The 54,380-nt window shown below is 67.7% G+C and carries 46 protein-coding genes, 1 other RNA gene and 2 pseudogenes; 33 read left to right on the top strand and 16 right to left on the bottom strand.

The features are described 5' to 3' along the window. The 4 genes from sdhA to MFF54_RS21440 form a co-directional block, all read right to left on the bottom strand. A partial coding sequence (gene sdhA, locus MFF54_RS21455) for a succinate dehydrogenase flavoprotein subunit (protein WP_238306173.1) occupies window positions 1-1,390 on the bottom strand: 1,390 nt, incomplete at its 3' end. Window positions 1,391-1,412: 22 nt separating this feature from the next. Next, window positions 1,413-1,826 (bottom strand): succinate dehydrogenase, hydrophobic membrane anchor protein, encoded by a 414-nt coding sequence (sdhD, locus tag MFF54_RS21450; protein ID WP_238306165.1) that lies wholly within the window; start codon window positions 1,824-1,826, stop codon window positions 1,413-1,415. A gap of 14 nt (window positions 1,827-1,840) precedes the next feature. Continuing rightward, a complete protein-coding gene (gene sdhC, locus MFF54_RS21445; protein ID WP_238306162.1) occupies window positions 1,841-2,242 on the bottom strand; it encodes a succinate dehydrogenase, cytochrome b556 subunit in 402 nt (133 codons plus the stop codon). Between the two features lie 154 nt (window positions 2,243-2,396). Beyond that, a complete protein-coding gene (locus MFF54_RS21440) occupies window positions 2,397-3,698 on the bottom strand; it encodes an SLC13 family permease (protein ID WP_238306145.1) in 1,302 nt (433 codons plus the stop codon). 176 nt (window positions 3,699-3,874) lie between these two features. Here MFF54_RS21440 and MFF54_RS21435 point away from each other — a divergent pair, with 176 nt between their 5' ends. Together MFF54_RS21435 and MFF54_RS21430 are read left to right on the top strand one after the other, a co-directional pair. Further along, window positions 3,875-4,759 carry a LysR family transcriptional regulator gene (locus MFF54_RS21435; RefSeq protein WP_238306133.1) on the top strand — a complete coding sequence of 295 codons (885 nt, stop codon included), beginning with the start codon at window positions 3,875-3,877 and terminating at the stop codon, window positions 4,757-4,759. 61 nt (window positions 4,760-4,820) lie between these two features. Further along, window positions 4,821-6,506: a thiamine pyrophosphate-binding protein gene (locus MFF54_RS21430; RefSeq protein ID WP_238306125.1), complete on the top strand. Its 1,686-nt coding sequence runs from the start codon at window positions 4,821-4,823 to the stop codon at window positions 6,504-6,506. Between the two features lie 105 nt (window positions 6,507-6,611). Here the strand turns inward: MFF54_RS21430 and MFF54_RS21425 are convergent, their stop codons facing one another. Beyond that, window positions 6,612-7,304 (bottom strand): glutathione S-transferase family protein, encoded by a 693-nt coding sequence (locus tag MFF54_RS21425; RefSeq protein ID WP_238306116.1) that lies wholly within the window; start codon window positions 7,302-7,304, stop codon window positions 6,612-6,614. A 238-nt stretch (window positions 7,305-7,542) separates the two neighbouring features. Between MFF54_RS21425 and MFF54_RS21420 the strand changes: the two genes are divergently transcribed. The 4 genes from MFF54_RS21420 to MFF54_RS21405 all read left to right on the top strand — a co-directional run bounded on the left by MFF54_RS21420 (window position 7,543) and on the right by MFF54_RS21405 (window position 11,421). Beyond that, entirely contained in the window at window positions 7,543-8,346 is an 804-nt protein-coding gene (locus MFF54_RS21420; RefSeq protein WP_238306114.1) for an undecaprenyl-diphosphate phosphatase, read from the top strand. Between the two features lie 120 nt (window positions 8,347-8,466). Further along, window positions 8,467-10,332 carry a methylmalonyl-CoA mutase subunit beta gene (locus tag MFF54_RS21415; RefSeq protein WP_238306112.1) on the top strand — a complete coding sequence of 622 codons (1,866 nt, stop codon included), beginning with the start codon at window positions 8,467-8,469 and terminating at the stop codon, window positions 10,330-10,332. 113 nt (window positions 10,333-10,445) lie between these two features. Further along, window positions 10,446-10,832 (top strand): hypothetical protein, encoded by a 387-nt coding sequence (locus tag MFF54_RS21410; protein ID WP_238306110.1) that lies wholly within the window; start codon window positions 10,446-10,448, stop codon window positions 10,830-10,832. A gap of 166 nt (window positions 10,833-10,998) precedes the next feature. Next, window positions 10,999-11,421 carry a hypothetical protein gene (locus MFF54_RS21405; protein WP_238306107.1) on the top strand — a complete coding sequence of 141 codons (423 nt, stop codon included), beginning with the start codon at window positions 10,999-11,001 and terminating at the stop codon, window positions 11,419-11,421. Between the two features lie 5 nt (window positions 11,422-11,426). Here the strand turns inward: MFF54_RS21405 and MFF54_RS21400 are convergent. After that, a pseudogene (locus MFF54_RS21400) lies at window positions 11,427-12,143 on the bottom strand (ATP-binding protein); the annotation flags it as partial. A 331-nt stretch (window positions 12,144-12,474) separates the two neighbouring features. Between MFF54_RS21400 and MFF54_RS21395 the strand changes: the two are divergent. From MFF54_RS21395 to MFF54_RS21385, 3 genes are all read left to right on the top strand, one after another. Beyond that, window positions 12,475-13,233: a TnsA endonuclease N-terminal domain-containing protein gene (locus MFF54_RS21395; protein ID WP_238306104.1), complete on the top strand. Its 759-nt coding sequence runs from the start codon at window positions 12,475-12,477 to the stop codon at window positions 13,231-13,233. Further along, window positions 13,131-15,029, top strand: a complete 1,899-nt coding sequence (locus MFF54_RS21390; RefSeq protein WP_165081262.1) for a TnsB C-terminal domain-containing protein — start codon at window positions 13,131-13,133, stop codon at window positions 15,027-15,029. Before MFF54_RS21395 ends, MFF54_RS21390 begins: the two co-directional genes overlap by 103 nt. Before the next feature lie 186 nt (window positions 15,030-15,215). Next, complete coding sequence (locus MFF54_RS21385; RefSeq protein ID WP_165081260.1) at window positions 15,216-16,337, top strand: hypothetical protein; 1,122 nt, start codon at window positions 15,216-15,218, stop codon at window positions 16,335-16,337. Window positions 16,338-16,519: 182 nt separating this feature from the next. On the opposite strand, the gene MFF54_RS21380 is transcribed toward MFF54_RS21385, so the two are convergent. Continuing rightward, entirely contained in the window at window positions 16,520-17,704 is a 1,185-nt protein-coding gene (locus tag MFF54_RS21380; protein WP_206289445.1) for an RNA-guided endonuclease InsQ/TnpB family protein, read from the bottom strand. A 385-nt stretch (window positions 17,705-18,089) separates the two neighbouring features. On the opposite strand from MFF54_RS21380, the gene MFF54_RS21375 reads away from it, so the two are divergent. From MFF54_RS21375 to MFF54_RS21360, 4 genes are all read left to right on the top strand, one after another. Then, window positions 18,090-19,367 (top strand): hypothetical protein, encoded by a 1,278-nt coding sequence (locus MFF54_RS21375; RefSeq protein WP_165081256.1) that lies wholly within the window; start codon window positions 18,090-18,092, stop codon window positions 19,365-19,367. 453 nt (window positions 19,368-19,820) lie between these two features. Then, window positions 19,821-20,723 carry a TniB family NTP-binding protein gene (locus MFF54_RS21370; RefSeq protein ID WP_238306096.1) on the top strand — a complete coding sequence of 301 codons (903 nt, stop codon included), beginning with the start codon at window positions 19,821-19,823 and terminating at the stop codon, window positions 20,721-20,723. A gap of 7 nt (window positions 20,724-20,730) precedes the next feature. Next, complete coding sequence (locus MFF54_RS21365; RefSeq protein WP_238306087.1) at window positions 20,731-21,786, top strand: TniQ family protein; 1,056 nt, start codon at window positions 20,731-20,733, stop codon at window positions 21,784-21,786. Continuing rightward, window positions 21,783-22,952 (top strand): hypothetical protein, encoded by a 1,170-nt coding sequence (locus tag MFF54_RS21360; protein WP_238306079.1) that lies wholly within the window; start codon window positions 21,783-21,785, stop codon window positions 22,950-22,952. Before MFF54_RS21365 ends, MFF54_RS21360 begins: the two co-directional genes overlap by 4 nt. A gap of 343 nt (window positions 22,953-23,295) precedes the next feature. Here MFF54_RS21360 and MFF54_RS21355 read toward each other — a convergent pair whose 3' ends face one another. Continuing rightward, the gene (locus tag MFF54_RS21355; protein ID WP_238306078.1) at window positions 23,296-24,201 is read right to left on the bottom strand and encodes a hypothetical protein; all 906 of its coding nucleotides are present in this window, start codon (window positions 24,199-24,201) and stop codon (window positions 23,296-23,298) included. 390 nt (window positions 24,202-24,591) lie between these two features. Between MFF54_RS21355 and MFF54_RS21350 the strand changes: the two genes are divergently transcribed. The 7 genes from MFF54_RS21350 (at window position 24,592) to MFF54_RS21320 (ending at window position 34,402) form a co-directional block, all read left to right on the top strand. Continuing rightward, window positions 24,592-25,200 carry a DUF6338 family protein gene (locus MFF54_RS21350; RefSeq protein WP_238306077.1) on the top strand — a complete coding sequence of 203 codons (609 nt, stop codon included), beginning with the start codon at window positions 24,592-24,594 and terminating at the stop codon, window positions 25,198-25,200. Next, window positions 25,197-25,397, top strand: a complete 201-nt coding sequence (locus MFF54_RS21345; protein ID WP_238306072.1) for a hypothetical protein — start codon at window positions 25,197-25,199, stop codon at window positions 25,395-25,397. The genes MFF54_RS21350 and MFF54_RS21345 overlap by 4 nt, the downstream gene beginning before the upstream one ends. Before the next feature lie 169 nt (window positions 25,398-25,566). Next, complete coding sequence (locus MFF54_RS21340) at window positions 25,567-27,234, top strand: DUF3987 domain-containing protein (RefSeq protein WP_238306071.1); 1,668 nt, start codon at window positions 25,567-25,569, stop codon at window positions 27,232-27,234. Window positions 27,235-27,724: 490 nt separating this feature from the next. Continuing rightward, a complete protein-coding gene (locus MFF54_RS21335) occupies window positions 27,725-28,390 on the top strand; it encodes an ankyrin repeat domain-containing protein (RefSeq protein WP_238306070.1) in 666 nt (221 codons plus the stop codon). 159 nt (window positions 28,391-28,549) lie between these two features. Then, on the top strand, window positions 28,550-31,225 hold the full coding sequence (locus MFF54_RS21330) for a class I SAM-dependent DNA methyltransferase (RefSeq protein ID WP_238306069.1): 2,676 nt from the start codon (window positions 28,550-28,552) through the stop codon (window positions 31,223-31,225). 11 nt (window positions 31,226-31,236) lie between these two features. Next, the gene (locus MFF54_RS21325) at window positions 31,237-33,330 is read left to right on the top strand and encodes a DEAD/DEAH box helicase (protein ID WP_238306068.1); all 2,094 of its coding nucleotides are present in this window, start codon (window positions 31,237-31,239) and stop codon (window positions 33,328-33,330) included. Next, window positions 33,323-34,402 (top strand): GIY-YIG nuclease family protein, encoded by a 1,080-nt coding sequence (locus MFF54_RS21320; RefSeq protein WP_238306067.1) that lies wholly within the window; start codon window positions 33,323-33,325, stop codon window positions 34,400-34,402. Before MFF54_RS21325 ends, MFF54_RS21320 begins: the two co-directional genes overlap by 8 nt. Window positions 34,403-34,639: 237 nt before the next feature. Here MFF54_RS21320 and MFF54_RS21315 read toward each other — a convergent pair whose 3' ends face one another. The 3 genes from MFF54_RS21315 to MFF54_RS21305 all read right to left on the bottom strand — a co-directional run bounded on the left by MFF54_RS21315 (window position 34,640) and on the right by MFF54_RS21305 (window position 36,112). Beyond that, window positions 34,640-35,134 carry a plasmid fertility inhibition factor family protein gene (locus MFF54_RS21315; protein WP_238306065.1) on the bottom strand — a complete coding sequence of 165 codons (495 nt, stop codon included), beginning with the start codon at window positions 35,132-35,134 and terminating at the stop codon, window positions 34,640-34,642. Then, window positions 35,118-35,678 (bottom strand): hypothetical protein, encoded by a 561-nt coding sequence (locus tag MFF54_RS21310; protein WP_238306063.1) that lies wholly within the window; start codon window positions 35,676-35,678, stop codon window positions 35,118-35,120. The genes MFF54_RS21315 and MFF54_RS21310 overlap by 17 nt, the downstream gene beginning before the upstream one ends. A gap of 173 nt (window positions 35,679-35,851) precedes the next feature. After that, the gene (locus MFF54_RS21305; protein ID WP_238306061.1) at window positions 35,852-36,112 is read right to left on the bottom strand and encodes a hypothetical protein; all 261 of its coding nucleotides are present in this window, start codon (window positions 36,110-36,112) and stop codon (window positions 35,852-35,854) included. A gap of 69 nt (window positions 36,113-36,181) precedes the next feature. Between MFF54_RS21305 and MFF54_RS21300 the strand changes: the two genes are divergently transcribed. Further along, window positions 36,182-38,149, top strand: coding sequence for a DEAD/DEAH box helicase (locus tag MFF54_RS21300; protein ID WP_238306051.1), 1,968 nt, complete (start codon window positions 36,182-36,184; stop codon window positions 38,147-38,149). 61 nt (window positions 38,150-38,210) lie between these two features. Here the strand turns inward: MFF54_RS21300 and MFF54_RS21295 are convergent, their stop codons facing one another. Both MFF54_RS21295 and MFF54_RS21290 read right to left on the bottom strand, forming a co-directional pair. Further along, the gene (locus MFF54_RS21295) at window positions 38,211-39,500 is read right to left on the bottom strand and encodes a Y-family DNA polymerase (RefSeq protein ID WP_238306049.1); all 1,290 of its coding nucleotides are present in this window, start codon (window positions 39,498-39,500) and stop codon (window positions 38,211-38,213) included. Beyond that, window positions 39,497-39,952, bottom strand: coding sequence for a LexA family protein (locus MFF54_RS21290; RefSeq protein WP_238306047.1), 456 nt, complete (start codon window positions 39,950-39,952; stop codon window positions 39,497-39,499). The genes MFF54_RS21295 and MFF54_RS21290 overlap by 4 nt, the downstream gene beginning before the upstream one ends. A gap of 340 nt (window positions 39,953-40,292) precedes the next feature. Here MFF54_RS21290 and MFF54_RS21285 point away from each other — a divergent pair, with 340 nt between their 5' ends. From MFF54_RS21285 to MFF54_RS21265, 5 genes are all read left to right on the top strand, one after another. Beyond that, window positions 40,293-41,183: a 3'-5' exonuclease gene (locus MFF54_RS21285; protein WP_238306046.1), complete on the top strand. Its 891-nt coding sequence runs from the start codon at window positions 40,293-40,295 to the stop codon at window positions 41,181-41,183. A gap of 360 nt (window positions 41,184-41,543) precedes the next feature. After that, complete coding sequence (locus tag MFF54_RS21280; protein ID WP_192282240.1) at window positions 41,544-42,359, top strand: hypothetical protein; 816 nt, start codon at window positions 41,544-41,546, stop codon at window positions 42,357-42,359. A 5-nt stretch (window positions 42,360-42,364) separates the two neighbouring features. Further along, a complete protein-coding gene (locus MFF54_RS21275; protein WP_192282241.1) occupies window positions 42,365-43,015 on the top strand; it encodes a hypothetical protein in 651 nt (216 codons plus the stop codon). 389 nt (window positions 43,016-43,404) lie between these two features. Further along, entirely contained in the window at window positions 43,405-43,902 is a 498-nt protein-coding gene (locus MFF54_RS21270) for a helix-turn-helix domain-containing protein (RefSeq protein WP_238306044.1), read from the top strand. An 86-nt stretch (window positions 43,903-43,988) separates the two neighbouring features. Beyond that, window positions 43,989-44,738: a hypothetical protein gene (locus MFF54_RS21265; protein ID WP_192282243.1), complete on the top strand. Its 750-nt coding sequence runs from the start codon at window positions 43,989-43,991 to the stop codon at window positions 44,736-44,738. Window positions 44,739-44,780: 42 nt separating this feature from the next. On the opposite strand, the gene MFF54_RS21260 is transcribed toward MFF54_RS21265, so the two are convergent. Both MFF54_RS21260 and MFF54_RS21255 read right to left on the bottom strand, forming a co-directional pair. Further along, on the bottom strand, window positions 44,781-46,604 hold the full coding sequence (locus MFF54_RS21260; RefSeq protein WP_238306042.1) for a hypothetical protein: 1,824 nt from the start codon (window positions 46,602-46,604) through the stop codon (window positions 44,781-44,783). Between the two features lie 224 nt (window positions 46,605-46,828). After that, window positions 46,829-47,674, bottom strand: a pseudogene (locus MFF54_RS21255) (YifB family Mg chelatase-like AAA ATPase); the annotation flags it as partial. A 177-nt stretch (window positions 47,675-47,851) separates the two neighbouring features. On the opposite strand from MFF54_RS21255, the gene MFF54_RS21250 reads away from it, so the two are divergent. The 6 genes from MFF54_RS21250 (at window position 47,852) to MFF54_RS21225 (ending at window position 52,860) form a co-directional block, all read left to right on the top strand. Further along, on the top strand, window positions 47,852-48,109 hold the full coding sequence (locus MFF54_RS21250) for a PepSY domain-containing protein (protein WP_238306040.1): 258 nt from the start codon (window positions 47,852-47,854) through the stop codon (window positions 48,107-48,109). Between the two features lie 227 nt (window positions 48,110-48,336). Then, window positions 48,337-48,435: signal recognition particle sRNA small type (gene ffs / locus MFF54_RS21245), an RNA gene on the top strand. An 81-nt stretch (window positions 48,436-48,516) separates the two neighbouring features. Further along, a complete protein-coding gene (locus MFF54_RS21240) occupies window positions 48,517-50,379 on the top strand; it encodes a DNA polymerase III subunit gamma/tau (RefSeq protein ID WP_238306037.1) in 1,863 nt (620 codons plus the stop codon). 58 nt (window positions 50,380-50,437) lie between these two features. Continuing rightward, window positions 50,438-50,761, top strand: coding sequence for a YbaB/EbfC family nucleoid-associated protein (locus MFF54_RS21235; RefSeq protein ID WP_238306029.1), 324 nt, complete (start codon window positions 50,438-50,440; stop codon window positions 50,759-50,761). A 108-nt stretch (window positions 50,762-50,869) separates the two neighbouring features. Then, window positions 50,870-51,766 carry a prolipoprotein diacylglyceryl transferase gene (gene lgt / locus MFF54_RS21230; RefSeq protein ID WP_238306020.1) on the top strand — a complete coding sequence of 299 codons (897 nt, stop codon included), beginning with the start codon at window positions 50,870-50,872 and terminating at the stop codon, window positions 51,764-51,766. Next, entirely contained in the window at window positions 51,763-52,860 is a 1,098-nt protein-coding gene (locus MFF54_RS21225; RefSeq protein ID WP_238306011.1) for a class I SAM-dependent methyltransferase, read from the top strand. Before lgt ends, MFF54_RS21225 begins: the two co-directional genes overlap by 4 nt. Here MFF54_RS21225 and MFF54_RS21220 read toward each other — a convergent pair. Further along, entirely contained in the window at window positions 52,857-53,057 is a 201-nt protein-coding gene (locus MFF54_RS21220) for a hypothetical protein (RefSeq protein ID WP_238306003.1), read from the bottom strand. The genes MFF54_RS21225 and MFF54_RS21220 overlap by 4 nt on opposite strands. A 177-nt stretch (window positions 53,058-53,234) precedes the next feature. On the opposite strand from MFF54_RS21220, the gene pgeF reads away from it, so the two are divergent. After that, the gene (gene pgeF, locus MFF54_RS21215; RefSeq protein ID WP_238306001.1) at window positions 53,235-53,999 is read left to right on the top strand and encodes a peptidoglycan editing factor PgeF; all 765 of its coding nucleotides are present in this window, start codon (window positions 53,235-53,237) and stop codon (window positions 53,997-53,999) included. Window positions 54,000-54,380: the final 381 nt, after the last annotated feature.

The following is a 54,380-nucleotide window of genomic DNA, read 5'->3' as shown; positions in this document are numbered from 1 at the left end:
CGCCGTTGGCGTAGCGGAAGCGGTCGAGCCGGCTGAGCGCCTTGTCGGTCGCCTCCTTCGGCGCGTCCGGGATCCGGCCGTTGGCCTCGACGATGTCGGCGCAGCGCAGGCCCGCCGCGCGGCCGAACACCACGAGGTCGATCAGCGAGTTGGAGCCCAGGCGGTTGGCGCCGTGCACCGAGACGCAGGCCGCCTCGCCGATCGCCATCAGACCCGGCACGACCGTGTCCGGGTCGCCGTTCTTCAGCGTCAGCACCTCGCCGTGATAGTTCGTCGGGATGCCGCCCATGTTGTAGTGCACGGTCGGCAGGACCGGGATCGGCTCCTTCGTCACGTCCACGCCAGCGAAGATCTTGGCGCTCTCCGAGATGCCCGGCAGGCGCTCGTGCAGGATCTTGGGGTCGAGGTGGTCGAGGTGCAGGAAGATGTGGTCCCCACCCTTGCCGACGCCGCGGCCGGCCCGGATCTCCATGGTCATGGAGCGTGAGACCACGTCGCGCGAGGCGAGGTCCTTGGCCGACGGCGCGTAGCGCTCCATGAAGCGCTCGCCCTCGGAATTGGTCAGGTAGCCGCCCTCGCCGCGCGCCCCTTCCGTGATCAGGCAGCCCGCGCCGTAGATACCGGTCGGGTGGAACTGCACGAACTCCATGTCCTGCAACGGCAGGCCGGCGCGCAGCACCATGCCGCCGCCGTCGCCCGTGCAGGTATGAGCCGAGGTCGCCGAGAAGTAGGCGCGGCCGTAGCCGCCGGTCGCCAGGATGGTCATCGCCGCGCGGAAGCGGTGGATCTCGCCGGTCGCCTGATCCATCGCGATCACGCCGCGGCAGCGGCCGTCCTCGTCCATCAGGAGGTCGAGGGCGAAGTACTCGATGAAGAAGTTGGTGTGGTTCTTCACCGCCTGCCCGTAGAGGGTGTGCAGCATGGCGTGGCCGGTGCGGTCGGCCGCCGCGCAGGTGCGCTGGGCGGTGCCCTTGCCGTAATCGGTGGTCATGCCGCCGAAGGGCCGCTGGTAGATTTTTCCTTCTTCCGTGCGGGAGAACGGGACGCCCCAGTGCTCCAGCTCGTAGACGGCCGCGGGGGCGTTGCGCACGAGGTACTCGATCGCGTCCTGGTCGCCGAGCCAGTCCGACCCCTTCACGGTGTCGTACATGTGCCAGCGCCAATCGTCCGGGCCCATATTGCCGAGCGAGGCCGAGATGCCGCCCTGCGCCGCCACCGTATGGGAGCGGGTGGGGAACACCTTCGTGATGCAGGCGGTGCGCAGGCCCGCTTGGCTACAGCCGACGGTGGCGCGGAGGCCCGCGCCGCCGGCCCCGACGACGACGACGTCGAAGCTGTGGTCGTGGATGGTGTAGGCGGGCTGCGACCCGTTGGTGCCGTTGGCGGCCATGGAGAAGCTCCTTGGGTTCCGGTCAGACGAGGCGGGAGAGCCCCACGCGCAGGATCGCGTAGAAGCAGGCCACGGCGACGACGACCGTGTAGATGGTGTTGGCGAAGAGCGCGGTGATGCGCAGCGCCTTGTCGTGGACGTAGTCCTCGATGATCACCTGCATGCCGACGCGCATGTGCAGCGTGACCGAGAGGACCGTGAGGATCAGCAGGATCGCGACGAGCGGATGGCCCATCAGCGCCACCGCCTCCGGGTAGGGCCGGCCGGCCATCATCGCCACGATGATCACGAAGGCGATGATCAGCGGCGGGTTGGCGGCGGCGGTGAGGCGCTGGAACCACCAGTGGTCGGCCCCGTGCCCGGAGGCGCCGAGGCCGCGCACGCGGGCGCGCGGGGTGCGGATGGAGACGCTGGTGTCCTGGCGGTTGTCGGCCATGATGACGCCCCTACTCAGCGCAAGGTCAGGGCCGCGGCCCAGATCACGAGGGTGAGGCTCACGGAGCCGATCAGGGTGAAACGCGACAGGTTCATCCGGGTCGTGCGGTCGAGGCCGACGCCGAAATCCCAGACGAAGTGGCGCAGGCCCCCGAGCATGTGGTGCATCAGGATCCAGGTGTAGCCGAACAGCACGATCCGCCCGATCCACGAGCCGAAGAACCACGCCACCCAGCCGTAGGCGGCCGGTCCCGAGGCCAGGGCCACGAGCCAGATCGCCACGAGCGCGGTGCCGCCGTAGAGCGCGGTGCCGGTGACGCGGTGGAGCACCGACATCGCCATGGTCCAGGTCCAGCGATAGATCTGGAGGTGCGGCGAGAGGGGTTGGGCCACCGTGGGCCGGGCTGTCGGTGCCATGCTGAATGGGCCTCGCAGTTGCGAACTGAAGCGTCTCTAAACTGGTAGGGCTAGGCCGCCGAGGGGCAAGCCACAATGCGGCATGAACGATCCGGCGGATCTGTCACGCTTATGATTTTGAATACGATTCTTTCGGACCCGCCCTGTGCACGTCTCATGGCAGCCACCCGAGCGCGCGCCACCACAGGTAGTTCAACGGCGCTGCAACAACGAGTGATGCGGCGCCGAAGGCGAGGGTGAGCCGCGTCGCATCCCGCAGCGACACGCCGCCGAGCTCGCGCGCGAATACGACGGGCGGCGCTTGGTAGGGGAAGAACACGGTGCTGTAGCCCACGACCTGGATCATCACGACGGTCAACGCGTCGAGACCGCTCCCCGTCGCCATCTCGCCCGCGAGCGCCGTGTAGAGGGCGGGCGCGCCGTTGGCGGTGACGAGGAGCGTCAGCACGGTGGCGATGCCGGTGAGCACGGCGTAGTTCTGGGCGCTCGCGCCGGGCGCCAGCGGCGCCACCGCGAGCAGCGCGTGGCCGAGCCGCGCGCCGAGCCCCGTCTCGTTGACGAGCGCCACGAGCCCGAGCAGGGCCGCGATGTAGAAGCAGGTGCGCAGCGAGACCTGACCGAAGGCCTCGGCCGGGATCACGCCGATTCGCGGCATGATGCAGAGCGCGGCCGCCGCGAGCCCGATCCAGGCCGGGGCAATGCCGTGCAGGCTGTCCGTCGCCCAGAGCGCCAGGGTGGCGACGAGGAGCGCGGCGAGCCGCCGTTCCGCGCCCGAGAGCGGGGTCGTGGTGACGGCGCCGTCGCGCCGGGGCTCCAGCCTGTCGGGGAAGAGCCGCACGACGAGGAGCGTCAGGAGGCCGCCCTTCACGGCCGCCAGCACCGGGCCGTGCAGCCAGAGATAGGGCAGGTAGGCGAGGTGGAGGCCGAGCAGGCTCTCGGCGGCGCCCGCCATCACGAGGTTGGGCACGTTGGCGGGCAGGATCGCGGCCGAGAGGTTCGGCGTCGCCACCCCCACCGCCAGCACGGCGGCGGCCCGGCCGGGGCGTCCGGGGCCGAGGCCGAAGCGGTCGCAGAGGGCCAGCGTCACCGGGATCATCAGGGCGATGCGCCCGAGATTGGAGGGCATCACGAAGGCGAGCCCGACGCTGAAGGCGACGAGGCCGCCGATGAAGCGCGGGTAGGAGCCGCCGAGCCGCGAGGCCAGGCTCTGCGCGAGGCGCGCGCCGAGCCCGGTGCGGGTCATCGCCTGCCCCACCACCATGCCGGCGAGCACGAGCCAGAAGGCGGACGCCGCGAAGCCCGAGAACACGGTGGCGGGCGCGCCGAGCTTCAAGAGCATGGCGAGCGCGAAGAACACGAGGACCGTGACGATCTCGGGGATCAGCGCGGTCGCCCACAGGCCCATGCAGAGCACGAGCAGGGCGCCGGTCGCCCAGATGGCCGCCTCTCCGTGCATGGATGAACCCTCGTTCCTGGCCGGAACCAGTCTGCCGGTTTGGAACCGTTCGCAATTCGGGAGTCGTTGACGGAGCCTTCGCAAGAGGCGAAGGAAGCGAGCCCCAATCTCGGTGACTCGCAGAGAGGACCGGTGGCGCGAAGCGCTTCGCCGATCACGGATGCGAGAGCGGCCCCATGATGCGTTTCGACCTCGTCGATCTCTCGCTGTTCCGCCACGTGGTGGAGGCCGGATCGATCACCCACGGGGCCGCCCGGGCGAACCTCGCGCTCGCCGCCGCCTCGACGCGGATCCGGGGCCTGGAGGAGAGCCTCGGCGCCGCGCTCCTCACCCGCAGCCGGCTCGGCGTCAGCCCGACGCCGGCGGGTCGGGCGCTCCTCGCTCATGCCCGCACGATCCTGGCGGCGGTCGAGCGGATGCAGACCGAACTCTCCGCCTTCTCCGGCGGCACGGTCGGGCAGATCCGGGTGGTGGCGAACACCAACGCGCTGACCGAGTTCCTGCCGGACGCCCTCTCGGCCTATCTGGCGGCGCATCCCGGCGTCAGCGTCGACATCGACGAGCACACCTCGGACGAGATCGTCGGTCTGGTGGCGGAGGGCGCGGCCGATCTCGGCATCCTGTCGGGCACCGTCGATACGGGCGCGCTCCAGACCTTCCCGTTCCGGCAGGACCGCTTCGTGGTGGCGGCGGCGAGCACCCATCCGCTGGCCGGGCGGGAGGCGGTGGCCTTCGCCGAGGTGCTGGAGCACGATCTCGTCGGGCTTGACCGGGCGAGCGCGATCACGCGCTTCCTGGCCGAGCGCGCCGCGCGCATCGGCCGGCCGATGCGGCTGCGGGTGCAGCTGCGCGGCTTCGATGCGGTCTGCCGGCTGGCCGATGCCCGGGTCGGGCTCGGCATCGTGCCGGAGAGCACGGCGCGCCGCGCGGCCCGCGGGCTCGACATCGCGGTGCTGCCGCTGACCGACGCCTGGGCGAGCCGCGATCTCTCCCTGTGCCTGCGCGACCTCGACGCGCTTCCGACTTTCGCGCAGGCCTTCGTGGCGCATCTACGGGCCTGACGCGGGGGAGCGGCTTGGCGTAACCTCTCGCCCTCGGATCGAGCGAGAGGAGCGGGCTGGCGTGATCGCGACAGTGGATTCGGTGGCGCCGCGGCGCGGGGCGGCGCTGCTGCTCGAGGTGCTGCGCTCGGAGGGCGTGCGCTACATCTTCGGCAATCCGGGCACCACCGAGCTGCCCCTCATCGACGCGCTCACCGAGACCCCTGACATCGCCTACGTGCTGGCCCTGCAGGAGGCGAGCGCGGTCGCGATGGCGGACGGCTACGCGCAGGGCGCCCGCCGCCCGGCCTTCCTCAACCTACACACGGCGGGCGGCCTCGGGCACGGCTTCGGCAACCTGATCAACTCCCACGTCTCCGGCACACCGCTCGTGGTGACCGCCGGCCAGCAGGATTCCCGCCACGCCATCACCGACCCGCTGCTGTCCGGCGACCTCGTCGCCATCGCGACGCCCGCGGTGAAGTGGGCCCGCGAGGTGACGAACGCCGACCAGCTCGCGATCCTGCTGCGGCGCGCCTTCCACGACTGCAACGCGGCGCCCTCGGGGCCCGTCTTCCTGTCGCTGCCGATGGACGTGATGGAGGCGATGACGGCGGCGCCCGCGGGCGCGGTCTCGACCATCGACCGCTGCGCCACGGCCGGGTCGCTGGACCGGCTCGCCGACCATCTCGCGGCAGTGCCGCCCGGCCGGCTGGCACTCATCGCGGGCGACGAGATCGATTCCAGCGACGCCTCCGCCCAGGCGGTGGCGCTGGCCGACCTCCTCGGCGCGCCGGTCTACGGCTCGTCCTGGCCGGCCCACATCCCCTTTCCGACCGCGCACCCGCTCTGGGCCGGAAACCTGCCGACCAAGGCGACGGAGATCGCCGAGATCCTCGGGGCTTACGACGCGGTCTTCGCGCTCGGCGGCAAGTCGCTGATCACCGTGCTCTACACCGAGGGCTCGGCGGTGCCGGCCACCACGCAGGTGTTCCAGCTCTCGGCGGACGTGCGCGATCTGGGGCGCACCTACACCACGACTCTCTCGATGGTCGGCGATATCCGCGCCTCCCTCGACGCGCTGCTGCCGCTGCTCGAACCCCGCCTCGCGCCCCGGGCGGACGCCTATGCGGGGCTACGCGCGCGGGCCGCGGAAGCGCGGGTGGCCCGGCGCGCGAAGCTCGCCGAGGCGGCCGACGCCGCCTTCGCCGATCCGGTGATCGCGCCGCTCGTCGCGGCCCGCGAGGTGGCCCGCGCGGTCGGTCACGATGTCGCGATCGTGGACGAGGCCCCCGCGACGCTCACCCACCTGCGCACCTTCCTCGACAGCCCGAACACCCACCAGTACGCCGCCATGCGGGGCGGCGTACTGGGTTGGGGCATGCCGGCCTCGGTCGGCTTCTCGCTCGGGCTCGACCGCTCGCCGGTCGTCTGCATCGTGGGCGACGGCGCCGCGATGTACTCGCCCCAGGCGCTCTGGACGGCGGCGCATGAGGGCCTGCCGATCACCTTCGTGGTGATCAACAACGCCGAGTACAACATCTTGAAGCGGTTCATGAAATCGCAGACGCATTATGCGTCCGTGCGGGCCAACCGGTTCATCGCGATGGACCTCGTCGACCCGCGCATCGACTTCCCGGCGCTCGCCGCCTCGATGGGCGTGCCGGCGCGCCGGATCGAGCGGGCCGGCGACATCGCGCCCGCGATCGAGGCGGGGATCCGGTCGGGTGGCCCGAACCTCGTGGAGGTGGTGGTTCAGGCGACGTGAGAGGTGGGATCTCTCTCTAACTGAGAGACTTGGATCGTGATCCTCATGCGGTGCTGAAGAGCGGTTCTCCTCCCCCGCAGACTGGGGTGGACGGGCGGTGGTTCTTCAGAAATCCAGATCCGCGTAGTGTGCTGCCGGCGGCATGCCCGGCACCCGGTCGGCGAGCAGGCTGCGGAACGACGGACGCGACTTCACCCGGGCGTACCAGTCGCGCGCGGTCTCGTCGTCGTCCCAGGGCACGTCGCCGAGATAATCGACGCAGGAGAGGTGCGCGGCCGCCGCGAGATCCGCGTAGGTCAGGTGGTCGCCCGCGATCCAGCGGCGCCGGGCCATCAGGTAGCCGATGTACTTGAGATGGTAGCCGACATTGATCCGCGCCGCCCGGATCGCGTTCATGTCCGGCGCCCCGCCCCCGTCCCGGCTCGACATGAAGCGCTTCGAGATCTTCTCGGTGACGAGGTAGCCCGTCACCTCCTGGTCGAACTTGACGAGGAACCACTCGAGCAGGCGGCGCACCTCGACCCGGTCGGCGGTGGTCTCCGGCATCATCCGCCGGCCCGTGAGGCCGAGCCCCCGGGTCTCGTCGAGATACTCGGCGATGATCCCGGCGCCCGGCACGACGAGCCCGCTCTGCTCCAGCAGCACCGGCGTCTGGCCGGCGGGGTTGAGCATCAGGAACTCGTCGCGCCGCTCCCAGGGCTTCTCCTCGGAGAGCACCGGTTCCATGCCCATCTCGGCGAGCACGAGCCGGATGAAGCGGGAATTGGCGCAGAAGGGAAAGTGATAGAGCGTCGCCATCGAGGCCGTTCAAAACGGGCGGAGTGCCGGCCGGACGCACCGCACGAGAACTTCGCGGGACCGGGCAGGATGATGAGATATGGCCCGATCGTTGCCGACCCCTTAACACGCCGGCCTCTCTCCGGTAACTGCCCGTCAACCTTGGCGGCCGTTCCCTAGGTCTTGTTCTGGATCTTGGCGGCCGCCCACTCTTTCGGGCTATGCGTGCCCGCTCACCGGATAATCGAGGCGGACAGACATGGATGCGATGAGCATCGCGAAGGCGGTCGTGCTCGCTCTCGTCGAGGGCGCCACCGAGTTCATTCCGGTCTCCTCAACCGGCCACCAACTCCTCGTCGGGCACTTCATCGGCTTCCACTCGCCCAACAACACCTTCGAGGTGCTGATCCAGCTCGGCGCCATCCTGGCGATCCTGGCGGTGTATTTCCGGCGGCTTCTCGGCGTCGCCCTCGCACTCCCGCGCGATCCGAACGCGCGCCGCTTCGTGCTGGCGATCCTGCTGGCCTTCCTGCCGGCCGCGATCATCGGCGGCCTCTTCTCGAAGGTGATCAAGGCCTACCTGTTCAATCCCTGGATCGTCTGCGCCACCCTGGTGGCGGGCGGTCTCGTCCTCCTCGTCCTCGACGACACCGACCTGGAGGTGGAGAAGACCGACGTCTACGATTTCAGCCTGCCGATGGCCCTGAAGATCGGCGCGTTTCAGTGCCTGGCCATGATCCCGGGCGTCTCGCGCTCGGGCGCCACGATCGTGGGCGCGATGCTGATGGGGGCGGACAAGCGCTCGGCCACCGAGTTCTCGTTCTACCTCGCCATGCCGACCATGGCGGGCGCCTTCGCCAAGGACCTGCTCGACAACTACAAGAACCTCAGCGCCAACGACACCGGCCTCATCGTGATCGGCTTCGTGGTCGCCTTCTTCGCCGCGCTGATCGTGGTGCGCACGGTGCTCGACTACGTCTCCCGCCACGGCTTCTGGCTGTTCGCGTGGTGGCGCATCATCGTGGGCGCGCTCGGCTTCGCGGGGCTTATCATCCTGGGTTGAGATCCCCTGCGCCGTCTCGGCCGATCGGACGATTGCCACGCTTTCGCGGGTGTGCGAGGGCAGGTGACGAGAACGGGCGGGTGTAACCGCCGGCCTGAGGATTCGCAGGGCCCGACGCGCATGGAAGACAGACCGCTCGCCGACCTTTTCGAGCCCGCCACCCGCGCGCGCTGGCTCGGCCTCGTCGAGGGCGTGCTCAAGGGCGCGGATTTCGAGAAGCGCCTCGTCTCGAAGAGTGCGGACGGCCTGCGCATCGAGCCTCTCTACGACCCGGCGGAGCCCGCGGCCCAGCCGGTGCGCGCGCCCGGCCCCTGGCGCGTCGTGCAGCGGGTCGACCATCCGGACCTGACCGCCGCCAACGCGCAGGCGCTGACCGACCTCGAGGGCGGCGCGGACGGGCTCACCCTGGTCTTCGCGGCGGCGCCGACCGCCCGCGGCTACGGCCTCACTGCCGCGAGCGTGGACGACCTCGACGCGGCGCTCAAGGGCGTGATGCTCCCCCTCATCGCCCTGCGGCTGGAGGCGGGCGGGCAGGCGCTGGAAGCCGCCGGCCTGATCAAGGGCTTGGCCGAGCGGCGCGGCGAGGATCTCGCCGCGCTCGATCTCGATCTCGGCATCGACCCCGTCGGCAAGCTCGCCGCGACCGGCAGCCTCGGCGCGATCTGGTCCGACATCGTGCCGAAGCTCGGCGCGACGCTCCGCGATTTCGACGCCGCGGGCTTCCGCGGCCGGGCGCTGCTGGCGGACGGGCGGCCCTACCACGAGGGCGGCGCGGGCGAGGTCGACGAGCTCGCCGCGGTGCTGGCCACCGCCGTCACCTACCTGCGCGCGCTCGAATCCGAGGGGCACACGCTGGAGCGAGCCCGGGACGCGGTCGCCGTGCTGCTCGCCGCCGACGCCGACGAGTTCCTCGGCCTCGCCAAGTTCCGCGCCATGCGCCGGCTCTGGGCCCGTGTCGAGCAGGCCTGCGGGCTCGACCCGAAGCCGCTGCGCCTCCACGCCGAGACCGCGTGGCGAATGATGACCCGGCGCGACCCGTTCGTGAACATCCTGCGCACCACCATGGCGACGTCCGCCGCCGGTCTCGGCGGCGCCGACAGCGTGGCGGCCCTGCCCTACACCCAGGCGCTCGGCCTGCCCGACGCCTTCGCCCGACGCGTCGCCCGCAACAGCCAGATCGTGCTGCTGGAGGAATCCGGCCTCGCCCGCGTCTCCGACCCGGCGGCGGGTGCGGGCGGGTTCGAGGCGCTGACCGCCGAGCTGACCGAGAAGGCCTGGGAGGCCTTCCAGGCGATCGAGCGCGAGGGCGGCATCGTGGCCTCGCTCAGCGTGGGCAAGCTGCAGCGCCGCATCGAGGCAGTGCGCGAGACCCGGGCCCGCAACGTCGCCACCCGCCGCGAGCCGCTGACCGGCGCGACCGAGTTCCCGCACCTCGCCGAGAAGCCCGTGGCGGTGCTGGACGTCGCCCCCGCCGTGGTCCCGCCGGCCTCCGATTTCGGCACCGGCTCGGCGGTGGCCTGCGATCCCCTGCCCTCGGGCCGCCTCGCCGAGCCCTTCGAGGCGCTCCGCGACGCCTCCGACGCGGTGCTCGCCAAGTCGGGCGCCCGCCCGGCCGTGTTCCTGGCCAATCTCGGCGCCCTCTCGGCCTTCAACACCCGCGCCACCTTCGCGGCCAACGCCTTCGCGGCGGGCGGCATCGAGGCCCTGTCGAACGACGGCTTCGCGGACGAGGCGGCCCTCGCCGAGGGCTTCCGGGCCTCGGGCGCGCGGGTCGCCTGCCTCTGCTCGTCGGACGCGGTCTATGCCGAGCGCGCCGTCGCGGCGGCCCGCGCCCTGAAGGAGGCGGGGGCCGGCACGGTCTACCTCGCCGGCAAGCCGGCCGATCCGGACGCGCTGAGGGCGGCCGGCGTCGACGGCTTCCTCCAGGCCGGTGGCGACCTCCTGGCCTTCCTCAACGAGGCCTTGCGGCGCGCGGTGCAGAGCTGAGGGCGGCGGCCGGCCGCACGGCCCGCGCGCAACCGAAGCCGGTCTGACGAGTTTCAAGCCAAGCTCCGTGCGCGTCGCGCGTGGGGCCCGCACGGAGCAGTCGGACACCCGCGATGAAGCACCTCGTCCTCGCCGCAGCCACCCTGACGCTCGCCGCAGCAGGCATCGGCTCGGCCGACGCGGCACGCCGGTCGGCCCAGGTGCCGGACCGCTTCGATGGCAACTGGAGCATCGAGGTCGTTACCGAATCGGGCGCCTGCGACCGGGCCTACCGCTACGGCGTGCGCATCAACCGGGGCGAGGCGAGCTATCCGGGCGGCGATTTCCAGGTGAGCGGCCGCGTCGCCCCGAACGGTCAGGTGCGGGCCACCATCTCGAACGCGCTCGGCAGCGCCAACGTGGTCGGCCGCCTCGCCAAGGACGGTTACGGCAGCGGGACCTGGACCGCCTCCGGCGGCAGCCAGTGCCGCGGCCGCTGGAACGCCGAACGCCGCGGCTGAGACGGTTCCAACCGCCGCTTGCGGCGGAACGTCGCACTTGCTCGCGGCGTGAAGACGGGCCGCTCGGCGCCTGTCCGGAATGTTGCGCCGCGTCGGCCGGAGCCCTGTTCCGGTCGCAATCGAATGGGAGAGTCCGGGCTGTCCGACGCCCCGCGAGACCTCCCGCATGAAGACCGCGCTTCTCGGTTCCCTCGCCGTTCTCGCCCTCGTCTCCGCTGCGGAAGCCCGCCCCCGCGCGAAGGCCGACGCCGAGGCTGTCCTCGCCCCGCTGCGCCAGGCCGCCACCGACTGCTTCGCCGAGACCGTGATGGCCAATCCGGGCGCCATGAACCACGCCCGGGCCGGGCGCTGGTACCAGGCCGCCGGAGTGATCGGCTTCCTGTGCCGCCCTGAGGTCGACGCGATGGTCCTGGCCCACGACCGCGCCTACGGCCCCGGCACCGGCGACCGCTACTTCAAGGGCGCGTATGCCCGCCACCTCGATCAGCAGCTCGCCGCCCGCGTCCAGCCCTTGCTGGAGCGCAAGGCGGTCGCGAGCGCCGAGCCGCCCGCCGAGAAGGCCCCGGCCGAGGACGCGGGCGAGCCGTAGGGCGCTCAGGCCGCCTCGGGCCGCTCGGCCCGTCCGCGATAGGACAGGGCCTCGGCCAGATGCAGCCGGCGGACCGTCGCCTCGCCGTCGAGATCGGCGAGCGTCCGGGCGAGGCGCAGGGTCCGGTGGAAGCCGCGGGCCGACAGGCGCAGGGATTCGGCCGCGCTGCGGATCAGCGCCGCGCCCTCGGCGTCTGGCCGCGCCACCTCCTCGATCAGCGTCGCCGGGCAGGTCGCGTTCGTGGTGGCCGGCGACAGGCCCCGCGCGGCGTAGCGATCGCCCTGGCGCTGGCGCGCCGCCGCGACCCGGGCGGCGGCCTCGGCCGAGCCCTCCTCCGGCGGCGGCAGGATCAGGTCCGCCGCGCTCACCGCCGGCACCTCGATGCGCAGGTCGATCCGATCGAGGAGCGGGCCGGAGATGCGGGCGCCGTACTGGGCCATGCAGCGCGCGTTCGGGCCGCGGCGGCAGGCGTAGCCCGGCTCCAGCGCCTGCCCGCAGCGGCAGGGATTCATCGCGGCGACCAGCTGGAAGCGGGCCGGGTAGAGCACCCGGTGGTTCGCCCGCGCGATCATGATCTCCCCGGTCTCCAGGGGCTGGCGCAGCGAGTCCAGCACCTGCGGCGTGAATTCGGGCAGCTCGTCGAGGAACAGCACGCCCCCGTGCGCCAGCGAGGCCTCGCCCGGCCGGGCGCCCAGGCCCCTGTCACTTCCACCAAACACTGCAAATCGAAAATAGCAAAAACAACGCTTTAACAGAGTTTCTACCCCAAAAACCCAAGACTCTACACCCATAAATTCCGCGACTGGATCGCCTTTTCCGGGAAATTCCGCGACCGGATTTCGCCGCCTCACACGGCCGCGCCGAGCCCGCCGATTTTTCGCGATCCCGCCTCCCTTTCCATGCTTCCTCCGCTTCGGGACACTCCCGCGCATGCCACGTCAGTCCCCGAAATCTTCGGCGCGAAGCGATTCGCCCACGCCAGCCGCACCGCTCGCGCCCTTCGCGACATCGACGGCCTCCGCGCACGCCAGCGCGCCGGCGCGCACCATCGGCATGGGCCACCGCTCGGTCCGCGGCATGGTTCAGGTAAAGGGCGCGTCGATCGCCCATGAGAGCACGCTCGAACGCGACCTCCTGACGATCCTGGACTTCATGCCCTCAGCCCAGCGGGTGCGCGGGCAACCCATCACGATCCCCTTCCGCGATCCGGTCACCCACAAGCCCCGCCGGTACACACCCGACGTGGCCGTCGACTTCGTCGGGCCGAATGCGGCCCAGCCCTCGACCGCCGCGGCGACGCCGATGATCTACGAGGTGAAGTACCGGGCGGACCTGATCGCGCAGTGGCCGCGCCTGAAGCCGGCGTTCCTGGCGGCGCGCGCCCATGCGCGCGAGCAGGGGGCGACGTTCAAGATTCTGACAGAGCGAGAGATTCGCACGCCGTTGCTCGCCAACGTGACGTTCCTGCGCCCGTACCTCCGGCGCGCGGAGCACGACGGGTTCGAGGAGACGCTGATCGCGACGCTGATGGCCTACGAGGAGGCCACGCCCGAGATCGTGCTGCTCGCGAGCTTCTGCGACGAGCACAGCCGCCTGCAGGCGCTCCCGCACCTGTGGCGCTTACTTGCGCAGGGTCGGATCGAGGCTGATCTTACCCTGGAACTTACCATGAACACCCCGATCTGGGTCGCCGAGGACGAGGCCACGACATGGAGCGATCCGCATTCATACGCCTTGCGCCCTCTTGTGAGGTCCGCTGCGGAGCGGCGACGTATCGCATCACCCATGAGATCGATCTCGACAGCGTCCTAGGCGAGAACGTCGCGACGGGGGAGCGCAAGCGGCTCAAGGTCGCCGATATCGAGGCGGTGCAGCCGGATACAGACGGGCCAGCCGAGAAGCAGCGCCGGGCGAGCGACATCTCGGACAAGGCGTGGGCGGTCGCCGAGCAGCGCTGGGCGATCATCAAGCCGTTGGTGGACCGCGGCATCATCCCGCGCGCCGAGGTCGAGGCGGTCGCGGCCCGGGCGGGTGTCGATCCGAGCACGATCTACCGCTGGCTCTCGGACTACAGCCACTCGGGGCACCTCTCGGCCCTGGCCCCGACGACGGCGGGCCGCCCGCCGGGGCGGACATCGCTGTCGCCGGAGGTCGAGGCGGTGATCGCTGGCGCGATCGAGGACGCGTTCCTGACGCGGCAGAAGCTGAAGCCCTCCGACATCATCGAGAAGGTCGAGGCCGCCTGCCGCCAGGCGAAGCTGCCAGTGCCGGGTAAGAATACGGTACGGGCGCGTATCGCGGCGCTGCATCCGCAACTCGTTTTGCGCCGGCGCGGTCAGAAGGCGAAGGCGGACAACCTCGGCAAGCCGGTTCGCGGGCATTTTCCGGGCGCGGACAAGCCGTTGGCGGTGATCCAGATCGATCACACGCAGGTCGACGTGATCGTGGTCGAGGAGACGACGCGGCTGCCGATGGGTCGACCGTGGCTGACGCTCGCGATCGACGTGTATTCGCGCATGGTCACGGGCTACCACCTGTCGATGGAGCGACCGAACGCCAACGCGGTCGGCCTGTGCCTGTCCATGAGCATGCTGCCCAAGGGGTCGGTGCTGGAGGCGCTCGGCGTGCCCGGCGAGTGGCCGGTCTACGGACGCTTGGCGAAGGTGATGGCGGACAACGCCAAGGAGTTTCGCGGCAAGCTGCTCGCGCGAGCGTGCCGGGACTGGGGCATCGACCTCGATTTCCGGCCGGTGAAGACCCCCCACTACGGCGGTCACATCGAGCGCCTGATGGGGACGACCGCCAACGAGGTGCGCAAGCTCGACGGCGCGACGTTCTCGAACACGCGCCAGCGCGAGGGCTACAATTCCGAGGGCATGGCCAGCATGACCCTCGGTGAGGTCGAGCGGTACCTCGTCGACTTTCTCACCACGACCTATCACATGCGCCTGCACAGCGAGATCGCGATGACACCGCGGCGCAGGTGGCAAGTCGGTCTACTGGGCGACGGGATCCAACCCGGGGCGGGGTTGCCGGAAAAGATCGCCGACGCGGAGAAGCTCCGGCTCGACTTCACGCCGTGCCTCGAGCGCACGATCCAGCGCTACGGCGTCGAGATGGACAAGATCGGCTACCAGGACGAGGTCCTGTATCGCTGGGCCGGCGCGACCGATCCGAACGATCCGAAGCGGCCGCGACAGTTCGAATTCCGCCGGGATCCCCGCGACGTCAGCCGGATCTGGTTCTGGGACCCGGAGATCCAGCGATACTTCGCGATCCCGTATCGCGATCTCAGCCACCCGTCGGTCAGCCTGTGGCAGATCAAGGCCGCAAAGGCGGAACTCAAACGCCAGGGCGTTCTCGACGTCGATGAGGACGCGCTGTTCAAGGCCATCGCGCGCCGGGAGGGTTATGCCGAGGAAGCGCGAGCCAAGACCAAGGCGGCCCGCCGTGAGTTTCATCGTGCTACGCGGGTGAAGCCCGCCCCGGCAGCATCGGCCGTGCAGGAACCGCAGCCGAGCACGCCGAGCCTACGCGAGGAAGACGGGCTCTTCGATACGCCTCCGATCATCTACGGCGACATCGAGCCAGCGGAATTTCAGCGCTGACGTAGGGTGCGACGAACCGTTTTTCGGCCGTCGTCGGACCCGTACTCGATCGGCCGGATCGCCGATGGTCACTGCATCAGTGACGCCCTCAGTCTTGCCGGCCAGTCCTGACACAGCGTTGCATTGGCGCAGTGTGGTGAAGCGGCCACCGTCAGTCAGCGCTCCCGTCGCACCCACGAGGCCATCATGCCGTTCTACGACCTGCCGCCCGATCTCCGGTCTGCGTGGTCCCTCTATCCGCATCTCAGCCAGCAGGATGTCCTGCGGATGCGCCGCCACCCGCTCCCTGGGTACTTCGGCAGGCCAGAGGTCCGCCAGGTCTTGGCGACGTGGGAGGTCCACACGCTCGCCGATCTCGTGCAGCTCCTGCCCGAGGAGATCTTGAGCCTCCCAGGCGCGACGTTCGACGCATTCGGATGGATCGCGCAGTGCCTGTCGCTGGTGACGGTCCGTTGCCCGCCCTCGGACACGCTGACCGCAGACGACTTCGCGCGCCTGGACGCAGTTCCCTTGCGTGACGCCGGCCTGTCGGCGGGCTCCACCGCCACGCTGAAGATGGCCGGTCTGAAGACGCTCGGAGATCTGGCTCGCATGGCCGCGGTGACCCGTGACGCGCTCGGATTGAGCCTCGACGAGCAACGCCGCTGCATCTCGGCTTTCCAGGTGAACCCGGAGCCATCTCTGGACGAGGACGACGTCGGCGATCAACGCCCTCTGCCGCCCAACTTCGGATCTCAGGCGTTCGGGAACCGATCGCTGGGCCGATCATGGCTCGGCCCGGCGTTACAGGCCGAGGGGCTCGGGACGTACGCGGACGTCATGGCGTTCCTCGCCGATACACCCGAGGATGCGCGTCGCCGGTTCAGAGCCAAAACCCGAGCCGGGATCGAACACCTCATCGACCACGACGCCGACCAGCTTCGGGCCGAACACGCGGACGGGCCCGAGCTCTATCGGCTTCCCTATCGTTCCCACCACCAACCAATTGTGCCGATGGGGGTGGATTGGCATCGCGAACGGTCGATCCTGTCACGAGGCCGGTGGACCGACGCAGATCCGGAACCAGCCTGGGCCAAAGCGCTCTATCGGCATGGAATCGACAGTTTCGGCCTTCTCGCCGAAGCCGACCTCGCTTTCCTTTGGATCGTCGCCGATGGCGATCCGGACCCGATGTGCGCGATGATCGTCGCCCTGCGCCGCGCGTTGATGGACTGCAAGGTCGCCGGTTCGAGCCTCAACGTCTACGGCCCGCACGAGCCCGGCTTTACCGCCGGCGCGCGGGTCAAACGGCACGGGGTCGACCCGTAAGGCCCCTGAGCACGTCTCTCAGCGATCGACGTCGACACTCCGCCGCTCCTGTGGGCCATGCGGATGGCGGCCGAACGCTCCGCCATGCCCGCTCAACCGAAGACGGCCCCCTCATCAACTTCGATCGCGTGAAAGCCAATTGACAGAACCTCCCCGACCTAAAGGTCGAGGATTCCTGCGGCTCACGCCGCAAGTTCCTGTTTCACAGAGGATGCGCACCGGGCTAAGCCCGTTGCGTCTGACGTCCCCTCCACAGGCGATCGCCGAGGGTGTGCCCCGGCCCTGACCGCGTGCCCCGCGGCCAGGATATTGTGCGACGCGTTCACGTCGCGGTCGTGCGTGACGCCGCAGGCGTCGCACGTCCAGGTCCGGACGTGCAGCGCCCGTTTCGGACCGACGGTGCCGCAACACGAGCACGCGCGCGTGCTCGGGTAGAAGCGGTCGATGGCGACGAGGTCCCGCACGTACCACGCCGCCTTGTACCGGAGCATCGCGAGCAGCGAGCCCCAGGCTGCGTCGTAGAGCGAGCGCGCGAGCCGCGTGCGGGCGAGCCCGCGCAGGCTCAGCGTCTCGACATGGATCGCTTGGTTCTCGCGGATCCACCGCGTCGAGAGCTTGTGATGATGGTCACGCCGCGCGTCGGCGACGCGGGCGTGAAGGCGCGCGACCGCGCGCCGAGCCTTCTCCCGATTCTTCGAGCCTTTCTTCTTACGGGCGAGAACGCGTTGCGCCCGGCGGAGACGATGCTGGCGCTGGCGCAGCCAGCGCGGGTTGGCCACAGACGCGCCGTCCGAGGAGACAGCGAGCCTCATCAGACCAAGATCGATGCCGATCGCCGGTCGCAGCGGCTCCGGCGCAGGCTCGGGCTCGACCTCGACCCGAAACGTCACGTGCCAGCGGCCCGCTGCATCGAGCGAGATCGTCACGGATGAGGGCGCGCTCGGCAGTTCCCGCGACCAGCGGATCGCCAGGGGCTGATTCATCAGCGCAAGCGTAAGCTCGCCATCGCGCCAGCGGAACCCCGTCTTCATGAACGTCGCCGCTTGCGGATCGCGCCGTGACTTAAACCGCGGCTTTCCCCCGAGCCGCTGGAAGAAGCGGACGTAGCCCGCCTCCAAGTGCCGGAGCGTCTGCTGCACCGGTACCGACGAGACCTCGGCGAGCCACGGCCACTCAGCCTTCCAAACCGGCAGCCAGCGCGACATCACCTTGAACGGGATGCGCTCGCGGCGCTCCCGCCAAGCCGTCTCGCGTTCGTAGAGCGCGCGGTTGTAGACGACGCGCACGCACCCGAAGGTGCGCCGGAGCAAGTCAGCTTGCTCAGGCGTCGGGTCGAACCGGTACCGGTAGCCCGCCGCGAACGTCATGGTTGGAGCCTAGATGCTCGTTCCGCGCGCAACAACGCCGCGAACGCTTTCATCCCCGGCGTAAACGCCGGGGCCTTTCGCTCCCATCAAGTAACAGATTGCGCTGTTCCACGAAGCCGAGGCTGCGATCCATGCCGCCTTCGACGCCATGGCTGACTGGGGCGACGTAAAGATCGCCCGGTTCGTCCGCGCCCACCGCCGCTGATCCTCTTCCACCGTGCGGGCGACGCAGCCCCCACGGACCGCGACGATAAATGCACCTTGTGGAACACCACCCACGAGGGCGCGATCGCCATCGCCAATGCGCGCCCGGAACGGCGCGGTCAGATCCAGCGCCCCGTCGCGTGGGGCCGCCTGCCCGACGACCTAGGATGCCGAGGCCGCGATGCACGCAACGTTTTCGGACCTCGTGCACCTCACCAACGACGAAATCATCCACTTTGGGCCCGAGCACCCCTACATCAGGTTCCTTCGGACCTTTGCCCAGGCGGCCTGTCCCACCAACGCCGCTGCAGCGTGTCCGAGCTGCCCGCGACACCAAAATCCTCATATCCCATTGGAGTTCGACATGGCCCGCCGGTCCACATGCCGGGGGTTCGGCGATATCGCACGTCCGCACCCCACGACCTATACCTCCGAACACGCCTGCCAGAATTTCTGCGAGCGTCTCCAGCGCCAGATATTTGATCAATCTGCCGCCTTCACAGAACCCCTAGGAGAGATCGGCAGCCTCGCTCTAGGGCTGTTCTTCCGGCATCGGAAAGCCAGCATCGAGTTCGTCGAGCGATGCTACGGCAACCTTCTGTCGAAGTTGCAAACGGTCGCAAGCGAGGAGACCATCGCGACGATGCGGACCCTCAAGAAAGTCCAGCGTCAGATCGATGTCTGGATCGAAGCGGAAACGCTCGTTCGCAGAGGCAATCTGGGCGTCTCGCTGTGCGGCCTGACCTACAAGCAGGAACGGGGGTTCTATCACGTCACGCAGTACAATCCGCAGGTTCACCTCAGCGTCCACGCCATGGCGCGGTTCATGAACCGGGCCAAAGCCCCGCCGCAGATCTTGATCGAGCGCCTCGGAGAGATCGCCATGATGGCACGGCTGTTTTCCGACTGTACCTCAACGTCCGGGGCAATCGCCATCGCGATCCCCGAAGGCCTGATCCACGGGCGCGTCGGCGAAACGCCGGCCGACAACGCTTTCTGCTGGGAGAGCCTGATCAGCGGGCAGTTCGACGTCGAGCGCATCGGTCGTGTGACGCGACCGCGCTGTGAGCACGGGGAACCCGATGTCATCGACCTGATGACGTTCTACCCCCGCGAAGACCTCAATCCCCATCTCGCAGCGCTCTACGATCGGTTGCTCATCCTTCAAAACGCATGCGAGGGCGCGGCCAAAGTCGCCTATGCCATCGCCTTTCAAGCACATGAACCGACGGACGCCGAGCGCGCTTGCCTCGCAGTCGCACAAACCGCGGTCCAGAAGCACCACGAGAGCGATCTGCACACCGCGTACCGGCGGAGGCGAGAGGATCGCGAGACCTCAGCGTTCGTTGCTCGGCTCAATCGCGAGGTCACCTCGCTTCCGGCCGAGACGGCAATGATGGCCGCCCACCAAGCCGCACTCCGCCAAATCGGGATCACGCCCGCCGCAAACCAGATTTGAAAGACGAGGCCGATCAAATGTGGTACTAGACCTGTCAGGGCAATTGAGAAATCGTCACGGACTGGTACCGCTATGAGCGCGGTCACGTCGACGCGCATGGCAAGGAAGCCATCGTCGACTGCACCGATTGCGGCGGCACCGGCTACGAGAACCCAATGTTTCTCGATAGCGGCGCGGTCGCCGCCGAGAACCTCGCCCTGCCATGGACATCGCTCCGCCAGTTCAAGTTGGGTCCCAGCCCCTGCCGGGGCGACACGCCCATTGCCAATTCTGCGCAACCGCTATCGCTCATTCTGCGCAGGTGCTTGGACGCCGCCGAAGGGTGACACCCACCGCCCGAGCGCCTGTCCCCGTTCTCCACAGCGCTCCACAGGCCTGAGGACAGCGCGCCCCAGCCCGTTGATCAGCGTCCCAGATTAGAACAAAACAGGAACTCGATCTGCGAGGCTGTCGATGTCCGAGCGCTATCCCCACCTCCAGCCGGATGTCCGGCTCCTCGTGGACCGCTCGCGCCAGGAGCGGATCGCGTTCGTCCAGTCCGATCAGTGGATCGGCTACCCGGCGGCAACGGCGGCGATGGATCGGCTGGAGAGCATCCTCCACCACGCCAGGGCCCGGCGGATGGAAAACTGCCTGCTGATCGGGGACAGCAACAACGGCAAGAGCACCATCCTGGAGACCTTCGCCGCCCGTCACGGCGATCCGGTGCGCCTGCGCGAGCCCGACGGGCTGACCGGTCATCGGCCACTCTCGGTCGTCCTCATCGAGATGCCGAAGGAGGCCAACGAGGCCCTGTTCTGGGAAGCGATCCTGGAACGCTTGCGCTGCGCGCCGCCCCGGCGAAGCGAGAACCTGATGCGCTACACCTGCGCAATCCTCGATCAGCTCGCGGTGCGCATGCTGATGATCGATGAGTTGCACAACATCACGCGCCTGCCCCCGCGCGCCCAGCGCGACCGGCTGCTCCTGCTCAAAAGCCTGAGCAACCGCCTGCGTCTTCCCATCGTCGCGGCGGGAACACGCGACGCCGAAGCCGCGCTCAAGACCGACGAGCAGACCGCCAACCGCTTCGAGCCGTTCGTGTTGCCGCGCTGGCGATTGAACCAGGAATTTCGCTCGTTCGTGGCGAGCTACGAGCGGCTTTTGCCACTGCCCGAGCCCTCGAACCTCGCCGACAAGGAGCCCCTGACGGCCCTGTTCAATGTGTCCGAAGGCACCGTCGGCCGGGTCGTGCGGGTGATCCAGCGAGCCACCGAGACCGCGATCGAGGCCGGCAAGCCTAGGGTCGATCTGGCGCTCCTCGAGGCCGCGTCGCGGTTGCCGTATGGCGGGGAACGGCGTCGCGTAGCCGGCTGAGGGTGCCATGCGCTGGCCCCTGCCCTCAGCCCCCTACGACGACGAGATCCTGAGCTCGTATCTCGCGCGCGCCGCGTTCAGGCACCGCCTGCCACCAACCGTGTTCGCTGCCCAATGGTGGCCGGACCGACCGGTCTGGAACCGCGATCTCGACCGCGGCGAGGAAACCGCCTGGCTCGCCGACCTCGCGGGCCGCGCCGGTCTCACCCTCGAACGGGTGCAGGCGATGACGCTCGATGCCCTGCGCCGCCGGTTCGGCCGGGGATCGGGCGATACGCCGCTAATCCTGTCCGCCGGGATTTTTCACCGCACACGGGTGCGGCACGCGGTTCAGATCTGCCCGCGATGCTTGGCAGACGGGGAGCCGTACGTGCGGCGAGCGTGGCGCTACAGCTTCGTGCTCGCCTGCCCGAGCTGCATGACGCTGCTCCGCGATGCCTGCCCCCATTGTGAGGCCGCCATCGTGCCCCATCGCAGCTACCGCTGGCGATTGGATGCCTGCCACGCGTGCGGGCTCGATCTCGCGCATCGCGATCCGCATCCCGCGGTGGTCCCGCCGGCCGCGCTCGACTTGCAGGCCCGCCTGCTCGCTGTGCTCGCGAACGACCCGGGTACGACAGTCGGGCCCTGGGAAGGGGATGACGCCTTTTCCGGATTGCGTGCGCTGGTGACAGTGGCCCGGCATCCCGATGTGCTGCCCGCCTTGCGCGCCGCCCTCGGGCTCGACGCGGCCGCGATCTCAGCAGGCCGGTTCGAGAGAATGCGGGCCGGCAATCGCGCCGTCATCCTCGAGACCGTCGGTCACTGGCTCAGTGACTGGCCGAACCGCTTCTTCGTCGCCGCCGGCAGCGCCGGACTCACCCAGCGCAGCTTCCGCAAAGTCGCGCAGCCCGGCGACCTCGCACTCCAGATCCTGCGCCTGCCCGAAGGGTTCGCCCGCGATCGAACCTTCGTCCCCGTGCTCCAGGATCGCGTCCTCAAGCGTCTGCGCCGGCAGAACCGCGCCGGGTACCGGCGCGTGCGGGCCACCCGCCTGCTCGCCGCCACGGATCCGCGCCGATGAGGGCGACCTGCCGCATCTGTCGCCGCCATCGCCCCGTGATGGCGGACGACCGGATCTGCTTCCCCTGCTCGGTCGGAATTACCCACGCCTGCCCGATCTGTCAGGCCGTCATACCCGGCAGCGGCCACGCCCCCTGCTACCCCTGCAGCCAGCGCCGCCGTTCCGAGCGCCAGATCGCCGAGGAGGCCGCAACGATCCCGATCCGCTGGATGTCCGGGATGTTCATCGCCTTCTGCGAGAGCGGCCGTATCCCACTCGACAACGGCCTCGCCACCGAGCGCATCGCCCGGGCGGCAGACGCCTGCCGTCGGATTGCGATCACGGCCCCAAATCCCGACCGTCTCACCACCGACGCGCTCCACGCCGCGATCGGCGCAGAGGGCACACGACGCGTCGCACCCCTGATCGCCTTCATGAGCGACGTCGGCGTGCTCGACTGGGACCGGGCCCGGCTCCAGGTCCTGATCGAGAACGAGCGGGTCGACGCGATCCTGACAGCGCATCGGGACAGCCCGCACGCGCCCCTGCTGCGCCGGTACCGCGACAGCCTCGCGGCCCGGAACAGGAAGCCGATCACCCAGCGGACCGCGCTCACGGCCGCCCTCGCCCTCCTCGCCGAACTCGGCGACGCCCCGCTCGGCGACTTGAGCCAGCGCCACCTCGCACGTGCGCTGCGCAAAAGCCCAGGGCACCGGGCCGCGCTCCAGGGCTTTCTCAGCTTCGTCACCACCCAGGGCGGGCCGGCCCTGATCTCGCCCAAGCCGCGCCGTCTCGGTCCGGTCGCCCAAGAGAAGCGGCTGCGCGCCGAGATCAAAGCGTGGCGCAAGCGCCTGGAGAAGCCGCGCAGCTCCGGTGAGGCACGGGCCATGGTCATCATGCTCCTGGCCCGGATCTACGCCCTGCCGATCACCCGCGTCCTCACGCTTCGGCGTGACGAGATCTTGGTCACCAGCAACACCGTCACACTGTGGCCGGCGGCCGAGGCGATCGCCCTCGAAGAACCGTTCGCCAGCACGTTCCTGCGCTGGGCCAGATGGACATCGGGTTGGAGCAGTCGACCCGGCCCCTGGGCGTTCCCCGGCCGGCACGGACACCAGCCCCTGTCAGAGGCTGCCATCGCCTACCACCTGACCGGCAAGGCCAAAGATCAGGCAAAGAGGCCCTGATGGAAATGGAATGGACGCGATCACCGGGTAACGCCCGACTAGCCTCGGACGTCCCCGGTGACGCTTTCTCATGCCGACGTCAAAGCACGAACCGTCGGCCATCCACTTTTCAACAGGCTGGGATGCAATGATGGTCCGCCGTGTCTCCACTGCAGTCCATCACGGCGTCGAAGGTGGCATCCCACGACGGCAATGCAAGAGGCTCCGGCGACGTCACCCCTGAGTCAGAGTGAATCAGGGGCCAGCCCATTCCTACGTTGGGCGAGGCGGCCACGGGGTCCGAGGCCGCTGTCGCCGACCACCTCGGGGGAGACCTACGCCGGCCGAGAGCGATCGGCGCAAGTCAGAGACGCCCGTCGTAGACCACCTGTGCGTCCGGGCGGCCGCCTGAGAACACCCAGCCGCATCGGGCGACCGATTTGGTGATCCGGTCTTTCGGCTTTTGGACCAGCCGAGCCCGAAACGTGGCCTCCACTTGTTCCGCGGTCATGCTCGCGCCCGCCGGTTCGGCCCATTCAAGGCCGTCGTAGTTCTGTGGCTTCGGTGGTCGGACCATGCTGCCCGGCCCACAGTAGCCGTGCAGGGCGAATGCGCGGTACCGCAGAACGTGGAGGGCATGCACCTCCGGAAGCGACCGAGCTTGGCTGTCGGTCAGCTTCGCGATGAAGCTCGGCGCGTAGAAGATGTTGCGGAGGTCCGTGTAGGCCTCCGGGTCGCTCGAACTCGCGTAGAGGTGGCAGCAGGTCAGATCGCGTGTCGTCGCGCGTTTCAAACCCGTGCTCCACTCGAAGGCGGCCGCCGGGCTCGCATTGTCGTCGACCATCACGCCGTCCGTGATCGTGCCCCGGTCGGCCGTCCGACCCCGTACCGTGCGGAAGATCGCTCGGCGTCCGGTCGCCGCGATCACGTCCGGATGCGCGAAGAGCGACAGCGACGCGATCGCTTGATCGATCGATCCCCACGGGGATGCGGCGATCAGGAAATCCAGCACTGCCCGCCCGTCGTACCCGAACGCAGCCAGCGTCTTGGGGCTGACCTTTTCCCCGATCGTAGACGGCGGCTTGAGCCAGGCGGCGGCAGGTTGGACCACGACGCCGCCGAAGCGTGCCTCGCGCGCCCAGCAGGCTATGCCGTCGACGAAGATCGGCGTGTCGCCATCGACGATGACATCATCGCCATTCGACACTTGGATGTCGGCCCCGAGGAGGGACGTGTTCGCGAGATCGACCGGCCGACCGGCCCAATCCACGAGGCGTCCTTCGCACGTCCGGCAGATCGCAGCTGGGTAGGAGGCCGAACCTCGTCCCTTGCCCCCGCAGACCGGACAGGTCTCACCGCCCGGACGCCATCCGATCATGGCTTCCCCCTTCCCTTTCCGTGAGTGAACCACGACGGGATCGAGGCAGGAAGGGATCAAGCCACGTATCTGGCGCGCTCATCACAGGCACAGACAACCGGCCCGCAGTCCACCTGATCATTTCAGCGGCCGTTGGGATGTGAACGTGCTTGGCATACCGCCGAGCGCTGCCCAGATGAGCGTCCCAAATTGGAACGAAGGCGGTTCTTATCAGGAACAGACATCGTACATCCTCGTTGGGATGAAAGCTGGAGCGCAGAAGCAGCGGACGCCCGGGGCACGATGATGCCGGATATGAAAGGGCTGGCCAATGTCCAGCTGATCATCGCCTTCATCGTGCCGGGCTTGATCATCACCTACGTTCGTTCGCGCTTCATCACGGGCCGGATGGGTAAGCTGTCCGAGGACGGTCTCGCCCACCTTGCGCTGACGATCGTCTACTACGGCCTGACGCTTCCGCTGATCGAAGGCATCGTCATCATGCCGAGTGGACCGGCAAAGAACCTATGCTGGGTGGTCCTCATTGCGGTCGGCCCAGCCGTGTTCGGAATGGTGCTCGGCGTCAGCGCTCAGTACGAGTGGATCCGGCGTCTCGCCCATAAGCTCGGCATGCGGCCGGTCCACAGTACCCCGAATTCCTGGGATTGGCGGTTCAGCCGCTGCAACAACGACACCTTCATCATGGTGACGCTCGCTGACGGATCGACAGCGACCGGCATCTTCGGAAATCGATCCTTCGCGTCGTCCGATCCGGGCGAGCGCGACATCTACATCCAAGAATTGTGGGACGTGCCCGATGACGGCAGTCCCTGGACAAGATTGGAGCCGGTCCGGGGCGTTTTGATCCCGGCCAAGGAAATTCGCTACGTCAATTTCTGGAGCGTCACATGAGCGACAAGCCCAAATCGTCCGGCGGTTCGAGCGGGCCGCGCATCACCCAGGACGGGCATCAGCCCGGCAAGATCGATCGCGGTCACCAGCCCGTCTACACGCCGAACAATCCGGGGGCCGGCCATCAGCCGACAGGCTCCGGCGCACCCAAGCCGCCCAGCGGCGGCAGCGGTGTGAAGCCGCCGGCCAAGAAGTAGTGCGCTGTCGAACGACAATCGTACGACTTCATTCATCATCGCAAACAAGGGCATCTTCAGCATGCCTCTGCAATGATAGCCCTGTCGTCCTGGGGAAAACGGGTACGACAGGGCTCTATTAGGTTTGGTTCGGCGTCTTGGGTTCGCACAAGAACGACAGGACCGCCCGATGTCCGAGCCCCACGACCCCGCCAACGAGAACCCCGAGCCGGGGGACGCCCATGCGCAGCAGGAGGCGTTGAAGGCGGCGTTCCAGGAACAAGCCAGCGCGAAGCCGACGAAGTCCCGCTGGGCCGATCCGGACACGTCGCTGCTGAGGACCAGCTTCGACGACGCCCCCCGATTTCCGGTCGAGGTGCTCGGCCCCTTCTGGCAGACCTGGGTCGAGCAATCGGCTCGGGCCGCCAACGCCCCGGTCGACTACACCGCCGGCACCCTGCTCGCGACCGTCGGCGCGCTACTCGGCAATGTGCGCTGGCCCAACGTCGAGGGCGTCTGGGAACACCCGAGCGTGCTGTGGGTCGGTCTCGTCGGCAATCCCTCGACCGCCAAGAGCCCCGGCATGCGCCCGGTGCGTCGTCTGATCAACCAGATCGAGGCCAAGCGTGCCGCCACCATCGACGGCGAGGGTCCGGCCCATCGCCTGAAGGCCGTCGTCGCCGACCTCAAGGACAAGGCGTGGCGGCGCGCCGTCGAAGAGGCGCTCGCCCAGGACAAGCCGCCGCCCGAGTGGCCCGAGGACGCCGAGATCCCGGCTGCTCCGGTGATGCCCGTCCTGCACGTCGTCGACGCTACGACCGAGGGGCTGATCACGACGGCCGCGGGATCGCCGCGCGGGCTGCTGCAATTCTCCGACGAGCTCGCCGGCTGGTTCGGTGGCTTCGACCGGTACCGCGCCAAAGGCGTCAGCGCCGACCGGCCGTTCTGGTTGAAGGCCTACGACGGCGACCCCTACACCGTGATCCGTAAGGGCGGCGACCTCAAGAACGGCGTGCGCGCTCCGGTCGAGATCCCGCACCTATCGATCGGCGTCATCGGCAGCGTCCAGCCAGACCCGCTGCGCGACTTCCTGACGAAGTCCGACGACGGCCTCGCCCATCGCTTCCTGTGGATGTGGCCCGACGGCCCGACCAGCTTCCGGATACCGCGCAAGTCCGACGCGCACGAGCAGGCTGACGACGACCGGGCCCGCGCGGCGCTGATCGCGATCGACGACATGACGACGCGCGTGAAGGACCGGCCCGACGAAGTCGCGGTGTCCTCAGAGGCGACCGACCTCCTTCAGACCTTCGGCCAGCAGATGATGGACGACGCCCGGGGCAAGAGCGCGTGGTACGCCTCGACGCTCAACAAAGCCCCCGGCCAGGCCCTACGCCTCAGCGCCGTGCTCACATTCCTGCAGTGGAGCGGCGGTGCGGAGGACACGGACCCGCCGACGACGATCGACGCCGCCCGCATGGCCAAGGCGATCCACCTGATGAAGGTCTACTTCCTGGAGCAGGCCAAGCGGGTGCGGCAGACGGCGACGGTGGGCGATGGAGAGGCCGATGCCCGCGCCGTGCTCGCGATCCTGCGCGAACGCGACTGGCGCGATTGCTTCACCGGGCGGCAACTCCAGCGCGTCGCGAGCGGACGGCTCGCGAACACCCGGCTCCGCAAGGACGCCTGCGCCATCCTCGTCGAGGCCGGCCTGCTCTACTGGAAGCCCGAGCGGGAGGGCACGACCAAGGGCCGTGAGCGCGAGGAGTATCGCGTCAACGCCCGGGTGATCTTCCCGCAGGAACCCACGGCCGCGGACACCGCTCCCCAAGCCGAGCCGACTGAGGAAGCCGCCTGAGCCGGGCTTTCGTCGCTACCGGCCCTATTTTCAGAGCACAGCAGACGGACAGGCCCGAAACCTGCCCGTCTGTCGTACCCTTTTTCTCCATCGCCACGATGCGGAGCGGTTCGACGAAACCGACAGTCCTGACAATTGGTCGGGGTGGCAGGACGCAGAGGCGGTCGGGATGTCGCCCTCCCTACGCGTTCTGAGCAGGTGGAGGCGGAGCCTGCCAGAACAGCGCCGCCCCCTTAAACAAGGCCGCGACGCGGGCTGTGATCGTAGCTTAGTCCCACTCCGCGTAGTCGTGCAGGTTTGCGGCTTCGGACGATAGACAGAAGCAACCCCGCCCGGCCACGCCATCGTCGGTCTCGACGCACGATGCGCTCCCGGTGTTGCGCGCTCGCAATTGCGTGATCACGACCGCGGCCTGAAACTTCAGGTCGCCATCAGGCGCATCCGTCACCCTCAGAAGGTGGCATGTCGCTGCCACACAGGGGTCCGGTGAGTGTCGGTTGTCTGGGACGGCATCACAGCACGGCAGGTTCTCCATGAGGACCATGCCGCTCGCCGGCACGCGCTCGCCGATGCCGCGAAGAGCTATGATTGGACGAAGCTCCTCTCTCTCATCGAGGCGGATCCATCACTCGCCAACACCACGCGACCCGACGGGCAATCGTTGTACGCGCCTCTCCATCAGGCTGCGCACGGGAATGCGCCTCGGGAGGTCTGCGAAGCTCTGATCCACCTGGGGGCCTGGCGGACGCTGGAGAACGCCCGAGGCGAGCGCGCGGTCGATGTCGCCGAGCGCCTTGGCCACAACCGGCTCATGGCGATCTTGGAGCCCGTGCGAGAGTCGCGCGTCCCCTTCGGCGTGCTGCGCAAGATCCAGGACCACTTCCATACCGTGATCCGGGGCCGCGCCGACGACCTCGTTCGCAATGCACGGCTACGCCTGCCTGAGATTGCGCACCTCCTGGAAACACCCCTGGACGCAGAACCGGCCTGGTTCGCCGTGCCAGGCATGTACGGAGGCTTCGCCTACAGACTGGTCGCGGACGGTGCGAATGCGCGCCTAGACTCCAAGAGCTGGTGCAGGGTCGTCGAAGGCTCAGGACAGCGGCACGAGATCACGTCCGCCGGCGCACGCCTCGTCGAAGAAGGCTTCGTGTGATGCGCGATCGAGCGATGCGTCCCCCAGACCCTCGCCGGGCATCTCCGCGAACGGAATATCCAACGATCACAGACACTTATCTGTGGATCATCCAGGCATGAGCCGAACTCTGGCTGCCCTCACATGACTGGCATGGTATCGACGGAGCCGTCCAAAACCATGGTCCACAGCCCAGGCCGTATGCTCAGTCCAAGTGAGATCTACGAGAATTTCGACGCGCTCGCCCAGCAGAAGCTGGTCGGCGGCGAGTTCGGCTTGGCCCTGATGGAGGCGGTCGGTGCGCCGCGCGTGACCATCACCAAGCTGAAAGACGAGGCCGCCACAGGATCCTTCTCCTGGACCCGTATGCTGCGGTTCGAGACCGTGGCTCTCGGCGATGCCGACCGCGCCCTCGAGCGGATGAAGGCCGAAGCTGCGAGCGCAGCCAAAACGAAGCGGCCTCGCCTGCTGGTGGCCTACGATGGGGAGGGCATCGCCGCCCACGACACGAAGATTGGCGACGACATCCATGAGGGTGTCGACGTCCTGCCGATGGAGGCGGAGTTCTTCTTCCCCCTCGGCGGGCATGAGCGTTACGTCCCAGCCCCGGAGCGTCAGGCGGATGTGCGGGCGACCAAGCACATCTCCCGCTTCTTCGACGCCGTGAGGGATGCGAACCCGGATTGGGCCACCGAGGCCGACCGGCACGCCATGAACCTGTTCATGGTCCGGGTGCTGTTCTGCCTGTTCGCGGAGGACGTCGGCATCTTCGAGGCGGACCTCTTCAAGAGCGCCCTGATCCAGTCGACCCAGGTCGACGGCTCCGATCTCGCCGCCTTTCTCGATGGCGCGTTCGTCCACATGGCAACCGAACCTGCGAAGCGCACGCAGCCCGCCAAGGGGTGGGGCAAGCTGCCCTACGTCAATGGTGGCCTATTCGAAGAAACGTCGCCGATGCCGACGCTCGATAGCCGCTGCCGGAAGCAATTGCTCGCCTGTGCCAAGCTCAATTGGCGCACGATCAACCCCGATATTTTCGGGTCGATGCTCCAAGCCGTCGTTGATATCGATAAGCGCGGTGAAATGGGGATGCACTATACGTCCCCATCGAACATCGCCAAAGTGCTCAATCCGATCCTGCTCGATGAGCTTCGCGCCGAGCTCGAGAAGGCGGGCTCAAACAGGGGTCGGCTACACGAACTGCTGAAGCGTCTTGGTCGCATTCGAGTATTCGATCCGGCCTGCGGATCAGGTAACTTCCTGATCCTCGCCTACAAGGATCTGCGCGCCATCGAGATGGAGATCTTCATCCGGCTCGGTGAGTTCGCACATCCCGTGGTCAAGCTCGAGCACTTCTATGGCATCGAGATCGACGATTTCGCCTGCGAGACCGCACGGCTTGGACTGTGGATCGCTGAGTATCAAGTCAATGAGAATTTCCGGCAGAAGATGGGTAAAGCGCCCCCAGCGCTTCCACTGACGGCTGCAGGGCGAGTGATTTGCGCTAATTCAGCGACGGCAGATTGGCTTGATGTTTGTCCAATAGACCCGGAAAAGGAAACTTATGTCGTAGGCAATCCTCCTTTCAAAGGAGCTCGCAACCTTACCAAGGAACAGCGTAGCGATATCGATCGTGTTATGGGAGGAAAGATCAAGGGCCATAAGGATCTAGATTATGTATCAATATGGTTCTACAAATCTACTATCTATTCCATGTCTACAGGTTGCAAATATGCCTTAGTTGCAACCAATTCGTTGGTTCAAGGTGCTTCCGTGGCATCGTTATGGCCATTCATACTCAAAGACCTTGAGATTAAATTCGCGCACAGATCATTCAAGTGGACAAATCTTGCTTCAAACAACGCCGGCGTTGCGTGTGTTGTTATTGGCATTGGCGCGCCGTCGCAGAAGATCAAAAAGTTGTACGACGAAGGTAGCGTTCGGGATGTCGATACAATTGGTCCTTATCTTGCTCCGAATGTGTCGACAGTCGTAGAGAAGAGATCGAGCCCAATCGCGAAATATTTCCCGGCGATGACTTTTGGCAATCAGCCAAACAATGGCGACGCTTTACTATTAGATAGGTCCGAGCGAGAAGCCATAGTGTCAGATTTTCCGCAGGCGTCTAATTTTATCAAGCGTCTCTATGGCAGCGGAGAAATGCTTAAAGGCTCTGAGCGCTGGTGCATCTGGGTCACCGCCGACAATGAAGAGCAAGCGCGCAAAATAGAACCGTTTAATTCTAGATTTAACATTGTAAGAGATTTGCGCATGAACAGCACTCGTGCGCAAAGCGTCAAATTGGCACGTACGCCGTGGGCATTCGACCCGCAAAATCGGGCAAGAAATCATATGATCGTAATTCCAAGGCATTCTTCTGAAAGTCGGAATTGGCTGCCGGTTGACGTTTTTGACAACTCATCTATTGCGCACGATAGCACTTTTGCAATATACGACGGTGATATCTGGGCTGCGTCGGTGCTTTCGTCACGGATGCATCGGTTGTGGCTAGATACTGTTGGCGGCAAACTTGAAGATAGGCTTAGATACTCAAACCAGCTGGTATGGAACACATTTCCACTTCCAACACTGTCTGATCGCAGAAAAGACGAACTCGAAGAGCACTGGTGGGAAATCGATCGCGCTCGCAAAGAAGCAGGGTTCGGCCGAACCCTCGGCGATCTCTATGTTCCCAAGACAATGCCACCGGATCTGCGCCGGGCGCACGAGGAACTCGACGAGACCGTCGAGGCCATCTTCGGCTCGCGAAAGTACCGCTCGGACGCCGACCGGATCGAGCATATGCTCCAGCTCTATGAGCGCGCCATCGCCGACGAACTCGGCAGAAGAGCGTAAGGGGAAACGCCGTGGCTGAACTCTCTGACACGACCCTCCGCTATGCGGCGGACGGATCCTCTAAGCGCACGGACGCGCTCGGCATGCGCGTCATGCAGCGCCGCGTCTGGGACGTGCGCGACAGCCAGTACATCTTGGTGAAGTCGCCGCCGGCGTCCGGCAAGTCGCGCGCGGCCATGTTCATCGGCCTGGATAAGCTCCAGAACCAGGGGCTCCGCAAGGTCGTCGTCGCGGTGCCCGAGCGCTCGATCGGTGCGTCGTTCCGCGACACGAAGCTCAGCGCCGGGGGCTTCTTCCGAGACTGGAAGCTCGACCGCGATCTGTGCGGCGTCGGCTCGGAGACCGGCTCGAAGGTTACAGAGCTCATCGAGTTCCTCGGCTCCAGCGGCGAGAGCATCGCCCTGTGCACGCACGCGACGCTGCGCTTCGCCTTCACAAGGGCAGGCATCGAGATCTTCGACGGCGCTCTCATCTGCGTGGACGAACTGCACCATGCCTCGTCAAACGACGAGAACAAGCTGGGCTCCCTCCTGCGCGGCCTGATGGACCGCGGCAGCGCCCACGTTTTGGCGATGACAGGGTCCTACTTCCGGGGCGACACCGAGGCGATCCTCCATCCCGAGGACGAGGCGCGGTTCGAGCGGGTGATCTACACCTACTACGAGCAGCTCAACGGCTACGAGTACCTCAAGACGCTGCACATCGGCTTCCGCTTCTACCAGGGCCGCTACCTCGACCGGATGGGTGAGGCCCTGGATCCGGCGCTGAAGACCATCGTCCACATCCCGCATGTGGGATCGAGCGAGGCCGTCGCCGACAAGATGTTCGAGGTCGACGCCATCGTCGACACGCTCGGCGATCCGCTCGGCGTCGATCCGGTCACTGGCTTCGTGAAGGTGCGCAACGGCCGGCGCATTTTGAAGATCGCCAACCTGGTGGACGACGGCCCAGGCCGAGAGAAGGTCATGGCCTCGCTCCGCAAGGTCAAATCCCGCGACGATGTCGACGTCATCATCGCCTTGGGCATGGCCAAGGAGGGGTTCGATTGGATCTGGTGCGAGCACGTCCTCACGGTCGGCTACCGCGGCTCGCTCACGGAAGTGGTCCAGATCATCGGCCGCGCGACCCGCGACGCGCCGGGCAAGACCGAGGCACGGTTCACGAACCTCGTCTCGGCCCCATTCGCGAAGGACGACGTCGTCTCGCGTGCCGTCAACGACATGCTGAAGGCGATTTCGGTGTCCCTGCTCATGGAGCAGGTGATGGCCCCGACCTTCAAGTTCCGCACCCACAAGGGGTCGGACGACATGACCGGGCAGCAGCCTCAGACGGGCAAGCCCGAGCCCGTGACCAATGCCGGCGAGATCGAGGTCATCAACGGCCCCATGGTGTCGGATGAGGCCAAGCGCATCATCGACGCCGATTTTCCGGACCTCGTCGCCAACGTCCAGAGCGATCCCCGGACGATCACGGTGATGCTCAACCCGGACGCGCACCATGCCGACGTGATGCACGACGTCATCACCACCGACATCGTCCGCCGGCGATACCCGCACCAGCCCGAGAGCGTCATCCAGGACGTGGTCACACTGTTCGGGGCTCGGACGGAGCTGGGGCGAGCCGTGAAGGAGGATCCGAGCGTCATCCAGTCCCTAACGCTCGGACTGGACGAACCCACAACAGCAGGCAGTGGTGAGGGATCGTCAGACCCGCAGTTGCCGGGCGGGGGCGACAACTTCATCCGCGCGACCCACAAATTCCTCGACGTGCGCGATCTCCAGGTCGACCTCCTCGGCGGGCGACGCGAGTTCGTTGACGCCTATGAGATCCTGTCGAAAGAGCTCAACGAGGACATCCTCGCCCGCCTCCACGGCGAGGTTCGCGCCATGAAGGTGACGATGACCCGGGAGGAGGCCGAGAAGCTGATGCCGCGCATCAAGGAATTCCTCGCCCGCGAAGGCCGAGAGCCGAACCTGAACTCACCGAACGGGCGCGAGGTCCGTCTCGCCGACGCCCTCGCCTTCATGCGCAAGCTCGCCCGGCAACGACGGGCCGATCTCGCCGGGGCCGATGCCGGCCGCACCGCTGGAGCCGCCAATGGCTGAGACCCCGGACGCCATCGATTATCTGAACGACCCGCTCCTCGCGACGCCCGATGAGAAGGTCCGGGCCGCGCGCACGCCGATCGTCGAGCAGGCCGCCGAGGTTCTGGCACGCATCAACGCGTTCTATACCGAGAACGGGGCCGAGCCGATCTCGCAGAAGGGGCGGAGCGTGCTGGAGCGCATGCTGGCGAACGAGCTCGCAGGCCTGCGCGCGTCCAGGGCGGCCCTCACGGGCCTCGAGCCCTTCGACGTCCACGGGCTCGTCTTCGGCACCAGCCAGGCGGCGGATCCTCTGGACGATCCGTTGCTCGCCGACGGGACCGACATCTTCCAGGTCCGCGATGCCCTGCAACCGCGCGCCACGCCGGACTACGTCGCGGATCGCGTGCCCTGCCAGGACTTCGATCGGTTCGAGGGCCTGTTCGACAGCGTGCGCCAGAGCGTGAAGGAGCGGCTGCGCAAGCCCGTCCCGTTCAGTCAGGAACGGGTCGAGATCGGCGAGTTCTTCGTCCTCAAGGGCCAGATGCTCCAGGTGGCGGATGTCCGCGATAAGCATCAGCGCAACGGCAAGGACGATGCACGCCTGCGCGTTGTGTTCGAGAACGGTACCGAGTCCAATCTCCTAATGTCGTCTCTCGTGCGCAGGCTCTACGAGGACAAGGACGCCCGACGGATCCCAACGACGAGCGCAGGTCCGCTTTTTGAGGGCGCGTCGACCGGGTACGTCTATGTGCTCAGGTCGCTGTCCCCGCGCCCCGAGGTCGCCGGGCTTTTGAAGGTGGGTACGACCGCCGGGCGGGTCGAAGACCGGATCAGCCGGGCCGCCACGCAAGCGACCTACCTGTATGCCGACGTCGAGATCGTCGACACCTACGAGTTCAAGGGGCACTCGGCCCAGGAAGCCGAGCGCCTGGTTCATAAGCAGCTGCGGCCGTATCACGTGGCCCTGAAGGTCACCGGACCGGATGGCACGCCTCACAGCGCGACCGAGTGGTTCCGGATCGATGCCGATGCCGTCGCCGATGCTGTGACCGCTGCTCTCGGGCAGAAGGTGCGAACGATTGCGGCTTGAGCGGGCGTGGCGAGAGAGGTTCAGGTTGGGCGATCGCTTGTCGCCGCCCTGAACCCTCCCGCTAAGCGAACACACGTCACGCTGCGCGGCAGCGGATGAAAGCGCGGCGTCCGAGTGAAGGTGATCCTACCGGCCCTATCGTCAGATATGTCAGTCGTGCTCCACCGAGAAAGACCAAGCCTTCCTCGACGTCGCACCCGGCACTGACGAAGCCGACAATCCTGACAATAGCTCCACTCAGGAGCGGGCCACCCACAGCAGCCCGGCTACCGCGAGGCCAAGCCCGGCGAGGATCGCTGGCTGTAGCATTCGGGTGCGGGGTGGGACGAACCAAGAGGTGCGATAGCGTGTCCCGCACAGGGCTCGCACGGCCTCGGCTTGGCTAGCCGAAACCGCGACCGGCATTGACCACGCGCCGTGCTCGCGCATCCAGAGATAGCGGTGTCGACCGTCAGTGATCGTCGGAAGCCCATCGCAGTCGAGCCCGACCACCGGCATCCATGTCCGCTTGCCGGAGCCGAGCCACTGCCCGGCCCGCGCGTACTTCTCGGGCTGGTTGTCGTCGGCACCGCCCGCCTGCGCGATGTACTCGTCGCTCCGCCGCCAGAGCGCATCGAACCGCGCGATGCTGATCCAGATCGGGACATCCGGGTCAGCCTCGTCCGGCCAGCCGTACTCCAGGGACTGAACGGTCCAATGGACCGGGCGCAGACGCTTAGGAAGTCGGGGCATGGCTCTCGCTTCCGGCACCCGGCTCGTCAAATGGCCATGGCATCGAGTTTTCCCTGTAATGCTGCCGGAGATCGGTATCGACCTCGAACGCGAAGGCCACCTCATCTGAGCCTGACGGTTTCGCCGCCACCCGACTATCCCCCTGCCCAGCCCGAAGGCGCTTGAGTTGCGCGGCGGCCTCACAGAGGCGACGCTCATTCTTCATCAGGGCCTCGTTCAGGGACTTCGCGTCGGCCTGGATACCCGCGAGGACCTCCGCGAACACCAAGACCTCCGACCGCTGAGCGCGGATGGCGCGGATGGCCTCGATGAAAATATCGAGCGTCTCGCTCGAAGCCGGCTTCGCATTGACGAACCAGTACCAAGACGCCCAGCGCTCGACGTCACGCTCGTCGAGCATGATCTCGCCGGACGAAGCCTGGACTGAGGCGAGTTCTCGGTTCTCGACCGCCTTGCGGATTACCTCCTCCGGGAGTGCCGTGTCCTGAGCCGCTTGCGCGAACGTGCACAGGCACCGCGGCAGGATGGGATCTTCGTCGTTCACGTCCTACGCCCTTCTCCCTCCGCCCACCTGCACCAAGCCGGCAGAGCCTCACGACCTTAGCCTTGTGTGTACCCTGGGAACCGTGTTGGCTTAGGGTCACCGATTCAGGCAAGGCGACCGCACCGGCCCCCGCCAGGGGCGAACACAGCTGACAGATCTAACGGATGGCTTCGCTATGGCACGGCCGTGTTCGGCACGTGCGCGAGCACGGCGGTATGCACCATCGCGGGATCGACGCCGGTGCCCTTGTGCCAAGCCTGCAGATGCTGAGGGCGATAGTTCGGATCCGCGCGCCAGCGCTTGAAGACCGAGGCGTCGATCGTCTCGATCACGATCTCGTCGTGGTCGCCCCCGCCACCAAGCGCCGGAATGGTCGGCTCACGAAGCGGTACGCTCCAAGTATCTGAAGTGGAATCGCACGAAAGCTTGACCATACCTCCGATCCCAGACAGCATCGCCCGTGACTGAACAGTACGGTTTCGGCTCGCGATTCTGAGGCGACGATGTGGGACGGCCGGATCGTTTCTCGCGCCATTGAGCTCGAACGGGATGTCGCGCGCGATGCGATCCCATTCAAAGTCCTCTCCATAGCGCCTATTGGAGGGCTCCTACAGGTTCAGATCGAACCGGTGAGAGACCGACACAATCGACCACTAGATGAGAGCCTCGAAGGGGCACGAGCGTGGTGGCCGGCAACGCCACCAGGGAGTGCGGATTGCCTCGCCGTCGACTCCGAAACTAGCACCATCACGCTGCGGTTCGTACGCGGGCCCGCACCGGCCGTCGGCACGGTGCTGATGCTCTACGAGCCCGATTTCTACGAAGCTCTCGCCGGGTTGTGGACACAGCCAGATCTCCAGAGGCGAGCCAACGAGCGCATGACTTCGAAGCCGGGGATGTTCACACCATCCAAGGGCGGCAAAGTCACAAAGGGTGTGAGGCTGCGGCGGGCCCAGGCTGACGCACTACAGTTGGCAGACCAATCGATCGGTCTGCTTCACGGCCCGCCGGGGACCGGAAAGACGACGACCGTCGGTCGTCTCGTCGCAACCCAACTCGCACTCCATTCGGCGTCCATCCTCATCATCGCTACCACCAACACGGCAGTCGATCAGGCTTTGATTGCCGTAGACGACGCGCTGGTGGCCGCAGGCATGACAAAGACTCGCACACGATGCAAAAGGATTGGGAGCCGGGTTGAGGCGAAGCGGTATAAGGGGCGAGAGCATCTGCTTCCCGTCTCCGATGTGGTCCTGTTCGATAAGCTTGTCGCGACCGAAGGCAGGGAACCCGAGAAAAAGGATATCGTTGCCTGGGCTGTATGGAAGCAGGAGGTGGACGGACTGAGAGCAAAGCTCAAAGTTCGGGTTGAAGAAATCGTCACCACGAACAAAGTCGTCGCGATTACGGCCACCGCCGCAACATTTTGGTTTGAGGCGCTACGTGCTAAAGATTTCGATATCATCATCGTTGATGAAGCCAGCCAAATGGGTGGAGCTTCGGCGTTGATGCTGAGCTTGCTGGGCCGGAAGGTCCTATTCGCCGGTGATCCTCAGCAATTGGCGGCGGTCGTCCGGAGCCCTCATCCCGATCCAAGAAAATATCTCGGCACCACAGCTTTCGCTATCTTTCGCGCTGCGCCGACCGTGTTTCTGAATGAACAGTCGCGCATGATCAACGAAATCAGCGAAGTCATCAGCAAGGTGTTTTACGGCGGCAAACTCATCGTCGCCAAAGACGCCGAAATGGATCCCGACTGGCGAGCGCACAGGCGGTTGCCTGTTATCCGCGGCGAGCGGCAAAAGCCGCTGAGAGTGGATCTAGTCTCCACAGATAGCACATGGTCGCAGAAATATCGCGGACCTATCCGCTACGATTCTGCCGATAAAATTGTATCGATCATAAGAGATCTGACAGATTTTGATGTCGAATTAGAGGACATCGTTGTTCTCACGCCGTTCCGAGCGCAGAAGACGCTGCTGCGCTATATGCTGAAGGCCAATAATATGCGTGGCATCAGCGTTTCGACGGTTCACCGCGCACAAGGCAGCGAGAGAAAGGTCGTGATCTTCGATCCTGTCGACGGATCAGGAACGTTTCTTAGAGGCTCAGAAGGCGACCGCCTGATCAACGTCGCTGTATCTCGGGCGAAGTCTCAGGCCATCCTGCTTCTCTCAAAGCGCGATCGCGAGAACTCCACGCTCGATCGAATTGCGCGTATGGCGGGCGCACCTGGATATGAACAGATCAAGGTTGCATCTTACTCGGCACCGTGTATCAGTGCATTCGTCAAGCGAAGCGATTTCCCTGCTTGTCTTCAGAAGCTGACGATACGCATCGCTGACATTGTAGGAACAGTCGTCGCGATCGAGAAGGGAGGCACGCAAATCATTCTTGAGACGCTCAGCGATCAACAGCGCCGAAAATTCTCTGTCGCGCATCTTGTGAAGATGGCGAGTGCCGCCGCATGACGGCTTGAGCTAAAATCATCCTCAGGCCTTGCAGTCACTGCGGTGGCCCGAGCTGAGGAATTTAGGCGCAAGCGACCGGCAGATCCGACACCTGCGTCGTGTACCGGGGCGTGCGCATCTCGAACTTCGTGTTCCAGTCCCGCTTCGTCGAGAGCCCGGCCCTTGCCAGCACGACGGCACCGCGGCCCCAGCGCGCGTTGCAGGCGTCGAGCGCCGCCATCAGCGGCGCGGACCGCTCGCGGTCGAGCCGGCCGATGAGAGCCCGCGGGCTCTCAGCCAGCGGCACGAGGTCGATGGTGATGACCCCGGCTTTCGAGTAGCGCCAGGGCACCTGACCGGGTTCGCGCCAGGTCTTGGCGACGCCGTGTGTCGCAGCCTTGATCAGAGCGAGGCTGTCGTTCGTCGCCTCTGGCAGGCTGACCACGGTCGAGACCGAGCGCATCGGCTCGCCGCGGTCATGCTCGCTCGTGTGGTAGAAGACCGTCACCTGATCGGTGCCGAGCCCGTCGCGCCGCAGCTTCTCGCCGAGCCGCGCGGCGTGGGCGGCGACCGCCTCTTCCAGCGTCGCCCGGTCGCTCACACGGCCTGAGAAGGAGCGGGTGACCGCGCAGCCCTTGCGCCGCGCCGGCACCAGTTCGAGCGGCAGGCAGGAGAGCCCGCGCAACTCGTGGATCATGCGCTCGCCGACGACGGTGAGCGCCTTGCGCACCGGCCGGGGATCGAGGTCGCGCAGATCGGCGACGCTGTCGACGCCCATGGCCTCGAGCTTGGCGAGCGAGGCCCGGCCGATACCCCAGAGCTCGCCGACGTGGATCCGGCAGAGCCAGTGGTCGTACTGGACAGGATCGGTCAGGTCGCAGACGCCGCCGAGGTCCGGCACCGTCTTGGCGATGTGGTTGGCGAGCTTCGCCAGCGTCTTCGTCGGCCCGAGGCCGACGCAGGTCGGGATGCCGGTCCAGGCGCGCACTGTCGCCCTGAGATCCTGCGCGAGCGCAAAGCGGTCCCGCTCGCGCACGTCGGAGAGGTCCAAGAAACTCTCGTCGATTGAGTAGATCTCCACGTCCCGCGCAAAATCGCGGTACACCGCGTTGGTGCGGGCCGACATGTCGCCGTACAGCGTGTAGTTCGACGAGAACACGCGCACGCCTTCAGCCCGGCACATGTCCCGGATCTGAAAGTACGGCGCGCCCATCTTGATGCCGAGCGCCTTGGCCTCGGCCGTCCGGGCGATCGCGCAGCCGTCGTTGTTCGACAGCACGATCACGGGCTTGCCCGCGAGCTTCGGGTCGAACACGCGCTCGCAGGAGCAGTAGAAGCTGTTGCCGTCGATGAGCGCGATCGCCCGGCTCATCGCTTCAGCGCCGCCTTCGCGGTGTGCCAGTGGATCGTGAACCGCACGACGCCCCAGATCACGCCGTCCTGAAGCTCCTCGACGGCGAAGACCGGCAGGTCCGGGTTCTCGAAGGCGAGCCAGGCGCGGTTGCCCTCCAGGCGGTAGCGCTTGATCGACATCTCGCCGTCGATCGCCGCCACCACAACGCTGCCGTCCGTGGGCTGCAAGCTGCGGTCCACGCAGGCGAGATCGCCGTCGAAGATGCCTGCCCCACGCATGCTGTTGCCGGCGATGCGCCAGAGGAAGGTCGCGGGCGGGTTCGGCGCGAGCCAGCGCGGCAGTTCGAGCGCGCCCTCCAGGAAGTCGTCGGCCGGCGACGGGAAACCCGCACAGAGGCTCTGCCCGATCAGCGGGATCCGCACCGCGTCGGCGCTACCGGGCACGAGTTCTTCGATCCGTGCGATCCCCACCGCGCCTCTCCCATTCTGGAACAGAACGCGAACAAATGCGCTGCTGGTTCCGGCTGAAGCAAGCGCGGACGGCAACGGTCGCGCGAGCCTGGGGAAGCCTGTGGATATCGGGGACAGCATTTCGACCCAGGCGGGTACCACGCGGAATCGAATTCGCCACGAACGCGAGTCCAGACCCCCCGCTAAGTCCCCGTCCGGCGCACCCGTTCGCGATCGCAACGCGATCTCGGCAGGCTCTTGTTCCCTTTTTGTTCTTGGTTAACGTCCGGACCAGAAGCCCGGCGGACTGCTCCAAAATCCTAGGAGCGAACGCGGGCTTTTCGGATTCCGGAGGCCCAAAATGGACCGTTTCGAAGCCGAGCTGCACGCGATCGCTCTGCAAGGCTCACCTCACTACCGGGTTCTCCGCAAGCTCGATCGTCGTCCCCTCTACGAGTGGCCCCTGCCCGACAAGGTGAAGATCGGCGTCATCGTCGACACCGAGACCACCGGCCTCGATCCGCACGAGAACGAGATCATCGAACTCGGCATGCTCCGCTTCGCCTACACGGCCAGCGGCACCATCCTGGGCCCGCTCGCCGAGTTCCACAGCTTCCGCGAGCCCTCCAGGCCGATCCCCCGGCACATCACGCAGCTGACCGGGATCACCGACGCGATGGTTGCGGGGCAGCACATCGACGATGACGCCGTGCGCGACTTCGTCGGCTCGGCCGACCTCGTGATCGCCCACAACGCCGCCTTCGACCGTCGCTTCTGCGAGCGCCTGAACACCGTCTTTGTGGACAAGGCCTGGGCCTGCTCGATGAGCCAGGTGCCCTGGCGCGAGGAAGGCGTCGAGGGCACCAAGCTGTTCTACGTCGCCTACCAGCAGGCGTTCTGGTTCGAGGGCCATCGCGCGCTCGACGATTGTTACGCCCTGCTCGAACTCCTCGAGATGCCGCTGCCGCGCTCGCACGCGATCACGATGACGACGCTCCTCGACGCCGCCCGCCGGGAGACCCGGAAAATCTGGGCCATCGGAACCCCATTCGAGGTGAAGGATCGCCTGCGCGAGCGCGGCTACCGATGGAATGCCGGGCAGGACGGGCGCTACCGGGCTTGGCATCGGGAAGTCGACGTGGACCAGGTCGAGGCCGAGCTCTGCTTCCTGGAGGACCTCGATTTCCCCGAGATCGCCCCGCTCGTGACCGCGGTCGACGCCTATATCCGCTTCTCGGATCGGCTATTCTGACACGACACGTCCGGAAGAGCTTCGCGGGCCTGCTGGCCTGCAGCGTCCTGCAGGCTCATCCGGAGGCGGGGATGACGAAGGCGTCTGCCGACTGCGGGTACGACGCCGACCGGGGTTCAGCGCTTCCGTCCCTTCTGTCAGACGACCTCACGCCCGTTGTCGTACCCCTGCCGTCTGTCCCGATTGGCCAATCCGAAGACAGCGACAGAACCGACAGTTCTGACAATCGGTTGAGGACCGGCCGTAGCGCCGGAGAAGAAATACCCAAGAAGAAGCGGCGGATCTGCCGACCCCGCTTCAAATCCCAGGGAAGAACGGGCCTATAAAACCCGGTGGGGTTCGACCAATCCGAGGACAGACATGGTCACGCTCCAGGATACCGTCTACGCGGACCTCGTCCGTCTCGCCGCAGAGGTTGCGGCGCAGTCCGGCGGTCTCGCCCACGCCTTCGCTGATCGGACGGACGCCGAGACGCGCGCCGCCACGATCGCCGCGCTCATCGCGGGCGCAAAGCCAACCGAGATCGACGCACGCGCGTTCGAGCACCCCAGCCTGCTGCGCGAGGACTGGCGCGCGGCCGTGCACAGCGAAGCCACCGACCTCGGCTACCGGGATTGGGTCGCCGCGATCCTCGCTCGGGGAACCCAGGACTGGTTGCGCGCGGACGACGTGCGCACACTGATGCCCGGCGACCGTGTCGTGGTGCAGCTTCACGGCTTCGTCGAAAGCTCCGACGGCGAGGGCGATGCGCAAGTCTCGCCCGGCGACATCCTGCCGATCCAGGACGTGACCAGCCGCGGCGATCGCGTCGACATCACCCTCGTCGTCAGCGAGCCGGATGACGACGCAGACCAGGACGAGATAACGATCACCTACGACGCGCAAGATCGCGCCGGCCTGTTCCCGCTCTCGCGGATCGGTATCGACGCCCTGTCGCCACCCTCGCCCGGCCATCGCCTGTTCGATGGCAGCGGCGAGATCCGCGGTCATATCAGCGTGGCCGTCCTGCACGACGACCAGAGCGGGCTCGCGCCCGGGATCTTCCGGGTGATCGACCAGCACGGCACCGTGCGCCTCTGCGGCCGTGGCGAGGGCCAGTGGATCCTCTCACGCGATGGGCAGCGCATCCACACGCCAATCCGGGACGCCTACGCGCGTCTCACCGGACGGATTTGAGCCACATGACCGATGATCCCATATTTAAGCGCGTGATGCGTCTGTGGACCATAGATCCCGCCAAAGCCAAACTCTACCTCGGCAAAGTCGTAGTCCAGGAACCCGAGCGCGCCGGCAGCGAGGCCTTCCTCAACCAATTGCCGATCCCGCTCGCCGAGCACGGCCGAAAGATCGGTGACGTCCACGCGGCCAAGGTCCTCCGGACCGCGCGGGACAAGGCCGATGCGGCCGAGGCGCGGCAGCAGGCCGAGAACGCACGCAAACAGGCGCGCCTTCGCAAACTCCAGAATTCGCTCGCGCTTCTGTCCGGGCTTGCGCGGATCACCGCCCTCGCCGGATTGACCTCAGAAGAGCGCGACCGCATCGCCACAGGCCCTGAGCGCACGGCAGCCATTGCCATGCGCAAAACTGCGCTTAGGTCGGACGACGTGCGCAGACAACTCCAGTGCACGTCGTCCGAGCTAAACCGATGGGATTCCGACGGGCGACTCCCGCACCTGTTCATCAAAAAAACGACGTTCGAGAAGACGACGAACTGCCGTTTCTGGAGTGCCGAACAGATTGCCGAGGCCGTTGCCTATCTCCCGGCCTGGCGGGAGCAGGACCGGATCCGCAAAACATTCGCCCGAACCAACTTGAAGCCAGCCGAGGACTGAACGCCACCTGCGTCCCTTCCAACACAACGTACACGTGCTTCGGGTTGGCCGAGAAACTCATTCCGCTCAGGCGCTCGGATGATCGCGCCGAGAAGCCAGGGGCGCGCTTTAACCGGACGCGGTCTGGAACGGCCCCTCGGCCGACCGGGTTTCATGCGACATCAGGCTTGCGCGATCCCCCTGCGCCTCCAGCAACCAAAACGGATCGAAACACGATGTCTGAGAGAACAAAAACGACCGACGCTCAGTACCTGTCCGAATTCTCAAGCTCTCCCTACGTCATTCGCGCCAGCGAGCGCGTCGTCGTTCAGGGTCGATCCGAGCTCAGGGGATCCTGGCTTCGCGCGAAGGCTTCTGCCGAGATCAAGGATCTCTGAGGCCGTCATTCCATGATTGAAAATGCAGACCCGTTCGAACTCGACGACGTGTTCGGGCCGGGACCGGGTGAAACGCCGGCCGAGAGGGCACGCCAATCTTCGCAGCGCTTCGTTCGCTGCCACACCGCGATCGCCCATGACAGCCCGGACGCGGGAGGGCTGAAAATCAGCGCCCAGCAAGCCTACGAGGCCTTCGGCTGGGAGATCCTGCGCCAGATCCCGGACCGCCTGAGCGTCGGCATCGTTCGCCGAGGGTGCCAGGCCAAGGAAATCCTACCGAAGGCCCGCGCCGCCGCCGGGCTCAGCCGCGAGGATATCGCAGCGCGCTCCGGGGTCTCCCTCGACGACATCGTCATCGTCGAGGACGGTCGCCGCAGCATGCCGATGGCGATCCTAGTCAAACTCGCCGAGACACTCGGCCTCTGCCCGATCCGGTTCGGTGCCGTGGACTGCACATTGGCCGCCTCGGACAAAGGAAAGATGACCCAGGGGGCTCAAGCGTCCATCTGAAGGCTGGACAAGCAGTTTGCCTGAATCGCGCACCTCGAGCGAGCGTCCAGGCTGATCTGCCGCGTGTCAGCGCCACGAGGACATCCATGACCGACACACCATGGCTCTCGACCTGGGGCCCTTCGCGATCGCAACCGGCCGAGCGCAAGGCCCGCCGCACGCCGGACCAGATCCTTGCCGATGCGCTCGAGGTTCTGCTCGCGCGCTCGATCATCAGCGCCGAGGAGCGCGAGCGAACCTGCCTCGTCCCTGAAGCCACCGCGGCGGATCTCGGGGCCTTGGTACGCCATCGGCTCACTGGCGAACCCGCCTTCCGCCAGGCCATGAAGGATGCCGGCCTCCTGACCATGGCCGCCCTCGCCCGCGCGACGCCCGCCGAAATCCTCGCCCTGCCCGGCGCACAGTCGGAACTCGTGGGCAACATGCGAGACGGCGTCCTCAAGGCAATCGAGCGCGACCGCGCCGCCCAAGCGCGCTCGCAAGCCTCTGCCGCCCGCGTTGCCAAGATCCGAGCGGCCGAAGCGCTCACCAACGCGCTCAAGGTTTTGCTCAAGCGCTCAACCATCAGCCCCGAGGAACGCGACCGGACCTGTCTCGTGCCTGAGGCCGACAGCGATGCGCTCGAACGCCTCGCCACCTGCAAGCTCGGCGGTGATGCCGCAACCGCCCCGGTCAGGAAGCGGGCTGGTCTCACGAACTATGCCGCGCTCGCACGAGCGACCCCGGCCGAGATCCAAGCCGTTCCTGGAATGAACGACGCCGCCGAAATCCGGCAGGCCGTGCTCGATAAGATCGCCGAACTCACGGCGGGCGATGCTGACAAGACCAGCGTCTGATCCGGGTTACACCCGCGGAACAGGGATACCGATCCCCTCGGATCAGCCGCCGAACGCCGCCACGAGCTTTGCCCAGGCGCTCTTCGCACTCAGCCGCCCCGTCTCCTTGACCCGCCCATGCTTCCACAGGGCGGGCGGCGGGCAATGGGGAAGGATCGCACCGTAATCGACGTGAAGCACGTTGTTCTGTTCGCTCACAGCGTCCAGGATCGCGATGATCTCCGCATCGCACAAAAGACGCCCCACGATCAGCGCCCGGTAGAGATCGTTCGCCGTACGGCCCTCGATCTCGAACCACGTTGCATCGCCATGCCCTGGCACCGGGATCCGACAGACGAGGGCCGTGCGGCTTCGCTCCGGCATCGCCCCAGGGTTCCACACGACCCAGGGATTGGGCTTGTCGGGCTTGTTGGGGCTATTCCGAAATCGCCATACCGGGCAATTGCCAGCCATGATCCGGTCTACCTCTAATCCCTGAACACAGGGGATCGCGGACGTGATCGTCCCTCTCCGCTCTCGTGGATCTGGCGCGCAAAGCTCGTCGAAAAGCGCGAGGATCTCCTCGAACCGCGCGATCGGCTCGATCTGCGAAGGCTTTTTGGGACCTTGATCGAACGTGACCGCCTCGACGTCACCGTGAGGCCCCGTACCACCCAGCGAGCCGACCTCGCTCGGGTTCCCGCTCTTCACCCCGACCCAGCGCTCCTCGTCGCGGTGATAAGGCTCTCGGGTCTCATGGCGAACGGGAAGCGCCTCCCATGCCGGGCCACCTGTCGCCCACATCGCCAAATCCGCGCCCTCATGCGCATCCTCCTGCGAGAGAACGTCGATCTGGCCATCGTCCGCCAGTCCAGGCCGACCGCCCGGCCGATACAGCACGTCGCCAGGGCGCTCGCCCTCGCGCACCCAGCGCACGACGTCGATCTCGCGTGGCTCGTCGTACGGCCACCGCGCACTCTCGACATCCAGCGCCAGCCAATGACCCGGCGCGATCTCGTAGACGTGCACCCGCATGTGCAAGATGCAGTCGGTGAACGGCAGCGGGCCCGCGAGCCGCGGCGGCTCGCTGCGCGCGCCGTCGAACACGCGCTCCGCTGCCAGGAACCCATGCTCGCTAAAGGTCCGGTGGAGGTTGGCGAGCAACGGCGCATGACGCTCGTGGATCTTCGCATCGAGCGCCACCCGCCATCGCCCGTCCTGCATCACGCCCGTCCCGGGTCCCAGGACCGAGTAGAGAAGAGGCTGAGGCGTGAGAGGCAGCGGCTGAGGTGGTCGGCGCACGAGGTCGCGAACCACCGCGCCGATGGGCGAAATAAAAGCCCGAATCACCACCGACGACGGCAGGATCAGCACGCCACCGGAGACCTTCACAGGCGTGACGAGGCGCGGAATCAGGAACGTCCGATAGAGGTCGCGTGGGACCAACGCGCGCTCGCTGTCGCCGCCGATGAGCCCCCCGATCCTCGTGCCCGCGTGAACCAGCCCGAGGTTTTGATCAGTCGGCGGCAGGGCGAGGAGATCGCCCGGGAGATCGACGCCAAAAGGCACGATCGGCGCGTCGAGCCGACCGACATGGTCGCCCTTGTGAATGACCGCGCCAAGATGCAGCCCCGTGATCGCCCCTGCATGGAGCCGACAGATCACGCTCTCCATCGGACGGTCGTCGCTGCTGCGCGCGGGTTCATTCCGCGCGACGGCTTCCGCAAACGTCACACCATCCCAGCGATCGTCCGGGAGACGCTCAAGTGCCACTTCGATTTCCGGATTCGACAAGGACGCCGGATGATCGACGAAGCCGTCGATCCAGCGGATAAGCCACGTGCCCTCCTGTGGAAGCCCCGACATCTTGAACGAGCGCGACGCCACACGGAGACCCACGGCACGAGTTGGTGCCGCAGGGTTGACGAAGGGTGCTTAAAATCCCGTGGAATTGACGGGCGCTGCGGACGCTTAGCGGCGACGTGAGCGGAGGACCGGGGATCACTAAGGCCTTTGTGGATAAGGTGCGGCGGAATGGCGCACAAGCGCCCGAGGCAGCTTGGCCAGTCGCAGAGTTTTTAGATCAGTCGCAGCGTTTGCTGGAAGTGACAGCCCCCGCCGACCAGCGCCGCCATCGAGGCCGAGTGGTGCGGCTGGCGGAACGGGCGCCGGGTCGAGAGGGCGCCGCCGCGCAGCTCGCCGGCCACCGACTGGATCATCGAGATGTCGAGGAGTTCCCGCGGGGTGAGCGGCGGCAGGATCGAGGGCAGGCGCGCCGCCAGCATCGACTTGCCGGCCCCGGGCGGCCCGTTCATCAGGAGGTTGTGGCCGCCGCTCGCCGCGATCTCCAGCGCGCGCTTGGCGCCCTCCTGGCCCTTGATGTCGCGCAGGTCCGGCAGCGGTCCGGCGGAGGCCGCGACCGCGGGCTCCGGCCGGGCCATGACCTGACTGCCCTTGAAGTGGTTGGCGAGCTGGATCAGCGAGCGGGGCGCCAGCACGTCGAGGTCGCCGCCCGCCCAGGCGGCTTCCGGCCCGCAGGGGGCGGGGCAGATCAGCCCGAGGCCGCGGGCCCCCGCCGCGATCGCGGCCGGCAGCACCCCGTTCACCGCCGTGATCGTGCCGTCGAGGGCGAGCTCGCCGAGCACGCAGTAGCCGCCCAGCGCGTCGGCCGGGATCGCGCCGATCGCCGCCATCACGCCCAGCGCGATCGGCAGGTCGTAGTGCGAGCCCTCCTTCGGCAGGTCGGCGGGCGCGAGGTTGACGGTGATCCGCTTGGCCGGCAGGGCCAGCCCGGAGGCGATCAGCGCGCCCCGCACCCGCTCCCGCGACTCGGCCACCGCCTTGTCGGGCAGGCCGACCACGGCGAACTGCACGGAGCCCGGGATGATCTGCACCTGCACGTCGACGGCGCGCGCCTCGATCCCCTCGAAGGCGACGGTGGCGACGCGGGTGACCATGCGGAAGATCCTCAGACCGGGAGGATAAACCTAAGCGTGGGCGTCAGCCCTGACAATCTGCCGTGCGATCTGATGAGCCGGCTCAGGAACAGGCGGGCCGCCGATCCGTTCATTGCACCCGGACCCGCACAACCGGAGCGGGTTCCGCACTCTAACCACACGTCAGGAGATGATCGCATGCGCCAGACCCTCATCCTCGCCGCCGTCCTCTCGCTCGGCCTCGGCACCCTGGCGCACGCCGATCAGAAGCTGCCGCCCGACCAGCAGGCCAAGGTCGAGGCCATGCTGCGGCAGGAGGGCTTCACCAAGTGGGACGAGATCGAGCTGGACGACGGCATGATCGAGGTGGACGACGCGATCGACGCCGCCGGCAAGAAGTTCGACCTCAAACTCGACCCGCAGAGCCTCGCCATCGTGAAGCGCAAGGCCGAGTGACCTGGCGCGCGCTGAGACCCGTGCTGAGATCCGCGCGCAGAAAGGCACCGGTGGCCGGCGTCCCCTCGTTCAGGGGGCGCAGGCCCTGCAGACGGGTGGTCAGCCCGCCCCGGGCGATCCGCATCGCCATTTCCCCGGCCGTCGCTCCGTTGCAGCACGGCCGCCCCCACGCGCCGGCTTAACCGCGCCCGGCTTGCATCCGGCGAACCGTCCGGCCATATAGGCGGCGGGGGGTTGGTGAGGGACGTATCACTCGCCAACCGGGTCAGGTCCGGAAGGAAGCAGCCCTAACGAGCCCGAGCGGGTCTTCGTCCAGCCTCCCACCCTTTTCCGATGCACCGCGCATCGCGGACCGCAGCGACCCGCGCGGTCGGAAGCGGTCGCCCGGCGCCTCCCCAGATGGTCGCATGGACGCGCGCACGGGCACCCCTGACGACGAGCCGGGGCTCCCCGGATTTCCGGCCGCCCCCGCGGCGGCGGCGCCCTACCGGGTGCTCGCCCGCAAGTACCGCCCCCAGAACTTCGACGACCTGATCGGCCAGGGCGCCATGGTGCGCACGCTGGGCAACGCCTTCGCGGCCGGCCGCATCCCGCAGGCCTGGATGCTGACCGGCGTGCGCGGCGTCGGCAAGACCACCACGGCCCGCATCCTGGCCCGCGGCCTGAACTACCTCCGCGCGGGCGCGCCCGATACCGGCCCCACCGTGACGATGCCGGAACTCGGCACCCACTGTCAGGCCATCATGGAATCCCGGCACATGGACGTGCTGGAGATGGACGCCGCCTCGCACACGGGCATCGACGACGTGCGCGGCATCATTGACGGCATCCGCTACGCGCCCGTGTCGGCCCGCTACAAGGTCTACATCGTGGACGAGGTCCACATGCTCTCGGAGAAGGCCTTCAACGCCTTCCTGAAGACCCTGGAGGAGCCGCCGCCCCACGCCAAGTTCGTGTTCGCCACGACCGAGATCCGCAAGGTCCCGGTCACGATCCTGTCGCGCTGCCAGCGCTTCGACCTGCGCCGGGTCGAGGCGGACGTGCTCTCCGCCCATCTCAAGAAGATCTGCGCCGCCGAGGGCGTCGGCGTCGAGGACGAGGCGCTCGCCGCCCTGGTGCGCGCCGCCGAGGGCTCGGTGCGCGACGCGCTCTCGCTGCTCGACCAGGCCATCGCGCACGGCGCCGGCACCGTCTCGGCCCAGAGCGTGCGCGACATGCTGGGGCTGGCCGACCGGGGCCGCATCGTCGACCTGTTCGAGGCGGCGATGCGCGGCGACGTGCCGGCGGCCTTCGGGGAATTGCGCGCGCAGTACGAGTCCGGCGCCGACCCGGCGGTGGTGCTCTCGGATCTCGCCGGCTTCACCCATCTCGTCACCCGCCTGAAGCTCGTGCCGGAGGCGGCCGCCGCCGACCCGACCCTGAGCGAGGTCGAGCGCGGCCGCGGGACGGCCTTCGCGGAGAAGCTCTCGGTGCGGGCGCTCTCGCGGGCGTGGCAGATCCTGCTCAAGGCGCTCCCCGAGGTGCAGGCCGCGCCCCGCCCGCTCGCCGCGGCCGAGATGGCACTGGTGCGCCTCGCCTACGCGGCCGACCTGCCGACCCCGGACGAGGCCCTGCGCCAGCTCCGCGCCGAGGCGCTCGCTGGCGGCGGCGAGGCGCCGGCCGCGCGTCCGGCGCTGCCCCCTGCCCCCACCCTCAGCGCTGAGCCGAGGCCCGACCCCCCGGCCCGCGCGGCGATGGGCGGCGGGGTCGCCCCGGTCCGCCAGCCGCTGGTGCCGGCGCCCGAGCCCGCGCCGTCCCCGGTGCGCGCGGTCGCCACGGAGCCGGCCCCGCCCCGCCTCGCCCGCTTCGAGGACGTGGTCGCGCTCGCCGGCGAGCGCCGCGACATCCTGCTGAAGGCCGCGCTGGAGCGCGACGTCCACCTCGTGCGCTTCGAGACCGGCCACATCGCGTTCCGCCTCGCCGAGGGCGGGCGCAGGACGCTCGCCGTCGATCTCGCCCGGGCGATCGAGGCCTGGACCGGGCAGCGCTGGGTGGTGGAAGCCGTGCGCGAGGACGGCGCTTCCACCCTCGACCAGCAGAGCCGCGCGGCGGATGCGAGCCGCCGCGAGAGCGCCGCCGCCCACCCGCTGGTGCGCGAGGTGATGGCCCGCTTCCCCGGCGCGCAGATCGTGGACGTGCGCGACCTCGCGCCCGAGGGCGCGGCCACCGCCGAGGCCGAGATCCTGGGCGAGGCCGACGCCGCCGAGGCGGAAGGCGACGACGAGGCGTAGCGCCGCGCGGGGCAGCGCCTTACATCCGAGCCATCACAGACAAGACGGGACGAGCCGCATGCGCGACCTCATGGGCATCATGAAGCAGGCTCAGGCCATGCAGGAGAAGATGGCCAACCTGCAATCCGAGCTCGACGCCGTCGAGGTCACGGGGGCTGCCGGCGGCGACGCCGTGCGGGTCACGATGACCGCCAAGGGCCAGGCCAAGGCGGTGCAGATCGACGCGAGCCTGATAGTCGCCGACGAGCGCGAGATCCTGGAGGATCTCGTCGTCGCGGCGATCAACGACGCCCGCGGCAAGGCCGAGCAGGTGGCGCAGGAGCGCATGGCCGAGCTGACCAAGGGCCTGCCCCTGCCGCCGGGCATGAAGCTGCCGTTCTAGGGAGCGGGCCGGACCCCGCCCACACGGCACCGTGGGGTCTCGGTGGCTTGACGCTGCGCCGCCCGCGGGTCCACAGCCCGCGCTTCCGACACAGCCGAAAGCGCGCCGATGCCGCCGCTCCTCGCCCTGCCCTTTCCGGCGATCGACCCGGTTGCCCTCGCCATCGGGCCGATCACCATCAAGTGGTACGCCCTCGCCTACATCGCCGGGCTGATCGGGGGCTGGTACTACGCCCGCCGCCTCGTCATGGCCGATTCCCTCTGGGGCGTGGTGCGGCGCCCGAGCGTCGCCGACATCGACGACCTCGTGGTCTGGGTGGCGCTCGGCGTCGTGCTCGGCGGCCGCATCGGCTACGTGCTGTTCTACAACCTGCCGCTCTACCTCTCGGACCCGGTCGAGATCTTCGCCATCCGCAACGGCGGCATGTCGTTCCACGGCGGCTTCCTGGGCGCCATCCTGGCCTTCCTGCTCTTCGCCCGGGTGCGCAAGCTCAACGGCTACAACCTGCTCGACATAGGCGCGGTCGTGGTGCCGATCGGCCTGTTCTTCGGCCGCATCGCCAATTTCGTGAACGGCGAGCTCTGGGGCCGGGTCGCGCCCGATTTCGCCTACGCGGTCGTCTTCCCCACGGGCGGCCCCCTGCCCCGGCACCCGAGCCAGCTCTACGAGGCGGCGACCGAGGGCCTGCTCCTCTTCATCGTGATGGCGCTCGCGGTGCGCCGCTTCGGCTTCCGCCGGCCGGGGCTCCTCGGCGGCATCTTCGTGCTGGGCTACGCGCTCGCCCGCACCGCTTGCGAGTTCTTCCGCGAGCCCGACCGGCAGCTCGGCTTCCTGTTCGGTGACAATCTCGGGCCGCTCGGCGGCGGCATCACCATGGGGATGCTGCTCTGCGTGCCGATGGCGCTGGTCGGCCTTGCCTACATCGTGCTCGCCGCCCGGGGCTGGACCCGCCCGCGCCACCCCGTCGAGGCGCCCGCGATCGCCGACCGGGCGCTGGAGGCGTGAGCACGCCGCTGGGCGCGGAGATCGCCGCGCTGATCCGGCAGACCGGGCCGATCGGCATCGACCGCTACATGGCGCTCTGCCTCGGCCACCCGGTGCACGGTTACTACCGGACCCGCGACCCGTTGGGCGTCCGGGGCGACTTCACCACGGCGCCCGAGATCAGCCAGATGTTCGGCGAGCTGATCGGCGTCTGGGTCGCGCTGGTCCGGCAGCAGATGGGCGCGCCGGAGGATCTCGCCCTGGTCGAGCTCGGTCCCGGCCGCGGCACCCTGATGGCCGACGCGCTCCGGGCGCTCCGGGCTGCGGCGCCGGGCGCGCGCCCCGCGGTGCATCTCGTCGAGACGAGCCCGGTGCTGCGGGCGGCCCAGGAGGCGCGGCTCGCCGGGACCGGCGCCGTCTGGCACGGCGGGATCGACACCCTGCCGGCCGGGCCGATGATCGTGCTCGCCAACGAGTTCCTCGACTGCCTGCCGGTGCGCCAGTTCCAGCGGACCGGGCGCGGCTGGTGCGAACGGGTCGTCGGGCTGGTCGAGGGCCGTCTCGCCTTCGGCCTGGCGCCGGACACACTGCCGGAAATCGAGGCCGAGGCCCCGGAGGGCGCGCTGATGACCCTGCCGAGCGCGGGGCTCGACCTCGTCCGCGCCGTGAGCCGGCGTCTCGGCACGGGGGGCGGTGCCCTGCTGGCGATCGATTACGGCCATGTCCGGCCGGGCTTCGGCGACACGCTCCAGGCGCTCGCCGGCCACGCCTTCGCCGACCCGCTGGCGGCCCCGGGCGAGGCCGACCTCACGGTCCATGTCGATTTCGCCGCACTCGCCCGGGCCGCCGCGGCCGAGGGTGCCGCGGTGCACGGGCCCGCGACGCAGCGCGATTTCCTGCTGGCGATGGGGCTGGCCGCGCGCGCCGAGCGGCTGAAGGCCCGGGCCGGCGCGGATCAGGCCCGGGCGATCGACGCCGCCGCGGAGCGCCTGACCGATCCGGCCGAGCGCGGCATGGGGAGCCTGTTCAAGGTGCTGGCTCTGGCCGACCCGCGCCTCGGTTCCTTGCCGGCCCTCCCGGCACCGGAAGCCGGGGCGAGGGCCTCGGCACGCTAGCCGGCGAGCGACCCGAAGGCTTCCACCGTGGCGGTCGCCACCCGCTGCGCCTGCGGTCCGGCCGCCCCCGGTCCGCTCCCGCCCTGCAGTGTCGCGGCGCGCGCGGCCTCGGCCGGCCCGGACGACGGCACGGCGCGGACCTCGGTCTCCGGCAGCGGCGGCCAGATCGGGCGGTCGGGCTTGATCCTCTGAGACATCGTCCACCTCCTCCGAAGTCGGACCCCGGCGGTCCGGCCGCATCGAAATGCGGCTCCGGCCACGCGGTTCCTGCGTGATCAACCGTCGTCTCGGGCGTCCGGTTCGGCTATCGAGGCGGACCGCGCGTGATCCGTTCGCGTCGCCACACACACCCACACCTGCCGGGAAGCCCGCCCATGGTCATCGAAGCGCCGGAACTGAGCGGGCACGCCGCCATCCGCCACGCCTTCTTCACCCGGCAGGGCGGCGTCTCGGAGGGGCTCTACGCCTCCCTGAACGGGGGCACCGGCTCGAACGACGTGCCGGAGCGCGTGGCCGAGAACCGGGCCCGGATGTGCGCGCAGCTGGGCGTTCCAGCCGATCGCCTCGTCAGCCTCTACCAAGTGCATTCCGCCGAGGTGGTCACCGTGGAGGCGCCGTTCGCCGAGCGTCCGCGCGCCGACGCCATGGTGACGCGGATTCCAGGCCTCGCGCTCGGCATCGCCACCGCCGATTGCGGCCCGATCCTGTTCGCGGATCCGGAGAACGGCGTCGTCGGTGCGGCCCATGCGGGCTGGAAGGGCGCGCTCAGCGGGATCATCGGCGCCACGGTCGCGGCGATGGAGCGCCTCGGGGCCGAGCGCCGCAGCATCGTCGCCGTGCTGGGGCCGACCATCGAGCAGCCGAGCTACGAGGTGGGACCCGATTTCGTCGCCCGCTTCACCGCCGAGGCTCCCGGCATGGAGCGCTTCCTCGCACCGGCCGAGCGGCCCGACCACGCCCAGTTCGACCTGCCGGGCTTCATCCTGGCCCGCCTCGGCGAGGCGGGGATCGGCGAGGCGGCAGCCCTGCGGCTCTGCACCTACGCCGACGCGGACCGCTTCTACAGCTTCCGCCGCACCACCCATCGCGGCGAGCCGGATTACGGCCGGCTGATCTCGGCCATCGCGCTGCTTCCCTGAAGCTCAGCCGCGGCCTGTGGAAGCAGCGGCCGGACAGCTGCGACACTTTGTCAAACTGGTCGCGGAAAAAAACGTGTCGGCAACGGAACCTTGACCATTGGAGGCGTGTTTTATGGTCAAGGTATCCCCCGGGAACAAGGGCAGCGCGCCACAAGGGGCCGTCACAAGCGGTCGGCGCGCGGCAGGGCATCAAGCCAACCCGAAGGAGCCCTGAACGATCGAGGCCCAGTGCCGACCTGTCGCGAGGGCGCGGCGGCACGCGTCGAGTGTGAGGACCAGATGATGAAGACCCTGCTCAAGAGCGCCACCGCGCTCGTCGCCGTCACCGCCGCCGGCTCGGCTCTCGCCGCCGACCTGCCGCGCCGCGCCGCCCCGCCGCCG

The organism is Methylobacterium gregans, from assembly GCF_022179245.1.
Classification (GTDB): domain Bacteria; phylum Pseudomonadota; class Alphaproteobacteria; order Rhizobiales; family Beijerinckiaceae; genus Methylobacterium; species Methylobacterium gregans.
The sequence above is the reverse complement of the archived record's forward strand: the minus strand, read 5'-3'. Positions and strand labels throughout refer to the sequence as shown.

What these genes read in the sequence shown, in the direction of transcription:
- MFF54_RS21425 (WP_238306116.1), bottom strand. Translation starts at nt 7,304, where the DNA reads ATGGCGACGCTCTATCACTTTCCCTTCTGCGCCAATTCCCGCTTCATC.
- lgt (WP_238306020.1), top strand. Translation starts at nt 50,870, where the DNA reads ATGCCGCCGCTCCTCGCCCTGCCCTTTCCGGCGATCGACCCGGTTGCC.
- MFF54_RS21340 (WP_238306071.1), top strand. Translation starts at nt 25,567, where the DNA reads ATGTCCGAGCCCCACGACCCCGCCAACGAGAACCCCGAGCCGGGGGAC.
- MFF54_RS21305 (WP_238306061.1), bottom strand. Translation starts at nt 36,112, where the DNA reads ATGGTCAAGCTTTCGTGCGATTCCACTTCAGATACTTGGAGCGTACCG.
- MFF54_RS21315 (WP_238306065.1), bottom strand. Translation starts at nt 35,134, where the DNA reads ATGCCCCGACTTCCTAAGCGTCTGCGCCCGGTCCATTGGACCGTTCAG.
- sdhD (WP_238306165.1), bottom strand. Translation starts at nt 1,826, where the DNA reads ATGGCCGACAACCGCCAGGACACCAGCGTCTCCATCCGCACCCCGCGC.
- MFF54_RS21280 (WP_192282240.1), top strand. Translation starts at nt 41,544, where the DNA reads ATGGTCACGCTCCAGGATACCGTCTACGCGGACCTCGTCCGTCTCGCC.
- MFF54_RS21240 (WP_238306037.1), top strand. Translation starts at nt 48,517, where the DNA reads ATGGACGCGCGCACGGGCACCCCTGACGACGAGCCGGGGCTCCCCGGA.
- MFF54_RS21420 (WP_238306114.1), top strand. Translation starts at nt 7,543, where the DNA reads ATGGATGCGATGAGCATCGCGAAGGCGGTCGTGCTCGCTCTCGTCGAG.
- MFF54_RS21275 (WP_192282241.1), top strand. Translation starts at nt 42,365, where the DNA reads ATGACCGATGATCCCATATTTAAGCGCGTGATGCGTCTGTGGACCATA.
- MFF54_RS21300 (WP_238306051.1), top strand. Translation starts at nt 36,182, where the DNA reads ATGTGGGACGGCCGGATCGTTTCTCGCGCCATTGAGCTCGAACGGGAT.
- MFF54_RS21330 (WP_238306069.1), top strand. Translation starts at nt 28,550, where the DNA reads ATGGTCCACAGCCCAGGCCGTATGCTCAGTCCAAGTGAGATCTACGAG.
- pgeF (WP_238306001.1), top strand. Translation starts at nt 53,235, where the DNA reads ATGGTCATCGAAGCGCCGGAACTGAGCGGGCACGCCGCCATCCGCCAC.
- MFF54_RS21380 (WP_206289445.1), bottom strand. Translation starts at nt 17,704, where the DNA reads ATGACGTTCGCGGCGGGCTACCGGTACCGGTTCGACCCGACGCCTGAG.
- MFF54_RS21390 (WP_165081262.1), top strand. Translation starts at nt 13,131, where the DNA reads ATGGAGCGATCCGCATTCATACGCCTTGCGCCCTCTTGTGAGGTCCGC.
- MFF54_RS21345 (WP_238306072.1), top strand. Translation starts at nt 25,197, where the DNA reads ATGAGCGACAAGCCCAAATCGTCCGGCGGTTCGAGCGGGCCGCGCATC.
- MFF54_RS21235 (WP_238306029.1), top strand. Translation starts at nt 50,438, where the DNA reads ATGCGCGACCTCATGGGCATCATGAAGCAGGCTCAGGCCATGCAGGAG.
- MFF54_RS21415 (WP_238306112.1), top strand. Translation starts at nt 8,467, where the DNA reads ATGGAAGACAGACCGCTCGCCGACCTTTTCGAGCCCGCCACCCGCGCG.
- MFF54_RS21270 (WP_238306044.1), top strand. Translation starts at nt 43,405, where the DNA reads ATGATTGAAAATGCAGACCCGTTCGAACTCGACGACGTGTTCGGGCCG.
- MFF54_RS21440 (WP_238306145.1), bottom strand. Translation starts at nt 3,698, where the DNA reads ATGCACGGAGAGGCGGCCATCTGGGCGACCGGCGCCCTGCTCGTGCTC.
- MFF54_RS21405 (WP_238306107.1), top strand. Translation starts at nt 10,999, where the DNA reads ATGAAGACCGCGCTTCTCGGTTCCCTCGCCGTTCTCGCCCTCGTCTCC.
- MFF54_RS21220 (WP_238306003.1), bottom strand. Translation starts at nt 53,057, where the DNA reads ATGTCTCAGAGGATCAAGCCCGACCGCCCGATCTGGCCGCCGCTGCCG.
- MFF54_RS21370 (WP_238306096.1), top strand. Translation starts at nt 19,821, where the DNA reads ATGTCCGAGCGCTATCCCCACCTCCAGCCGGATGTCCGGCTCCTCGTG.
- MFF54_RS21395 (WP_238306104.1), top strand. Translation starts at nt 12,475, where the DNA reads ATGGGCCACCGCTCGGTCCGCGGCATGGTTCAGGTAAAGGGCGCGTCG.
- sdhC (WP_238306162.1), bottom strand. Translation starts at nt 2,242, where the DNA reads ATGGCACCGACAGCCCGGCCCACGGTGGCCCAACCCCTCTCGCCGCAC.
- MFF54_RS21295 (WP_238306049.1), bottom strand. Translation starts at nt 39,500, where the DNA reads ATGAGCCGGGCGATCGCGCTCATCGACGGCAACAGCTTCTACTGCTCC.
- MFF54_RS21375 (WP_165081256.1), top strand. Translation starts at nt 18,090, where the DNA reads ATGCACGCAACGTTTTCGGACCTCGTGCACCTCACCAACGACGAAATC.
- MFF54_RS21410 (WP_238306110.1), top strand. Translation starts at nt 10,446, where the DNA reads ATGAAGCACCTCGTCCTCGCCGCAGCCACCCTGACGCTCGCCGCAGCA.
- MFF54_RS21350 (WP_238306077.1), top strand. Translation starts at nt 24,592, where the DNA reads ATGATGCCGGATATGAAAGGGCTGGCCAATGTCCAGCTGATCATCGCC.
- MFF54_RS21265 (WP_192282243.1), top strand. Translation starts at nt 43,989, where the DNA reads ATGACCGACACACCATGGCTCTCGACCTGGGGCCCTTCGCGATCGCAA.
- MFF54_RS21360 (WP_238306079.1), top strand. Translation starts at nt 21,783, where the DNA reads ATGAGGGCGACCTGCCGCATCTGTCGCCGCCATCGCCCCGTGATGGCG.
- MFF54_RS21385 (WP_165081260.1), top strand. Translation starts at nt 15,216, where the DNA reads ATGCCGTTCTACGACCTGCCGCCCGATCTCCGGTCTGCGTGGTCCCTC.
- MFF54_RS21435 (WP_238306133.1), top strand. Translation starts at nt 3,875, where the DNA reads ATGATGCGTTTCGACCTCGTCGATCTCTCGCTGTTCCGCCACGTGGTG.
- MFF54_RS21250 (WP_238306040.1), top strand. Translation starts at nt 47,852, where the DNA reads ATGCGCCAGACCCTCATCCTCGCCGCCGTCCTCTCGCTCGGCCTCGGC.
- MFF54_RS21320 (WP_238306067.1), top strand. Translation starts at nt 33,323, where the DNA reads ATGGCTGAGACCCCGGACGCCATCGATTATCTGAACGACCCGCTCCTC.
- MFF54_RS21285 (WP_238306046.1), top strand. Translation starts at nt 40,293, where the DNA reads ATGGACCGTTTCGAAGCCGAGCTGCACGCGATCGCTCTGCAAGGCTCA.
- MFF54_RS21365 (WP_238306087.1), top strand. Translation starts at nt 20,731, where the DNA reads ATGCGCTGGCCCCTGCCCTCAGCCCCCTACGACGACGAGATCCTGAGC.